This window comes from Phycisphaerales bacterium (genome assembly GCA_040217175.1).
In the GTDB taxonomy this organism is placed as follows: Bacteria; Planctomycetota; Phycisphaerae; order Phycisphaerales; family UBA1924; genus JAHCJI01.
Genome location: JAVJNT010000002.1, coordinates 1374722 through 1432392, shown reverse-complemented (window position 1 = coordinate 1432392; position 57671 = coordinate 1374722). Strand labels below are relative to the sequence as shown.

Below are 57671 nucleotides of genomic sequence, written 5' to 3'. Positions count from 1 at the left end.
CGCATCGTCGGTGACGGCAGCGTGCGGGCAGACCTCGAGCGTGCCGCACCACCGAACGTGCGGTTCACGGGCCGCCTCAGCGACGAGGCGTTGCGCGAGGAGATGCGCACGGCCTCGGTCCTGCTCTTCCCGCAGGTCGAGGACTTCGGCATCACCGCGGTCGAGGCCCAGGCGTGCGGGCTGCCGATCGCAGCCAGGGGCGAGGGCGGCGCACTCGACATCGTGCAGGACGGCGAGACGGGCATGCTGTGCGATGGGTCGGCCGAGGGACTGGCCGAGGCGGCGCAGCGTGCAGCGAGCTGCGATCCAGCCGCGTGCGTCGAGAATGCCCAGCGGTTCGGCGAAGCGCCGTTCGAGGCGGCTATCGAGGCGGTGCTTGCCGCGCATCTCCCTGCTCGAGCACCCGAGCCGGAGACCCTACCGCAACGCAGCCAGCAGGAACCGACTCCCTGACGACCGCGCCGGCGCCGACCATCGCATCATGGCCGATCTCGACGCCCGGCAGCAGGATCGCCCCGGCTCCAACGAGGCAGCCATGCCCCACCGCTGCCGCCCCGCACAGCACGGCCGCTGGCGCGACGTGGCTGGCTCGACCGACACGGGCATCGTGCTCGATGATCGCACCGCTGTTGACAATGGCGGAGGCGTCGATCCGCGCCTCAGCGTTGACGATGGCGCCCGGGCCGATGAACACGCCGGCGTCGAGTGCGGCGCTCGGGCTGAAGATCGCGGTCGGATGCACGATCGTGACGCCCGATCCGTGCAGCGAGTCGAGCACGCGAACGCGGGTGGCGACGTCGCCGATGCAAAGGTGCCAGTGCTGGCCGGCGCGCTCGATCGGGCCGAGGTGCTCCAGGCCCGGCACGCGTGCGTCGGGCGCGTCGTCGACGAAGCCGGCGACGGCAATGCCAGCGGCGCGTGCGGCATCGGCCACGACTCTCGCATGCCCGCCGCCGCCGACCAGGATGACCGGGTTGCTCATGCTCTTGCTATCGGCATCAGCCGCAGCCGGCGTCGAACTCGTTCTGGAAGGCGAGGAAGTCGAAGATGGTCAATTCGCCGTCGCCGTCGAAGTCGGCCTGCAGGTCGCCGGCGTCGAAGAGGTTCTGGTAGCCCAGGAAGTCGAAGATGGTCAACTCGCCGTCGCCGTCGATGTCGGCCCGGCAGGTGCCGCCCGCCTCGATGGTCACGTTGTCGAATACCGCGAGGATGCCGTCGAGCTCGCCCGGCACGGTGCCTCCGCGGCAGATGAAGCGGATGCGCTCGAACTCGACGCCGGAGATCTCCATGCGGGTGTGCTGGATGTCGTCGGGCGTCACGCCCGGGTGGATGAAGCAGTCGCTCACGACCACGTCATCGCCGACGAGCCCTTCGAGGCAGACGTCGGTGCCCTCCCAATTCGAGCGTCCGAGCCAGAAGACGTCGATCCGCGCGCTGCTCGCGGTCTCGCCGATGGTGGCGATCCACTGGTGGGTGCGCGTGAAGCCCAGCACCGGACCGCTCGACCACGAGCCGGTTGTCATGACGTTGACCGGGCTGAACTCGGGGAACGAGCTGATCGAACCCGTGCCGTTGGTGGCCGCGAACTGGACCTGGTTGCCGCCGGGGAACCAAAGGTTCTCCGAGAACGTGATGCCACCGTCCTCGAACGTGCGGCCAAGGAAGCCCGAAGAGAAGCCGTCGAAGCCGGTCTCTTCGGCCATCGCCACGGTGGGCGCAACCAAGACGAGCAGGCACGCAACGCGGGTACGAGGTCCGATCATCTGCATCTCTCCATGCTGAACCACTCTTGAGCGGCGATCGGAAGCGAACGCCCGCCCTGGAAACAACGATGGCCGGCGGGCAGCACCCATCGGCCATCGGTCTGGTCAAGGTTGTACGCCGCGGCACGGGTCCGCGTTGCGTTTCGGATCGATCAGCGGCGGCGACGCGTGGCGGCGAGCCCGCCCAGGCCCAGCAACGCCAGCGAGGCCGGCGCGGGGATGATGACGATGCCACGGGTGTCGACGTCGTCGATCAGGACGGTGACGCCCGAGCCGTCGAGCTCGACCTGGCTGATGCGGCCGAGATCGCCGGCGAAGTTCTCGTCGAACACGAGGCGATCGTTGAACGGGTCGTACTGGATTTCTTCTGGCTCGGTGAGCCCGTCGATCAGCACTCGGATCGAGTCGAACGCACCGGTGCCGTCGAGCGTCATCTCGTAGATCGCGCCGGCGTTGCGATCGGTCAGGTAGACCAGCCCGGTGTTCGGATTGATGGCGATGCCGGCGGTGTCGAGCAGCGGATCGGCCAGGCCCGTAACCGACGTATCGGCCAGGTCAACCACGAGGTTCGCCGTGCCCGAGAGCGAACCGTCGACGTCCAGCCGGAAGAGGGCGCTGCCGTTGCCGAGCTCGCCCGTCCCCACGACGGCGGCGCTGCCGTTCAGGCTGGGGATGAGGTAGCTGCCCGATGACTCCTGGGCCAAACGAGCGCCGGCCTGATAGCGAGGCCGCGGCAGCGAGAGGTCTTCGGTGAACACGGTCGACACCGTGCCGCCGGGCGTGATGCCCAGCACGCCGTCCACGCTGCCCGAGCCCGGCGAGAACGGGTTGTTGACGGTGATGAAGTTGTTCAGACCGGCGTCCCACTGCAGGCCGATCGGGTTCTCGATGGGCAGGCCGGTGGCGATGGGCGTGATCGAGGGCGTGCCGAACGCGTCGTCAAGGCGGAAGAGGCCGCTGGTCAGCGTGGGGTCGAAGTTCGCCGCGCCGTCATTGAAGTAGAAGCTCGAGCCCACCTGCACGATGCCGGCCAGGAAGGCGCCGGGGTTGGTCACGTCGACGATGCGCGTCTGGGCGCCACCGATGTAGCCGTCGATGCCCGGGTCGTCCTGGTTGGTGAACAGGAACTGGGAGTCTTGGGCAAGTGCCGCCCCGGCTACGGCGAACAGCGTCGCCACGGTCGTCGTCATCTTGGTCATCTTCAGTCTCCTCGCTCTTTGCGAGCCGTCATGCTCGACGGCACCCGCCTTGGCTCGTCTCGGGCATCCTCACGCCCGGCAAACGCTTCGCAAGAAGTGTACTCGACGGATGCCGGTCTCCCCAGTAAATTTTGCCCAATGTACCATTGCGCATGCCCTCTACGGGCGTCAGCCGATACTTATTTTCCCGAATTGATCGGAGTGGCAGGCAGGCACCAGCACCGCAGGGCGTTGAACTCGATGGCCATCGGATGTAGACTTGGGCCGCCTGTTTGGGGATTGGTGTAATGGTAGCACCGGTGATTCTGGTTCATCTAGTCCAGGTTCGAATCCTGGATCCCCAGCTTATCCACAACGCCCCCGTTTCGGGGACTACGGCCTAAGCCGAAGCCATCAGCATACTTAGAGATCGAGGGCACCGGGTGCTACCCGGTTTGCCCCGCCCGTGGTCCGCTGGTTGCTATACCGCTCACAAACAGCATCCGCCGGTGGGCCGACGCCATGCCCAGCGAGCCGAGTTCGTCGCCCGTGAACCAAGCGGCTGACTTGCCTCGGGCGGCACGTGCCCGGCCGGCGTGGGTGGCCCTGGAGGCCCAGACCCGCACCTTCACGTCCCGGTGCGTCGTCGCGAACCCGAATGAGGCGGGGTCGGTCGGCGGAGCGATCACGCCGGCCAGGCCCAGGGACTCCACCGTCGAGTCGAGAGAGGCATGGCGGGCGGCCGCGCGTTCGATGCTCGGCGGTTGCCACAGGCTACCCCACAGCCCGCCCGGCGGTCGCTGCTCGAGCAAGACCCGGTTTCGGCGGTCGGTGACCACCAGGGCGGAGATCGACAGAGGCTTCTTTGGAGCGCGCTTCTTTGGCAGCGGAATGCGGTCGACGGCGCCGCGCTGGTGCGCTTTGCACCTCGCCCGGACGGGGCACGCATCGCACCTTGGGACGGCGGGCGTGCAGACCGTCGCGCCGAGTTCCATGATGCCCTCGCTTGCGCGCGCAACGTCGCCGCCGGCCGCACGCGCCAACTCGGAAGCGCGCGACCACGCCCAGGCCTGCACGCCAGAACCATCAACGGAGGCCTCGACGCCGTGTACGCGGAGCAGCACCCGCGACACGTTGCCGTCGACGATCGGCGCGTCGACGCCGTACGCGATCGACGCAACGGCCCCGGCGGTGTATCGCCCGACGCCCGGCAGGTCGTGCAATGCTTCGACCGTTGCCGGGATCTTGCCCTCGTGTCGCTCGACGATGGCGCTCGCGCACGCATGGAGCAAGCGGGCCCGCCGGTAGTAGCCCAGCCCGCTCCACAGCGCCAGCACGTCGTCGAGGGGACGCTCGGCCATCGCTCGCGGGGTTGGGAAGCTCGCGGCGAAGGAACCGAACCGCTCGGCAACCCGCGCGACCTGGGTCTGCTGGAGCATGATCTCGCTCATCAGCGAGAGCCACGGGTCGCGCGGCTCGATACGCCAAGGAAGGTCGCGGGCGTTGCTGGCGAACCAGTCCGCGATCGATCGAGTCAGCCACCGATCGAAGGCGGGATCGCTCTCGGGTAGGTCGGGCGGGGACCTCTCAGCCACGGCGGTCGGGCTCGGCGGGTTGGGCTGGTGTGTCGGGCTGATGGGCCTGGATGGCCGCCTTGGCCTTGCGCTTGATGTTGGGCCAGGCCGCGTCGGGGGCCTTGCCGATGGTCACGAACTCGTGGTGGATGAGCAGGACCCGGACGCCCTGGATGGCGTACAGCGCGCGGGCAAGTTCGTCCGGGCAGTCGCCCGCCGGCGGCTCTCGGTAGGACCGTGGCGACGCGGCGAGCGTGCCCTCGACGAGGACCTTGACGGCGTTGGGGTTGGGCGTTGCTTCGAAGCCGATGACGCGGGGCATGGGAGCCCTCAGCGTAGGGCTTCGGCGAGCGTACAGTGACCGGCCCGGCCCGCAGGCCGGTCTCTGGAAGGGGTGTCGGACGCCGTGGATCTTGCCATCGCCATCGGGAACGCGCTGCAACGCATCTCGGGGTATGCGTGGTGGGAGGTGGCGTTCGAGTTGGCGCTGATCGCGCTCGTCGTCTGGGCCATCCTGCGGTTCATCGAGGGCACGCGCGCCGCGGGGGTCATGAAGGGCCTGGTGGCCCTGGTGCTCATCGGGCTGGCGGCGCGCATCTTCCTGTCGCTGGTCGGTCGCGAAGAGGCGTTCGAGCGACTGGGCTACCTGCTCGATCGCGCGGGCGTGGTCGTGGCCATCGGCCTGGTCGTGGTGTTCCAGCCCGAGCTGCGCCGGGCGCTCACGCGGCTTGGCGAGGCGCCGATCTTCCGCAGCACGCCGGGCGAGATCGCCCACGTCGTCGACTCGGTGGTCGAGGCGTGCAGCTACTTCCAGAAGGCCAAGTTCGGCGCCCTCATCGTCATGGAGCGGCGCACGGCCCTGGGCGGGCTGGCCGAGGGCGGGACGCGGCTCGGCGCCGAAGTGAGCGCCGGGCTGTTGCAGAGCCTGTTCTTTCCCGGCACGGCGCTGCACGATCTGGCCGTCATCATCAAGGGCCCCATCGTGCACGCGGCGGGCGTGCAGCTTCCGCTGGCCAGCGCGGCCGACATGCCCGACGCGGGCTTTGGCGCGCGGCACCGCGCCGCGGTGGGCATCTCGCGCGAGTGCGACGCACTGGTCGTGATCGTGAGCGAAGAGACCGGCGGCATCCGCATCGCCGAGCGGGGCAAGCTGACCGACCCGATGACGCCCGAGGAGCTCCGTCGTGCGCTGCAGGCGGGCCTCCGCAAGGACGTTCCCGAGCGCGCCTCGACCGCCGAGGAGGCCAGGTCGGATCGTGCGACGAGCAACACCGATGGCAAGGGGACCAGCCGTGGCTGAGAAGCAGGCCCGCGAGACCACGATTCGTTCGCGCATCCTGCGGCTCGTCCTGGTCGTTCTGCTGAGCGCCGCGATCTGGACCTTCGCCGAGGCACGCAGCCTGACGACCAATACGCGGACGGTGACGCTCGTGCTGGTCGCACCGGCCGGCTCGCAGCTGACCGGGTGGATCGAGCCCGAGCAGACGCGGCGCACGGCGGTGACGCTTCGGCTCGAGGGCTCGCGCGCGGCGCTCCAGCGGGCCGGCCAGCGCTTCGAAGAACCCATCGAGCTGCTCATCGGCGAGGGCATCTCGTCGAGCGTTGGTCGACAGACGATCTCGCTGCGCGACACGCTCCGAGATCACGCCGTGTTTGATCGGCTGGCCGTGGGCCTCGAGGACGCCACGCCTCCGACGCTGGACGTCCGGGTGGACGAGCTGATCGAACGCAGCGTGCCCATCCGCGTGCTCGCGCCGGGGGCCGAACTCGAGCGGCCACCGGTGGCCGACCCAGCGAGCGCAACGGTTACGGGTCCGGCGTCGCTCCTGGCCGGTACGGACGTCGAGTCGCTCGAAGCCACGGTGCCTCAAGAGGAGCTCGACGCAATCGCGGGCGGAAGCACGGCGCAGATCTCGAACATGCAGCTCGTGATCCCCGAGGACTGGCAGGGCGAGCTCGTGCTCGTCGAGCCCGAGTCGGTCACGGCGACCCTCGCCCTGCGCGACACGATCGAGACGCACACGATGTCGAGCGTGCCGGTCACGATCCGGCTGTCGCCCACGCAGCTACGGCAGTGGTCGGTGCGCATCGCCCCGGAAGACTCGTACCTGCGCGACGTCCGCATCAGCGGGCCGAGTGAAGCGGTGCGGGCGATCGCCGAGGGTCGCAGCCGCGTCGTCGCCACGCTGCACCTGGAGGGCGAGGAATTGGTCGAGGGCTCGGCCGAGTTCGAGGCCAGGCTGTCGGGCGAGGTCGAAGGGCTAACGTTCGTCGTCGATGACCCGCGCGTGCCGGTGCAGGTGACGGGCATCGAGCCCGAGCTTCCCGGCGACGACAGCTAAGCGCTCTCGTCGTCCTCGGGCGCGTGGCCCATGAAGCGCCCGGCGATCGGCCAGACGCCCCACATCAGCGTGAAGAGCACGAGCACGATGCCCGCCATCGTGAGCACGCGCCAGGGCCAGGGCGGCAGCAGGTTGAGCACGGTCTCGCCCTCGAGCTCTGGCCCGAGGTAGCCGTAGTTGAGGCCGGTGATCCAGTTCAGCACGACGAGCGGGACCATCCACGCAAGCGAGGCGATGATGGCGGCCTTGAGGTCGCGCACGTCGGGTCGGTAGCCGCGGACGACGATGTCGTAGATCGCGGCGCCGACGATCTGCGTGTGGCTGATCCAGAAGAGCCAGAACCGCGGGTCGTCCGGGCCTTGCACGACCGTGGGCGTGAAGAACGCCTGCGTGCTCAGGCCGATGCCCCAGAAGTAGAGCACGGTGCGCAGCCAGCGCGTCCTGCGCGTGTGCGCGAGCAAGAGCGCGAACGGCCCGAGCCAGCCGACCACGTCGCACAGGTGCAGGGGCAGGCTCTTGGCGATGTCGAAGTTGCTCGGCAGGAGCCAGTAGACCGTCGTGATGGCCTGCTGGACGAGCCAGAGGATGGCCCACGTGCGCGCGACGCGCTGCTCGCCGGCGGTCGTGGAGGCGCGGCCGATGGCGACGAAGGCGATGATGCAGGCGATGCCGGCGCCCGCGGCGATGAAGTGCGTGGGCGTGAAGGGCGCGAATGCCGGCGGCGCCGTCACGCACCCGCTCCCCCACCAACGGCGTTGTGCTCGTGGCGGAGCTGACCGCACGCGGCGGCGATGTCCCGGCCTCGGCTGGCGCGCACGTGGGTGGAAATGCGGGCGTCGGTCAGCACGTCCTGGAAGGCGCGCACGTCCTCGGTCCGGGGACGCTGGAATTGCAGGCCCTGGACCTCGTTATAGCGGATGAGGTTGATGTTGGCCCGCATGGCGCGGGCGAGGTCGGCCAGCAGGCGGGCGTGCTCGGGCCGGTCGTTGACGCCGCGGAGCAGGATGTACTCGAGCGTGATCTCGCGGCCGGTCTTGTCGAACCACGTCTGGCAGGCGCTCAGGAGCTGATCGATGGTCGCGTGCTCGGCCCAGGGGATGAGCTGGCGGCGCAGCTCGTCGGTGGGCGCGTGCAGGCTGAGGGCGAGGGTGACGGGCAGGTCGAGTTCGCGTGCCAGGCGCTCGATGGCCTGCGGCAGACCCACGGTCGAGATCGTGATGCGGCGCGCGCCGATGCCCATGCCCCAGGGCGCCGCGATCGTGCGCACGGCGTGGGTCACGCTCTTGAAGTTGGCCAGCGGCTCGCCCATGCCCATGAAGACGATGTTGCTGATGCGGCCGACGTCGGGAAGCTGGTTCAATCGCCAGACCTGCTCGACGATGCGACCGGCAGACAGATTGCCGTCGAGCCCGCCCAGCCCGCTCGCGCAGAACTTGCAACCGACCGGGCAGCCGACCTGGCTGGAGATGCACGCCGTACGGCGCTCACGCGTATCGGTGCGCGGCCGCAGCTCGCCCTTGGGCGGCCAGGGGATCATGACGCACTCGGTCTGGCGGGCGGTGTTGCTGTACGGCATGTCCTGCCCGAGGATCGGCAGGCGGCTGGACGTATCGACCATCGCGTGCTCGGCCGAGGTCGTGCTGAGGTCGTCGGGCCACTCGATGAGCAGCTTCTGCGTGCCGTCGGTAGCGAGCTGGTGGGCGACGGTCGGCCCGCTGAGGAAGGCCATCTCGCCCGCGAGCGTCTCACGGTCGCGCTTGCTGAGGTCGGTCATGAGCGCGGGATCGACCACGCCGCGCTCGTAGACCCAGGTCAGGATCTGCTTGGCCCGGAAGGGAGGCATGCCGTGCTCGGCACACCAATCGCGGAGCGTTTCGGGGGTTTGGTGGAAGATGTGGTGGGACGGGTGACGCACGGTGGAGGGTAGGGACTTTCGGCCACGGCTTCGGCTGAGCTGATGTCCTTCGGGAAGTCGGCGTCGAAGGCGGGATCTGTTAGCGGCTTCTGCTCACTTCTCCCATGGTATCTGCTGGTTCCACGACGGCTCAAGAAACTGGATGAGCGTGCTCTCCAAGGTCTTGATCGCAGCGTCAGCGTCGATCGGGCACACGAGAAGTGAAATCTTTTCGCGACTCACGGCGATGAGAGCGTTAAGACGACAATTCGTTGATTGCCCATCGAGGTAGCAGTTCTTGGGAGAGATTTTCCCATACCCATTGTTGAAGCGATTCCGGAACGAATCCCGGCATCGCCCAACATACCGGATGCCCCCACGTTCACGAAAGACGTACAGGCCCTTTTGGTCCAAGATCGTGTGCTCGGCTGCCCGGAAACGGCAGTAGCTTAGGTCGCCGTTTCTATTCAGAAACCTTCGATAGCGTGTGTCGCCTTCAGCCTTGAGTGAGGCTAGAACCCTCCCAATTGGTTCGTCTAGCCTAGATTGAAACTCATGTCCTAGTTCGGCCCGAAGCCCGGCGTATCGGCGATGCGCGAGGGTCTCGCCAAGCGTCTTGTTGTTCTTCTGGCCGAACAACGAGTGCTCCAGCTCTCCGTCCTCAAAGTCCAACCGCACGGGCCAGAATCGAATCGCTCTACCCCCGACGATCACATCTTGGTAGGTTTGGCCACCCATAGCCCGCTTCGGAAACTCACCGTCTTACCAGTTCTACCAGCTCCCCCGTCGGCTCCTCGAACGAGCAGCTCCCGTAGCTAAGCGCAAAGCGGGTGCGCTGCTCGACGGCGGTGGCGACGGGGACCGTGTGTTCCTTCCAGCCGATGTGCTGGTCGGAGAGGACGAAGTTGCGGCCGTTGGTCTCGGCCATGAGCTGGAGCGCCGTGTCTTCGTCGATGGCCTTCGCGCCGATCAGGATCGCGGCAACGAAGGTGTTGACGAAGCCCTGCATCGGACCCGTCGGCGGGTTGTCCTCGTAGGTCAGCCTGTACTGGCCAGGCAGCGCGTGGTGCAGGCCGGCCGTGCACTTGAACGGAACGCCCGCGGTGCGGCAGGCCTGCATGAAGCCGATGATCGGCTCGGCGGGGAGCATGGCGTCGGTCGTGATGCCGCCGCAGCGGATCTTGGCGGCGGCGCCGGTGCCGGCGAGCGCGGCGATGTAGCCGCGGATGTCATCATTCTGCGCGACTGGAATCTCCATCGCGATGGCGAGCTGTTCGGGGACGGCGTCGAGCAGGGCGTCAACATCGCTGACTTGCTTGAGCGGGGTCTCGATGGCGTCGACGATCGCCAGGCCCTGGCTGGCGTCCTCGTGGCGGTGGTTGAAGGCGCGGATGTGCTCGAGGCTCTCGGCCAGCGGCGTAGCGCTGTCGTGCGGCACGATGGCGCTGAGGCGCCACGGCTCGCCGTCGCCGGCCATCTCGGGATAGCCGCTCGTCGCGAACGTGCCGGGCATGAGCATCTGGCCGGCCTTGGTGACCTCGCCTAAGCGCGCCGCCGGGCACACGAAGCGGCCGAGCATCGGCGCCTCGGCACTACGTAGGTATCGTGCGAAGTTCTCGACGGCCGGGCCCATGTCGAGCTTGGCGGGCGGGAAGAGGCCGGCGTAGTCGATGAGGCCCTTGGTCAGGGCCTTGGCGGCTTCGGGAAGGCTGGTCCGCTGGGTGTCGGTGGGCATGTGCCATCGTAGGGTCGGGGCCGGCCCGTCCCAGGACGCGCATCAGTCCTCGGGCCGCTCTCCGGCGGGGGCCATCTTGACCAGGCGCGGGTCGAAGCGCGCGATGGGCTCGACCAGATCCGATTGCCGGGCCATGACCTGGCGGATGTCCTTGTACACGCGTGGGTTCTCGTCGATGCCGGCGCTCAGCAGCGTGACGCTGGCCTGCTCGAGGTCGTCCTTGACGTGGTTCCAGCGGAAGGACTTCTTGGCCTGGCTGCGGCTCATGACGCGGCCCGCGCCGTGGGCGGCCGACGCGAGCGAACGCCGTGCGCCATCGCCGCCGATGCCGCGGACGACGTAGCCGGGCTTGGCCATCGAACCTGGGATAATGCCCAGCACGCCCTCGCCCGCGGGGGTGGCGCCCTTGCGATGGACGATCAGCTCTCGGTCTTCCTGAGAACCATCATGCAGCGTGACGGTGTGGGTTTCCTTCCACGCGAAGTTGTGGTGGTTTTCGACGCCGCCGATGACGCGGGCGCCCAGGTGCTTGGCGATCCAGTGGTGGATGCACGCGTGGTTGGCCGACGCGTAGCGGCCCATGAGGTTCATGGCCTGCCAGTACTCCTGACCCGGTTCGCTCTCCAGGTCGAGCCAGGCGAGGTGCTTCATCTGCTTGTCGAGGTCGGGACGCAGTTGCATTGCCAGCTTGCTGTAGTGGTCGCACACGGCCGCGCCGGTACCGCGGCTGCCCGAGTGGCTGAGCAGCGCGAGGTACGTGCCGGGCGGTAGATCGAACGTGCGATCGGCCTCACGGGCGCGGCCCTTGGGCTTCGACAGGTCGCCCTCGGGCAACACGGGCGCGCGTTCGGCGTAGAGGTCATCGCCATGCTCGCCGATGGTCAGCACGCCGAACTCGACGAAGTGGTTGCCCGAGCCGCTGGTGCCGAGCTGGCTCCAGGCGCGGTCCTTGTTGTGCTGGGTGATCTTGGAGACCGACCAGTCCTCGTCCATGACGTCGTGCTCGCGCAGCGGGGTTCGATGACCCTTGTTGCCGGACCTCTTACCGAATTGGGCCCCGACGCCGAAGCGGGTTTCTTGCTCGATGGCCTTGGCCAGTCGGTCTCGGCCGGCGTCGTGGTCGAGCTCCTTGGGAGGAATGTCGAGCACGGTCATCTTCACGCGGCAGGCGATGTCGACGCCCACGGCATAGGGCACGACCGCGTTCTCGGTGGCCAGCACGCCGCCGATGGGAAGGCCGTAGCCGACGTGGGCATCGGGCATGAGCGCCCCGGCCCGCGCGACGGGCAGTCGGCAGGCGTTCTCGAGCTGGTCGAGACTGGGGCGGTCGAAATCCTCGCCCACCTGTCCCCACAGGTGGTACGGGGCGGACGTGGGTTGCTGGGTCATGGTTAAGGATACGGGGCATGCCGCGTACCATTGCGTGCACGCCCCTGTAGCTCAGCTGGATAGAGCAGCGGACTTCTAATCCGCAGGTCCCTGGTTCGAATCCAGGCGGGGGTGCTGAAGTCGCTTGCTCGGGCGGAGCCCTCGGCTGCGCGAGGTGTAGGGCCTGTAGTAGTGGTAGGTCGAAGGATTGGGAGGGGTGGTAGGTCGGAGGGGACGCACGTTGCTTCGATTGCTAACCTGAGGCCATGAGCACGACCCATACCTTGGTGCTGATCCGCCACGGCCAGAGCGTCTGGAACGCCGAGAATCGGTTTACGGGGTGGACCGACGTCGACCTGAGCGACAAGGGGCGTGGCGAGGCGGCGAAGGCGGCTGATCTCATCCGGGCCGAGGGGCTGGACTTCGACCGCTGCTATACGAGCGTGCTCAAGCGGGCGATCCGGACGCTGTGGATCGTGCTCGACGGGCTCGACCGCATGTGGCTGCCCGTCGAACGGCACTGGCGGCTGAACGAGCGGCACTACGGGGCGCTCCAGGGCCTCAACAAGGCCGAGACCGCCAAGGAGCACGGCGAGGACCAGGTGAAGATCTGGCGGCGCAGCTACGACGTGCGGCCACCGTTGCTCGAGGCCGGCGACGATCGGCTGCCGGGGAGCGACGCGCGGTACGCCGGGCTCGGTGCGGACGACCTGCCGGCGGGCGAGTGCCTGAAGGACACGGTCGAGCGAGTGCTGCCGTGCTGGGAGGGCGAGATTGCCCCCAGGGTGAAGGCTGGCGAGCGGCTGCTGATCTCGGCCCACGGCAACAGCATCCGGGCGTTGGTGAAGCACCTGGATCAGGTATCCGACAGCGAGATCATGGGCGTGGAGATTCCCACGGGCGTGCCGCTGGTGTATACGCTGGATGCCGATCTTAAGTCCATTTCCAGCAGGTACTTAGGCGATCAGGCCGAGGTCGAGGCGGCCCAGGCGGCGGTGGCGGCCCAGGGCAGGGCCCACTAGGGGAGCGGTAACGCGGGCCGAACGTCCGCATATCCCCCAATGCGCGGGCGACGCGCATTCCTCTATACTGCGCAGAGACCCACGCCGCGCGAGCCGCGGCGGCATTGCCCGGCCACGAGAGCCCGGCGGCAGGAGCAGACCATGACCATGCGTGATCGACGTGCGACCCTCATCGGCCTGGCGGGCGCGGCCCTCGCGGCGGCGAGCCTTGGCGCCCCGGCCCTGGCCCAGAATGGGAACCAGACCGGGAACCAGGAAGCCCCGAGCCAGATGGTGGGCGCCCACCGCGCGGCCGAAGAGATCATCGCCGACTACGAGGCGATCGAGATGCCGCGGTACGACTCGAGCCGCCGAGCGGAAGAGGGCTACCGGGCCGAGTACATGGCCGCGCGGACCGAGGCGATGCAGAAGCAGGCCGATTTGATCGGCGAGTTGTTCCGCAGCCATCCGGGGCACGACAGGCTCATGGAGCTGATGCCCGTTCGCTGGAACGCGATGATGAGCACGGGCGAGGCCGACGAGGTCTTGGCCGAGTCGAAGGCGTTGGCCGGCCGGACCGACGACAAGGCGATGAAGGCCGAGGCGCTGTTCGCGCACGCCAACGCCGTAGCGCGCACGACGCAGTACGACCCGCAGCAGGTCGGCGAGGCCGCCGCGCTGTTCGCCGCCGCAGCGCCGGAAGATCCGCGCAACGCGACGCTCATGATGATGACGACCTACTACGAGACCGATTCGGACAAGGTCGAGAAGACCTACCGGACGCTGGCGGCCGACTTTGCCGACACGCGCGAGGGCAAGCAGGCGGCTTCGAAGGTCTATCAGCTCGACCAGATCGGCAAGCCCTTCGAGCTTTCGTTCGAGGAAGCCACGAGCGGCGAGCCCATCGACATGAGCAAGCTGCGCGGCAAGGTCGTGGTCGTCGACTTCTGGGCGACCTGGTGCGGCCCGTGCATCGCCGAGATGCCGCACATGAAGAAGCTGTATGCCGCCTACAAGGACAAGGGCGTGGAGTTCGTCGGCATCAGCCTCGACGCGCCACGCAACGAGGAAGACCCGAGCAAGGACGGCCTGCTCAAGCTGCGCAACTGGGTCGCGGACAACGACGTGACCTGGCCGCAGTACTACCAGGGCAACGGCTGGCAGAGCGAGTTCTCCAGCGGCTGGCAGGTCAAGTCGATCCCGGCGATCTTCCTGGTCGACCAGCAGGGCCGCCTGGTGACGCCCAACGCCCGCGGCAAGCTCGACGAGATGATTCCCGAGTTGCTTGGCATCGAGCCGATCGAGCTCGAGGGTGAGGAGCAGGAGGGCTGAGGCCAACCGAAGTTCTTGCCAAGACTGAGCAGCAACCCGCCGGTGTGGCGGGTTTTTTCGTGCGCGAGGCGTGCACGGCGACCTATCTTGGGGCATGTCAGGCACCGCACCGCAGGCGATCACGCTGCCGCGCACGGAGTATGTCGAGCAGGCCAAGATGAGGGCCGACTCGGCGCGAACGTTGTTTCTTCTCGTGGTTGGCTTTGCGGCCCTCTTGCCGATTGCTGCCATCGTGATGCACTTCACGGTGCCGCGAGACGTGTTCTTCCTCTTTCTGGCATTCCAGATCACCATGACTCTGATCTGCATGGGGGTTGCCGGCTTCTTCTGGTATCGTGCACACAAGAACCTTCCGAACTACGCATCGCGAGTACAGGCAGCCTGGAACCTGGAGTGCCGTGACATCGAGCATGCGTGGGACGTCGAGGGCCTCGGGTCGTGCGAGGGATGGCGCGACGTCGCGATCGAGTGCGTGCGTCTGCCCAAGCGGCAGGGCAAGATGCTGGCGATCCCGTCGCTGAAGGTCATGGTGGACAACGAGCGGCGTTCGCTTCTCAGCCGAGAGCTCCGGGATTCGGACAACAATCGCTCTGTTTCGTTCACGGACAAGGACAACCGACCCCTCCGGATCATGATCTCTCACGCCAAGCCCGAAGAGGCTTCGGACGAGCTCCCGTGGGAAGTGAAGATCTCCGTGAGAGGCGATCCCAACCCACCGGAGACGCTCGTAGCGGAACCGATGGATACCGGCAAGCTGGACGCTGGCGATGGCTGAGACGAACATCCCGACTCCCGAAGCGATCGATGTCGAGCGCGTGAAGTTCGAGCCTCACGCCCGTGATCGGGCGGACAGGACGCTCCGAGCGCTCGTGCTCATATTGCTGGTCGATGTTGCTCTCGTCGTGGCTACGTTCGTCGTGGCACACTTGCAGTCCATTGCCTTGGATAGATGGGTCGTTGCCATGCTCCTGGCCTCGATACCCGTGAGTGCGGTGTTTCTGGGAGCGATGTGGCTGCCCGCGCAACTGCAACGCAAGCACTACGACTCGAGGGCCTTGAGCACCTGGACGCTGAGTTGCGACGACGTCGAGCACGAGTGGCGCATCGAGGGCATCGGCCCTGCGACCGGCTGGCGGGACGTCAGCATCGAGTGCAAGAAACTCCCCAGCCGATCGATCAGATCACCGCGGCTGTACGTGCGCATCGACAACGAGCAGGGCGTACTGAAGAGCGGCCATATGGAGGAGGGCGGCGAGAACACGTCGCTGTTCGTCATCGACAAGCAGGAGCTGCCGATCGGCATCACGCTTGGTCACATCAAGCCGAAGCACGCATCGCTGGATCAGCCCTGGGTCGTTGAACTGACCGTGTTCGGCGATGCCAATTCGCTGGAGACAATCCTGGCCTGGCCGGTGCCCAAGCAAGTCGGGACAGATCGCGTCGAAGGCGACGGGACAGACAGCAACCGACAGGCCTCGCGCCGCCCTACGTAGACCCATCGCGATATATTGCTCCATGAGCCACCCCCACTCTGCCGTCAGCGTCGAGAACAAGCCCGAGCCGTTGTTTGCCCCGCCGGCCGGTGCCGAGCGGGCCGAGCCCGAGGGCGAGATGGTCGACGTGATGGGCGGGGCCAGCCGATGGACGATCCCGCTGCACGAGCACGGGTTCGTGGCGCTCGTCGATGCGATGCCGCGGCTGGTGCCCGAGGGGCAGACGGCCGACCAGGCGGTGGTGCAGGCGGCCCGCGTGAGCTACGGAGCGGGCACGAAGAAGGTCAACGAGGACCGCGGGCTCATCCGCTACCTGCTTCGGCACGAGCACACGACGCCCTTCGAGATGGTCGAGTTCAAGTTCCACGTGTCGATGCCGATCTTCGTTGCGAGGCAGTGGATCCGCCACCGCACGGCGAACGTGAACGAGTACTCGGGCCGGTACTCGGTGATGCCCGATCGCTTCTACCGCGTCGACGTCGAGCACGTCCGCCGGCAGAGCACGAGCAACCGGCAGGGCGGTGAGGACGTCTTCGACCCGCGCGACGCCGAAGAACTACGGACGGCCCAGGAGTTCGTCGAGTACCTCGACCACGTGGAGGGCCTGTACAAGAAGTACGAGCACCTGATCGAGCAGGGCGTGAGCCGGGAACTGGCTCGCGTGGGGCTGCCGACGAGCCAGTTCACGCAGTGGTACTGGAAGTGCGACCTGCACAACATCCTCCGATTCCTGAAGCTGCGCCTGGATCCGCACGCGCAGCAGGAGATCCGCGATTATGCGCAGGCAATGCACGACCTGATCGCACCGATCGTGCCCGTGACGATGGAGGCCTGGCGAGACTACCACCTGCAGAGCCTGCGGCTGACGCGGCTGGAGATCGACGCGATCGCCGACCTGGCGAAGGGCGGTGCGGGAGACCTGGCCAGCGACAACAAGCGGGAGAACGCCGAGTGGCAGGCCAAGCGCGAGCAACTCGGGCTCGGCGGCGCAGCGGCGCGGTGAGCGACGCGGCGTAGCATTGGCCCGCCATGGCATTGCGACTGCTCCAGATCGTGCTCCCCAAGCGCCACGACGTCGAAGTCGTGGAGTTGCTGGGCCGCCGCGAACCCAGCACGCTGTGGATCGAGCCGATCAATGATGGCCGCGTCCGCGTGAGCATCGTGCTACCCAAGGAAGACTGCGACGACATCGTCCGGATGCTCGACTCGCAGTATGCCGCCGTCGAGGGCTTCAGGCTGATCCTGGAGGCGATCGAAGCCACGCGGCCGCAGATCGAGGAAGCACCGCCGCCAACGCCCAAGGCACCGGAGGATAAGGACCTCGAGCCCAAGCGAAAGGCATTCTTCGGTGGACGCGTGGCGGGCGACGAGTTGGTCGCCGAGGTCTCGGCGGGTGGCAGGAACACGCGGGTCTACTACGCGATGGTCGTCCTATCCACCGTCGTCGCGGCTGCCGGCTTGGTCCAGAGCAGCCCGGCCGTCATCATCGGCGCGATGGTCATCGCGCCACTGCTCGGCCCGAATCTGGCCCTCTCTCTCGCGCTGACCATCGGCGACCTCAAGCTCGCGCGGCGGGCCTTGACCACGAACGTCATTGGCGTGACGATGGCGGCGGCGCTGTCGATCCTGTTTGGGCTCTTCGCTCAGGTCGACCCGCAGACCCCGGAGATCCTGGCCCGGACGACGCCCAAGCCGAGCGACATCGCCATCGCGCTCGGGGCTGGTGCCGCTGGCACCCTCGCCGCGACAACGGGCGTGCCAGCGGCCCTGGTGGGCGTTATGGTGGCGGTCGCGCTGCTGCCGCCCCTCGTCAGTTTTGGATTGCTGCTGGTGAGCCGGGACGCGACGTTGACACAAGCAATGGGCGCCCTGATGCTGACGGCGACCAACGTGATCTGCATCAATCTCAGCGCGATGGCGATGTTCCGCTTGCAGGGCGTCGGGCCCTACACGGTCTACAACACGCTGCGGGCGCGCAAGGGCAGCAGCTACGCGATGATGTTCTGGGCCCTGCTCCTCGCGCTGCTGGTGGCGATCATCCTGGCGTGGCCCTGGGTGATCGACAACATGTCCGGAGGCGGCGCGACTTCGACGGGCTAGTTCTCGGTGGAGTCGTCGCCCCGTTCGTCCTCGATCGCGGGCTCGGCCCGCTCGGGCGCGAAGGTCATGGCCAGCGCGATGGTGGCGATGAAGAAGAGAAGCGTGGCGGTCGGCAGCGTCCAGCCGAGCGCCTCCATGGCGCCGCGCCCGAATTGCGGCGCGGGCGGGCCGCTCTTGGGCATGACCATGAGCGAGGCATCGAACTGCCAGGTGCCGAAGGCCAGCTCGTCGGCGCGCCGCTCGGGCATCGGCTCGCCCGCCCGGCGGGCGGCGTTCACGCGGCGATTGAACGAGCGCTCGCTCTCGGGGAATCGGAGCACCTGCTCCTCGAAGCCGCCCTCGGGCAGCAGCTCGACGAACTGGAATCGCCAGTCGCCACGCATGACCTGGCCGAAGCTATCTTGATCAACGCCCGGCCTTTGCAGCCGAACGACGACGGCCAGTCGCTCGTCGGCGGTGCCGGCGTCGATCTCCGCTAAGAGGTCTTCGATGGACTTGCCGCTGCGTGGCGCGAAGCGGAGCACCTTGAGCCAAGAGTCGTGCCGCTGCAGGCCCGGCACCTCGGTCGGAAGCGACTGGAGCCCCGAGCGAAGGCGGATGACGTCGTCGCCGTACTGCATGACCACGACGTCGGCGCCATCGGCATCCACCTCGTCGGTGAAGCTGACGGACGTGTCGTTCCAGAGGAAGTCACGGGCGGTAATGGGCTGGAAGACGAAGAGCTCGCGGCCTGACTCGCGGTTGAAGCGATCGAGGCGTTGGGCCATGAAGTAGCCGAGGAGGGTTACCGCGGCGAGGCAGACCAGAGCGGTCGTGAGCCAGATGGTGCGGCCGCGGTGCCAGGCGAAGGGCTTGCGTTCGGTCTCGATCCTGGTGGTGTCCATGGTCTCCGTTCGATGCGTGGGTTATTGCTCCTCGCCGTCGCTCAGGGCGTCGCCCTCGGCGTGGTCGGCGTCCTTGTCGTACTCGCCGTGGCCCGAGTCTTCCTCGGCCTCGAGGCTGAACAGTCCGACCGTCAGGCCATGGGTCGCTCGCGTGCGATCTGCCGATCGCATCGGCTTGTCATAGCCGTGGTGCCCGTGCTTCTCGGCGGCCTTCTTCTGGAATGCCTTCTCGCCGATCTCCTGGATCTTCTTGTCCTTGGCGAACTGGAAGACGGAAACGCCGCCGATGGTCTCGTCTTCGCCTCGGGAGAGCGTGACGCCGAGGTCGCCCTTGCCGCCCGGGTGGATCTGGCTGGCCTTCCAGTCGTAGATCTCGGTGCGATTGCCGAGGTCGAGCGCCGTCAGCCCGACGAACAAGCCGACGCCCATGAGCGTGAAGAGGAAGACCAGCAGGTTCAGGCGGTTGTCCCACTTGAGGTGCATGAAGATCGCGACGACGAAGATGGCCTTGATCGTGGCGATGCTCATCGCGATGAACACGTTGACCAAGGTCGGGATTTCGAGCTCGAAGACATCGGCCACCCAGATCTCGGCGCGTGACGACGCCACGGTCAGGATGGTGAAGAACACCAGAATGCCAAGCACGGCCCGCAGCACGAACTTGCTCGTGACGTGGTGGTCGCCGCCGTCGTGCCCATGCTCGCCCGCCCCGTGATGCTCGGGGTGGAATGCATGCGGGTCGGCCATGTAGTCGGCGTACTGCTCCTCGGTCATCTGCGAGGGGTCGGGCCGCGGGTTCTCGTGCTGGCTGTCGCTGCTCATGTCTGGCTCCGGACGAAGGCGAGTGGCGTGCGTGTCCCGCGGACTAGTGGATCAGGTACAGGAGGGGGAAGAGGAAGATCCAGATGAGGTCGACGATGTGCCAGTACAGGCCGATGTTCTCCATCGCCAGGTAGTTCTTGGGCCCGTACCAGCCCTTGGCGTTCTTGATGATCAACCAGCCGATGAGGCCCATGCCGATGACCACGTGCGAGGCGTGGATGCCAGTGGCCGCGTAGTAGAGCGACCACCACATCGGCTCCATGGCGTTCTGGGCGTAGGGGTAGTCGAAGAGCACGCCGGGCCGCTTGCCCTCGGCCCACTTGGGTCCGTACTCGAAGATGAACTTGATGAGCAGGAAGGCGAGTGCGCAGAGCCACGTGATGACCAGGCAGATCTGGGCACGGGCTCGGTCACCGAGCTGCGTGTGGCGGATGGCGGCCGCCATGGTGTAGCTCGACCACAGCAGGATCAGCGTGTTGGCGCCGCCATAGACCCAGTTGAGGTAGTGCGACCCGTTGGCAAAGGCCTCGGGGTACAGCATGCGCATGATGGCATAGCCGCAGAAGAGGCCGGCGAAGAGCAGGACCTCGGTCCCCAGGAAGAGCCACATGCCGAGCTTGCCGGCGTCGAACTCGTCGTCCTTGGTCCGCCAGTGGTGCCCCTTTTCCACGGTGTCGTGCGGCAGGGTTGGCCCCGTGGGCACGTCGCGGCCTGAGGATGGATTGATGGTGCTCATGCGGGGCTCTCTTTGGCTGACACGCTCGTACGGTTTCCAAGGATCGAGGCGACGCCACGCCGGCGGACCGGCCGCGAACGGGAGACTCAGTTCGGGTCGGACTTCTCCGGCAGCGGATAGTCCTGCGGATCGGTGTGCGGAGGCACGACACGGTCGTACGCGTACGGGCCGTGCTTGACGATCGGCTCGTGCTCGAAGTTGTGCTCATCCGGCGGCGAGTCGGCGTGCCACTCGAGCGTCATGCCGCCCCAAGGGTTGGCCGAAGCCGTCTTGCCCTGCAGCAGGGCGTGGATGAACGTGAACAGGTGGACCAGGAAGCCGGCCAGCAGCATCCACGAGCCAACGGTGGAGATGATGTGCATCCACTGGAACTCGTCGGGATAGCTCGCATACCGGCGAGGCATGCCGTGGGCGCCCATCACGAACTGGATGAAGAACGTGACGTTGAAGCCCAGGAAGACCAGCCAGAAGCCCAGCTTGGCGGGCGTCTCGGCGTACATCTTGCCGAACATCTTGGGCCACCAGTGGTGCAGGCCCGCAAGGAATGCAATGACGGTGCCGCCGAACATGACGTAGTGGAAGTGGGCCACGACGTAGTACGAGTCGTGCAGGTGCATGTCGGTCGACAGCGTGGCCAGCGGTAGGCCGGTCAGGCCACCGATCGTGAACAGGAACAGGAAGCCGAGCGTGTAGAGCATCGGCGTGTTGAACACGATCGAGCCCTTGTAGAGCGTGGCGATCCAGTTAAACACCTTGATGGCGGTGGGCACGGCCACGAAGAAGGTCAGGAAGCTGAAGATCGCGGCCGTCAGCTCGCCCTGGCTCGTGAACATGTGGTGGCCCCACACGAGGAAGCTCACCGCGGCGATGCCCAGCGACGCGAACGCGACCGAGCGATAGCCGAAGATGGGCTTGCGGGCGTGGACGGTGATGGTCTCGCTGATCACGCCGAAGGCCGGCAGGATCATGATGTACACCACCGGGTGGCTATAGAACCAGAAGAAGTGCTGGAAGAGCACGGGGTCGCCGCCCATGCGCGGATCGAACAGGCCGAAGTTGAACAGCCGCTCGAAGATGAGCATCAGCGTCGTGATGCCGATGACCGGGGTGGCGAGCACCTGGATGATGGCCGTCGCATAGATGGCCCACACGAATAGCGGCATGTCGAACCAGCCCATGCCCGGCGCGCGGAGCTTGTGCACGGTGACGACGAAGTTCAGCCCCGTCATAATGGAGCTGAAGCCCATGATGAAGACGCCGGTGACCATGGCGACTAGTCGCCAGTGGTCGGCGTCGGTCATGGTCGAGTACGGGGTGTAGAGCGTCCAGCCGGTATCGATGCCGCCGACGAGGGCCGACGCCAGGGCGAACAGTGAGCCGAAGACGTAGACGTACCAGCTCGCCAGGTTGAGGCGCGGGAAGGCAACGTCCTTGGCGCCGATCATCAGGGGCAGGAAGAAGTTGCCCAGGCTGGCCGGGATGCCCGGCACGATGAACATGAACGTCATGATCGCGCCGTGGAGCGTCATGGCGCGGTTGTAGATGTTATTCGCCGTGGCGCCATCGCCGGCGAGGAACGCCAGCCGCTGGCCCGTCGTGACGGACTCGCCGGCGGCGTTGATGATCGACCGCGTGGGCTCGAGCAACTCGAGTCGCACGGCCAGGGCCATGACCCCGCCCAGGAAGAACAGGATGAGCAGCGCCGTCAGGTACATGACGCCGATCTTCTTGTGATCGACCGTCGTCGCCCAGTTGGCGATGTCGGCCCACAGGCTGCCCTTCGAGGTCAGGTACGACCCGTGGTGGCCGCCGGCGTGCGGTGCCGAGCCGGCATGGGAGTCAAGCGAACTCATCGTGCGCCTCCAGAATCAAGCTGCACAGCGACGGCATCAGCCACCGCTGGGGGTTCCTTCCATCGATCCTTCCGTCCCGGCCGAACCCGTAGGCTCCATCGAGCCGTCGGCCGGAGCGTCGCCCTCGCCACCATCTTCGGCTCCCTCGGCTTCGGCTCCCTCGGCGTCAGGATCGACCTGTGCCTGGGCGAGTTCGGCGTCGGGCGTAGCGTCGCTCAAGGTCTTCATATACGCGACGATCCAGCCAAGCTGCTCGGGGCTGATGGCGCCCTGGTAGCTCACCATCTGGTTGGGGTAACCAGCACGGATCTTGGCGGCCGGAACGTAGATAGATTCACGGATGTGGTTGTCGTCGGCGAGGATGGTGCTGCCGTCGGTGTACTGGTGTTCGTTGTTGTAGAGATCCTTCCACGTCGGGCCGGTTCCCGAGGAGCCGTCGACCGAGTGGCACGAGAAGCAGCCGTTCTGCTGGCTAACGATCTGGCCGCGCTCGGCCAGCGTGCCGCGGGGCGAGCCGAAGATCTCGAGCTTGGCCTCGTAGATCTCTTCGGGCACGATGCGGATGATGCCGGCCATCTCGGAGTGGTTGTCGCCGCAGTACTCGGCGCACATCAGGATGTGGTCGCGATAGGGATACGTGCCCAACTCTTCGTCCTGCATGATGAGCGCGGTATCGTCGAGCGGATCGGGCACGAACGTGTAGCTCGTGTAGCGGTTGGGGAAGATGTCCTGCTTCACGCGGAAGTCGGGGATCCAGAAGCTGTGGATCACGTCGCGGCTCGTCATGCGGAGCAGCACGGGCGTGTTCTCGGGGAAGTACCAGACAGGAGCGGGCACGCTGGCGAAAGCCTGGAACCCGTCGTCCACGTGCGCGCCATAGGACTCGTTGGCGGCCTCGGTGGTGATCTGGCCGCCGGGATACTCGAGCAGCCAACTCCACTGGTACGCCAACAGGTTGGCCTCGATAGCGCCGACCTTGCTGTAGTTGAGGTTGATGTAGCCGCGGAAGCCTTCGAAGAACATCACGAAGAAGAAGATCGTAGGAATGACCGTCCACGTGATCTCGAGCGGCGTGTTGTGGCTGGGGCTGGCCGGGGCGGCCTGGCCCTTGCGGCGGCGCCAGCGGAAGGCCCACCACAGCATCAGGAACATGAGCACCACGAAGAACACCACCGACAGCCACCAGATGAACATGAACATCCAGTCGGCCTGCCGGCCGGCCTCGGTGTAGCTCCGACCACCGAACCAGAACAGGTCCTGGAGGCTGGCCGAGGCCAGGGTGGTCGAGACGTGCGCCATTGCGGCGTTGATCGCGTTCATGCATGGGCTCCCACGGCTCGTCCACCGGAACGGCCGCCGTCAAGTCCTGAATCTTCGTTGGTTGCTGCCCGCTCCTGCCGCGACTTGGCGATGCGCTCGCTCACCTTGAGCGTGACGAGCAGACCGAGCACGAGCAGGATCGTGATCACGGCGCCCGCCCGCATGACGCGGAAGGCCGCCAGGCTGTAGGAATTGCTGTTCGGGTCGTACGTGAAGCAAAAGAGCAGCACGCGGTCGCCGAAGCTCGCTCCTATGCGGCCATCGGCGGCGTCGAGCATCGCGAGCTTGACCTGCCGGGCCGGGTAATCGAATCCGTAGAAGTAGCGAGACACCGTGCCGTCGGGCGCCAGCACCACCACGCCCGTTGCGTGGGCGTACTCGTCTACGTCGGGCAGGTAGCGGTAGCCGAAGCCAACTGCATCGGCGATCGCGCGAGACGTATCGCCACTGGCGCGGAAGAAGCGGTAGCCCTGTTCGACCGTCTCGGGATCGTTCTGGTTCTGGAAGTAGCCCGAGCGGTACAGCATGGCATACTGCTGTGCCTGCTCTTGCGTGTTCGTCGGATCGAACGAGATCGACAGGACGTTGTACTCGTCGCCGATGGTCCAGTCGTCGATGCCGTTGAAGGCCTTGTTTAGGTTGCCCAGCATGGCGGGGCAGGCCACCGGGCAGTCGTAGTAGACCATCAGCAGGATGGTCGGCTTGCCGCGATCGGGTGCATCCTCGCTGTCGAAGAAGTCGCCCAGCCGGACGGTCTCGCCCTCGATCGTCGTCAGCTCCGCGTCGAGCGGCACCTGGTTTCCGAGCTTCTCTTCGATGTCCAGGCCGCGGGCCTCGACGGGGACCTCGTCCTCGATGATCTGGGCGCACGAAGCGACCGCCAGCCCGAGGGCTGCCGAGACGGCCGTAATCCTGCGCAGCATCGTGGTCATGATCCTCTGCGTGTCCTTACCGCTGCCCGTAGCTCTCCATCACCTTCTGACGGGCCTCGTCGATGGGGATGCGGGCGGCTCCCTCGACGATCTGGCCCGACCAGCCGTACTCGGTCATTTCTTCGAGCGTGTCGGCCTTGTACTCGTTGGCGTCGACGGCGAGCTGCAGCGTCTCGATGTTCTTCAGCCGGGCGTTCTGCACGTAGCCCTTGAAGAAGAGCGCCACGCCCACGATCGAGATGACCACGAAGGCGAGCATCGCCATGTAAAAGATAAGGAGCGCACGCGTGTCCACGTGGCCGGCATGCTCCTGCTGGGGCAGGCCTTCGTCCTTCGTATGGACAAACCAGTCGTCGTGATTGTGGGTGGCGCTCATGGGTGGTTCCTGTGGAACAGTATAAATTACTGTACGGTCGATCTTGTTCCGAGCTTGAATCGTCGCCTTCAACTCAGTGGGAATCCCTGAAAGATCCCGCAGCGTGGGCTCAGATGTAGTTCTTGTGGCCGAGGGCCTCCGGCATACGGGGTTCCATGCGGTTGACGAGGGGCGCCTTGGTCAGTCTCCAGAGCAACACGCCCGTGTAGAGCGCCACGATGCCGCCGATGCCCGCGACGTCGACCCAGAGCCCCTGCGTGAACCCAACGGGGTTCTCGAGGGTGATTCCGAGCGAAGGTCGGATGATCCAGTACAGGTCGACGACGTGCATGAAGATGAGCCACGCGGCCACCGTGCCGTAGCCCAGCGCGTTGCGGCGCATGGCCCGGGGGAACATCAGGACCAGGGGCACCAGGAAGTGGCCGAAGACCAGGAACATGGTCAGGCCGGGCCAGTCGGACTGGCGGTGCATGAACCAGGTGGTTTCCTCGGGGATCTGGCTGTACCAGATGAGGAAGTACTGGCTGTAGGCGATGTAGCCCCAGAACACGATGAAGCCGAACATGAACTTGCTCAGGTCGTGGTGGTGCTCCTGGGTGATGAGCCCCTCCATCTTGCCCTTCGAGCGCAGGAAGCCCAGGAGGAGCGCCATGGCCGGGAAGGTGACGAAGAGCGTGCCGGCGAAGAAGTAGACGCCCCACATGGTGCTGAAGAACTTGTAGTCGGTCAGCGCCATCATCCAGTCGAAGCTGAAGAAGGACGTGGCGAGCGCCATGAGCACCAGGCCCCAGGCCGAGTGGAACGACAGCTTGTTGGTCAGCCAGCGGTCGCCGGTGCGCTCCTGCTTGCGCGAGATGCTCCAGACCAGGCGGGCCATGCCCAGCCACACGACGACGTAGAACGCCATGCGGGCGCCCACGAAGATGGGGTCGAAGTACGCCCCCTTCTTGGTAATGAAGTAGCCCTCGTCGATGATGTCGGGGTTGAGCCAGCTCGAGACGATGCCGACGTTGTCGCTCTGGACCGAGATGATCTCGGACACGGCAAACAGGACGAGGCCAAAGACGGGCAGCCAGATGAGCGCCGCGGCCTGCTCGAGCACACGCTTCATCGTGACGTGCCAGCCAGCGGCGCCGACGGCGTTGATCATGATGAAGAAGAGCGAGCCGATGCTGAAGCCCAGCACGCTGAGCGTGCCGATCAGCAGGATGCCCTTGACGTGGATCAGGGCTGCGTTCATGCTCGTCGAGCCCGAGAGCACGAAGACGCCCGCGATGGCGACGGCGATGCCGATGACGCCCACGGCGGCCAATGCCTTCCAGAGCAGGCCGACGCTCGAGGACTCGAGCGTGATGTTCTCGTCGCGGAGGGCCGGATCCTGCAGGTGGGCCGGCTGCTCGATGGGCGGCTGGTTGGCGGCGATGCTGCTCACTGGCCACCTCCTTGTGATTCGACTGGTCCGCTCGATCCGGAAGACCCGGCCGCTCGGCCTCGAGGGTCGAGCCGATCTCGCGCCTCGGCGGGCAGCGACTGCGGGTCGTTGTCGAAGGCCTGCTGCAGCACGCGGATGTGGGCGACGATGGCCCACGTGTCCTCGGTACTCAGGGCGTGGCCGTAGCCGGGCATGCGGTAGCGGCCGTCGGGATGCTTCAGGCCGTGGCGCGCGATGTGGAAGAGGTATCCGTCGCCGCTGGTGGGCTCGCCCTCGTTCTTGTACTTAGCGTCGTGGAAGCTGGGGACCGGGGCCGACCAGCGTCGCCCAACCATCCCGTTTCCGTCACCGGCGTAGCCGTGGCAGGCCGCGCAGTAGATGTTGAACCGCTCCTCGCCCCGGGCGAGCAATTCGGCCGTGACAGATGTGGGCATCGACTGGACGAACGTGCCATCCTCGTTCAGGCCCGCGAACTCCTGCACGCCCTCGCCCAGCAGCTCGCGGCGCTCTTCGAGGAACCCATCGGCCCACTCGGCACCGTCATCGAGCGAGGCCTCGGCGAACGCGAACGCGCCGAACGCGACGGTGCCGTCGACCGGCGGTCGCCCTTGGCGGCCATCGGCGAAGAGCGGCGTTGCGGCCTGCGGGCTGAAGTTCGGGTTGTCGTCCATGTCGGGGAAGAACTGGCGTGGCTTCTCCTCGGAACGGTCTCCCCGGCAACCCGACAGCAGGGCCGTCGATGCGAGGGTCGTCGCGGTCGTCGCGAGGAGCAGGGCCAGCCTGGTGGTTCGGCGGTGCATGGGCTTACTCCTCCACCAACTCGACGTGGGTCGCGCCGATCTCTTCGAGCATCGCGACGGTGTCGGAGCCCTGGAACTTAGAGTCGGCCGCCTCGATGACGATGACGAACTTGTCGTCGCTCACCCGCAGGAATCGCTCGTTCTTGAGCAGCGGGTGGTTCCAACGAGGCAGGCCGTTGAGGGCGAGCATGCCGATGAGGCACGCGAACGCCGAGAAGAGCACGCCGAGCTCGAACGTGATGGGCACGAACGGCTCCCACGCGTCGTACGGCTTGCCCTGGACGACGAGGGCGTAATCGACCGCCGTCATCCAGTACTGCATGGCCAAGGCGGCCGAGATGCCGGTGATGGCCCCACCGGCGACGATGAGCGGAAGCTTCGTTCGCTTCATGCCCATTGCTTCGTCGATGCCGTGGATGGGGAACGACGCGAACACGTCCCACTTCTGGAAGCCCGCGTCGCGGACCTTCTCGGCGGCGTGGTAGACGTCGGCCGACGAGGGGAACTCGGCCATGATGCCGTGGATGACGCCGCCGTCGGGCGTGCGGAAGCCGTGGTCGGCCTTGGATGGGAAACCGAGGATGCCCATGTCAGTGTCCCTCCCCATCGGTGCCGGGGTTGGCGGTGTCGGATGCGTCGGTGCCCTGGCCCACGCCGCCCGAACCCGGGCCGTGCGCCTGGCTGTGGCCGTGCCCATGACCATGGCCATGCCCGTGCGGGTCGGCCTCGGGCAGGATGGCCTTGATCTCGGCGATCGGGAAGATCGGCAGGAATCGCAGGAACAGCAGGAAGAGCGTCATGAAGATGCCGCACGAGCCGACGAACGTGAGGATGTCGACCCACGTGGGGTAGAACATGTGCCACTCGCCCGGAATGAACGCGCGGTGGAGGCTGGTGACGATGATCACGAAGCGCTCGAACCACATGCCGATGGTGACCGCCAGCGCGACGATCCAGATGACGATCGGATTGCGCCGCAGTGCCTTGACCCAGAAGAGCTGCGGGCTGAGCACGTTGCAGCCGATCATCGTCCAGTATGCCCACCAGTAGGGCGCACCGTCTTCGTGCCACCAGGTCGGCAAGGCGCGGTTGAACGCGAAGACCGAGTACTCGAAGTCGTTGCCGCCGTACCAGGCGATGAAGAACTCCATCGCGTAGGCAAAGCCCACGAGCATGCCCGTCAGCAGCAGGATCTTGCTCATGTTCTCCAGGTGGCGGAGGGTGAGCAGGTCCTTCATGTTGGGGAAGAGCTCGCGGGCGGGGATCAGCAGGAACAGCACCATGGCGAATCCGCCGAACACGGCGCCGGCCACGAAGTAGGGCGGGAAGATCGTCGTGTGCCAGCCCGGCAGGATCGAGGTCGCAAAGTCGAACGACACGATCGAGTGCACGCTGAGCACGAGCGGCGTCGACAGGCCGGCCAGCAGGATGTAGGCCTTCTCGTAGCGCATCCAGTGGCGGCTGGAGTTTCGCCAGCCGAGCGAGGCCATGCCGTAGAAGAACGAGCGGAGCGTGTCGGGCTTGAACGGCGTGAAGGGCAGGCGGGGCTGGTGCGGATCCTTCAGGAGTCGCAGGTCGGCCCGGTCACGCAGCGTGGCGAGATCGGGGATCATGCCCATGAACCAGAAGAGCAGGGACACGGTGGCGTAGGTGCTCACCGCGAACACGTCCCACAGCAACGGGCTGCGGAAGTTGGGCCAGATCCAGTTGCTGTTGGGCGCGGGCGCCAGGAACCAGGCCATCCAGGCCCGGCCGACGTGGATGCCCGGGAAGATGCCCGCGCAGATCACGGCGAAGATCGTCATGGCCTCGGCCGAGCGGTTCACCGCCGTGCGCCACTGCTGCTTGAACAGGCAGAGGATGGCGCTGATGAGCGTGCCGGCGTGGCCGATGCCGATCCAGAACACGAAGTTGGTGATGTCCCACGCCCAGTCGACCTGGTTGGTCAGGCCCCAGACGCCGACGCCGGTGATGATGAGGTAGAGGATCATCAACTGGCCGAGGCCCGCGATGCTGGCCGACAGGCCGAACAGCGGCAGCCACCAGCGGCCGGGCGCCTTCTCGGCGTACCCGCAGACGATCTCGGTGATCTCGTGGACCGAGCGGTTGTTGAGCACCAGCGGCGCGCGGTACGAGGGATCCTCGGTCAGCGAGCCGTCGCCCGTGCCGGGCTCGGGGTTGAAGCCCGAGGCCTCGGGCGCCCGGCCGGCCAGGCGATCGCTGGTGCGTTGGTCCGGAGGTAGTTGGCTCACAGCAGGCCTCCCTGTGGCATCGCGGCGGCCTTGAGCACCTTGAGGCTCAGGGCGTACCCGGCGTCGTCATCACGCCGATCGAGATCGATGAAGCTCGTGCCGCGGCGGGCGTGCGGTTCGCCGCCGTGGTCGTCTCCATGGCCGTGGTCGTCCATGTGCTGGTAGTGCGGCTCGAGACCCTTCTTCACCCACTTGACGTCGTGCGGGTGCCAGTCGAGGTACTTGTAGCGGTCGTAATCGAGTTCCTCGAGGATCTTCGGGTTGGGGTTGTGCACCGTCATGAGGTGCGTCGTGCGTGGGCGCGTGTTGAGGTAGCCCAGCACGGCGTAGCTGCGTCCGCTCTCGCGGGTCGCGGTCACCTTGCTCTCAGGATCGAGGATGTTGCCGAACACGATGGCGTCCGTCGGGCAGGCCTGCTGGCAGGCGGTCTGCACGAAGCCCTCGGGCACGGCCTCGAGGCCCTTGAGCTTGGTCTCGATCTTGGCGTTGTTCGTGCGCTGGATGCAGTAGGTGCACTTCTCCATCACGCCGCGAGAGCGGATGGTGACGTTTGGGTTCTTGCCCATCTTCTCGATCTCGGTGAGCTTTGCTCGCAATCGAGGCGGGATGAAGTGCTGGTTGGGCGGCAGCTTGTCGTCAAAGACCCCGCCGGTGGCGCGGCTGGTCTCCTCGTTGAGCCCGCCGTCGAGCTGCTTGGTGCCGTAATCGAAGAAGTTGAAGCGGCGAACCTTGTACGGGCAGTTGTTGGCGCAATACCGCGTGCCGATGCAGCGGTTGTAGACCATGTAGTTGTGGCCCTCGGGGCCGTGCACCGTCGCATTCACCGGGCAGACGACCTCGCACGGCGCGTTCTCGCAGTGCACGCACGCGACGGGCTGCTGCAAGATCTCTTCGGGCTCGTTGAGGTCGTCGCCTACGAAGTAGCGATCGACGCGGATCCACGTCATCTCGCGGCCCTTGGCGACCTCTTGCTTGCCGACGACCGGGATGTTGTTCTCGCTCTGGCAGGCAACCGTGCACACGCCGCAGCCGATGCACGAGCCCATGTCGATGGTCATGCCCCACTGCGGGCCCTGGGCGTACGTCGAGCCGGGCTCGGCATCGCCCTTGCCCTCGGCGTCCTCGCCCGTGCCCTTGTTGTAGGGGTTGTGGTAGATCGAGCGGTTGGGTGGCGCGTGGCTGACCGTGCCGAGCTGCTCGGCAAAGTTCAGGTCGCTGGTGGCCAGCTCGTACTCGTCGGTCCAGTTGACGCGCAGGTCGCCGTACTTCTGCCACGCGGGCAGCTCGACGCGGCGGACGATCTCGGTGCGACCCTCGAGCGACCAGTGGTTCTGCGTGCTTGCGATCCAGTAGTCGCCCGGCACGCGTTCGATCTGGGCGCCCATGGCGGCGTACTGGCCCGCCTCGCGGAGCGTGTAGGTGTCGAAGCCCGAGCCCTCGGCGACCGGGCCGCCGCGCGTCCGGCCGTAGCCCAGCCGCAGCACGATGGTGTCGTCGGCGAGCCCCGGGCAGATCCAGACCGGCAGCTCGAGCGTGCGACCGCCGACGTTGAGGCGGACCATCTTGCCCGTGGTGTGCTCGCGCAGGTAGACGTGCTTGGGGTTGCCACTGCCGGGGACGAGCCCGAGCTTCTGGGCCGTGGCCGGGCTGATGATCGCCGGGTTGTCCCAGGTGATCATCGTGCCGATGTCGGGCAGCTCCTGCATCCAGGCGCTGCCGGCGAATCGGCCGTCGAGCGTGCGACCCGGCGTGAACAGCACGTCGAGCGAGTCGCCCGAGGGCGCGGCGCTGGGGCGGATCGTGCGGATGCTGTCGGCGAGGTTTGCCAGGTTTGCGGTCGGCGTCTGGCCCGGCGTCGCCGAGTTTGCGACGAGTCCGTCGTGCAGCGCGCGTCGCCACCGCTTCTCGAAATCGCCCCGGGCGGTCACGCCAAAACGGTCGCGCATCGTGCGGCGCCAGACCGAGCGGACGATCGTGTGGCCCTCGGGCCACTTGGGGAGCTCGGAGCCGCCCTCTTCGCCGTCGGCTGGTGCATCTTCGGGGAAGACGTCGTCCGCGTTGCCCATGCGCGTCGGTCCGTCCTGGCCGTCGACGACGATCGCGCCGTGCGCGCGGGCCGATTGCTCGAGGTGGGTCAGCCGCTCTTCTTCCTCGAACGTCTCGCCGGCGAGGAAGGCCAGCAGTTCGATCTCGCTCTTGCCGAAGTAGATCGGCGCGACCATGGGCTGCACGACGCTCAGCGTGCCGTCGTGGGCAACGACGTCGCCCCACTGCTCGAGGTAGTGCGTGCCGTGGAGACGCCACGTCGACGCGGCGGCCGTCTCGGTGTCCTGCACGCTCAGGCTCACGCGCGTGGGCACCTTGGCGTACCGCTCGGCGAAGTTGGCCTCGACGGGCGCGTCGTACACCGGGTTGGCGTTGAGGCAGACGACGGTGCTCACCCGGCCGGCGTCGATGGCCTCGCCGAGCGAGACCAGCGCGGCATGGCCGTTGATCGCAAGGTCGGACGGCATCGGGCGGTACCGCACGACGGGCCCGATGGCGCCGAGCGCGGCGTTCATCGCGTGCGCGAGCGCGTGGACGCCGACCGGCAGCGAGGGGCCGACGAGCACGATGGACTCGTTGCGGTGGGCGGCCAGATCGGCGGCGCACTCGCGGACCCAGACTTCGTCGAAGGCCACGCCCTGCGGTACCGGCACGGCATCGAGTGCAGCGCGGATGCGGGCGTCGCCGCCGAGTTCCTGCATGAGGGCCTTGGCCAACGCCACGACGAACGCGGGCTGCAGCGACGGCGCCAGACGCAGGCGGTGGTCGGCCTTGCCGCCGCTAACCGTCAGCGAGCCTTCGACCGCATAGATGCGGCTCATGTCGATCGGGTCGCCCGACTCGTCCTTGGCACTCATCGGGGCGCGGTGGGCCATCATGCCGCGGGCGACGCGGAGGTTGTCCGTGTCCTCGTACGCGGCGTCGCGCTGGACGAGCACCATGCGCTTGGCGTTCTCGAGACGCAGCTCCTCGGTCATGGGCTGGCCGAAGGCGAGGCGCGATGCCTCGACGGCACCGGGGTTCTCGAGGGGCTCGTAGGCCACCCACTGGGCATTGGGCCAACGGCGCAGCACGGCGTCGCGCATGGCGTCGCGGCTGGGGCTGGTCTGCTTGCCGGCGATGAACGCCAGCCCGCGCCCGCCGGTGGCGTCGTAGCGCCCGAAGCCGTCGTTGCTGCGGGCCCACACGGCGAAGTCGTCCCACGTTGCCTCGAGCGGACCACGAGCGGGGTTGTCGTAGGTCACCTGCATGAGGCGATACGGGTCGTACAAGTCGAGGATGCTGGCCTGCGACCAGACGCTCGACTTGCCCTGGTTGACCGGGTGCAGCGGGTTGCCCTCGATCTTGGTCGGTCGGCCCTCGTGCGTCTCGGCCAGCAGTCCCTCGGCCCCGCCGCCGGCCAGCGGCATGGAAGTGGCGTAGTACTTCGCGCGGCCCGGCACCTGATCCTCGGGTACCTCGCGCGAGTAGGACATGATCGTGTGGTCGGGGCGGCGACAGCCGGGGATGGTGGCAGCGCCGGCGAGGGCGAGCGACGCGCCCATCACCTTCAGGAAGTCGCGACGCGAGCCCTCGAGCAGTTCGCTCGCGCGAGCGGGAAACTCGCGGCCGAGCCACTCGCGGAACTCCGGCTTGTCGACGAACTCGTCCATGCTGCGCCACACCGCCCGTCCCGACGATTGGGCGAGCTTCCGAGGCGCACGGTCGATCTCGCGCTTGCCGCGAGTCGAGGGGCACTGGTCGATGGTCTTCTCTGCCATGCGGTCGTTCTCCGGCTGGCAAGCCTGATTCGAGTCGAAGCGTTCCTGAGCGAAGCTAGTAATGGCAGGCCCCGCAGTTCTCGGGAGGCATCTTGCGGATGCTCTCGAGGACGGCCTGGATGCTGGCGGCCTGGGCCTGGGTGCCGGCCATGTCTCCCAGCCACACGGTCTCGACCCACTCAAGGTCGGTGACCTTGTCGGGCGGCACGAGGTAGTCTGCCGGGTTGTCGTGGCCTTCGAGCGAGTCGCCGACGCCGCGGTGACAGTCGAGGCACCAGCTCATGCTGAGGCTGTGCGACTGGTAGACCACGGGCATCGCTTCGATCTGTCCGTGGCACGAGTAGCAACTCACGCCCGCGTTCACGTGGATGTGGTGCGGGAAGTTGGCGTAATCGGGAAGCTTGTGGATGCGCACCCACGGGATCGAGGCGTCCTCTTCCCATGCCGTGCGGATGAACTCGACCTTCTCGCCGGGGTCGTAGGTCGGCGCGAGCATGCCGTCGGTGTGGCAGCCCATGCACGTCGACACCGGAGGCACGTTGGAGTGCGACGACTTCTCGACGTGCGTGTGGCAGTAGCGGCAGTCCATGCCGAGCTTGCCGGCGTGGATCTGGTGGCTGAAGCCCGAGCCCGGCTGGGTGGGCATGTAGCCAACCTCCCAGTACTTGGGCGTGAAGTAGTAGGTCACGATGGTGACGGCCCCGATGAGGCCCAGGGCCCCACCGATCGCGCCCACCGTGGGCAGCACGTTCATCCAGACGGGGAATCGAACGGACACCGGACGCCTCCCGTGCTCTCCCGGCTCGCCAAAACCACCCGTTGGACGGCGACTCCGGGATGAAACAAGCACCGCTGGGCGTTGTGGCCCAGCGTCGCCGCAATACTTCCACCGTGAGGACCGAAAAGCAGCGTGCGCGTACACTCAGACAGAAAAAAGTACTGTTTTACCGAAAGTGAGACGGAGTCTCAATGACCGCGAATTCGCCCATGATCGCCGCCGGCAACGCCGCCACGGTCCGCGAACCGATCGATTCCCGAACGCAAGCGGTCTCGCTCCGGGCCATCATCGGACCCTCGGTCGTGCTCGGATTCGCGACCGCGATCACGATGTGGGTCGTGTGGCTTATCGGACATCAACCCTGGCTCGACCTGCCGGCCAGCGTGTCTGGGCCGGGCATGGGGCTGGTGGTCGTCATCGGAGCGCTCGTCGCCGGCGTGTTTGGTGGCCGGCGGCTCGGCTGGGCCTCTGGGGCCACCGCGGCGCTGTTGGCCGCCATCCTGAACCTGCTGATCATGGGCTCGCTCGTGTCGGAGACCATCGACGGCGCGGCCCCGGCCCAGGGGTCGGCCGGGCTGACACCCTCGGCGGGCGTGGCGATGCTGGGCTTCCTCGCGGCAAGCCTGGCGGGCGGGGCCGTGTTCGGGCTGGTTGGCGGCTTCGCCCGGGCCACGCCGGCACCGAGGCCGGCCACGTTCTGGGCGTCTCGCTTCGCGATCGTGGCGTTCGTCGCGGTGGCCCCCCTGCTGCTGCTGGGCGGGCTGGTGACGAGCACGGGCTCGGGGCTGGCCGTGCCAGACTGGCCCGGCACATACGGGGCCAACATGTTCCTATACCCGATCGCGCTCATGGCCGATCCGCGGATCTTCCTGGAGCACACGCACCGGCTGTTCGGCTCTTTGGTTGGCGTGACGACGATCGCGATGGCGGTGTTCGTGTGGTCGACCGCCGCCTTGCGCAAGAAGGGCGACGTGGTGGTCTCGCTCGCGACGGTGCTGGTGATCGGCGCAGCGCTGGTCGTCGGGCTGCGGCTGCACATGGCCGGGGTGCTCGGCGGGCTGACGTTCGGCGGCGTGGGCGTTGCCGTTGCGATCGGCACGATCGCATGGTTCCTGATCTCGCTGCGTCATGACCGGCCTGCGCAGGCGGCGGCGGCGCTCATCCTGATGGTGAGCGCCCAGGGCGTGCTGGGCGGAACGCGCGTGACCGAGGCCAACCCGGCGCTGGGCACGATCCACGGCGTGCTGGGGCAGGCGTACTTCGCGTCGATGGTGATGTTCGCGGCGTGGCTCTCGCCGGCGGCCCGCTCGCTGCGCGAGATCGATCGGCCGAGGGCGTGGGTCCGCGTCGGTGCGTGGGCGTTGCTCTTGTCGCTCGTGTTCCAGCTCGTGATGGGTGCGATGTACCGACACGGGAGCATGGCGGCCGAGCCGACGTCGTGGTCGGGCCCAGCGCTCTACGGGCACATGGGCTTCTCGATCGTGGTGGTCATCCTGGCGGCGATCGTGGGATTCGCGCTCATGGGGCAAGGCTCAGGGCCGTCGGCCGAGTCCGACGCGCCGGGCGAGGCCCGGGGCGCCCGGGTGTGCGGGCGGCTCGGGCGGTTGCTGTTCGTGGCGATCATCCTGCAGTTCGCGCTCGGCTGGGTGGCGTTCGCGCTGGTCACCGGGGGTGAGCGGCGTGTGGTGCCGACGGCCGATCAGTTAGCGGACGCTGCGAGCGTGCCCGCGGCGACGGCCCTGGTGACCTTCGCCCACCAGGCCAACGGGGCCCTGCTGCTGGCGACGACGAGCGCCGCCATCGTGTGGGGCGGACTGGTGCTGGCATCGCGGAAGTCCCGGGCCGTGCAACCCGCGGTCGCCTGAACCCACCAAACTCCACGAGGCGTATCGGGAGGCGGGATGCAATGTCCCGCCCCCTTGTTGCGTTTCGCTCGTGCGGACGGCCGATGTGTGGCGTGGGGCTGCCGGCGGCCGGCCGGGGTGATCGATTAAGCGGAGCACTGCCATGGCCGAACTCGGCGTGCAAACCCAGGACGGCGGCGAGCGGGAGACGCTCGCCGAGCGACAGCGACGCGAGCGTGTCGAGCTGCGGCGCGTGTGGGAGCCCATCGAGGCGTCGGAGTTCGGCTTCGACGAGGCGCGGCACCTGCTGTGGCGTGCCGGCTTCGGCGGGACCCCGGCTCAGATCTCGGCGATCGCCGGATTGGGGCCCGAGCGGGCCGTCGACTACCTGCTCGAGACGCCCGACGCCGACGATGCTTCTCCGCAAGCCGATCTCTTTGACCGCAACATCATGCGTCCGTACACCGAGGAAGAGCGTCGGACGGCGGCGCAGGCCCGGCGCTCGCGCAACGAGGACGCGCTGGCGAACCTGCGCGCGATGCGGCAGCAGGCGCAGGTCTGGGACCGTCGTCAGATGCGTGAGATCCAGCGATGGTGGCTCACGCGGATGATCGAGACGCCGCGGCCGCTGGAAGAGAAGATGACGCTCTTCTGGCACGGCCACTTCGCGACGAGCTACCGCACGATCGAAGACAGCTACCACATGTTCTTGCAGAACCAGCGCTTCCGCCGGCACGCGCTGGGCAACTACGGCCAGCTCATGCACGAGATCATCCAGGATCCGGCCATGCTGGCGTACCTGGACAACAACGACAGCCGCAAGGGTCGGCCTAACGAGAACCTGGCGCGCGAGCTCATGGAGCTGTTCTCGATGGGCGTTGGCACGTACAGCGAGAACGACATCAAGGAGGGCGCGCGGGCGCTCACGGGGTACACGTTCGTCGATGACGAGTTCGTGCTCGATCGCGAGAATCACGACGGTGGCCGCAAGCGCATCTTCGGCCGCAGCGGCACGTACAACGGCGAGGGCTTCGTCACGGCCATCCTGGCGCAGCGGGCGACGGGCGTGTTCATGACGCGGAAGCTGTACGAGTTCTTCGTCGGCGGCCTGCCGGAAGACCCGCGCGACTACTCGGCCGCCGAGGGGGCCGTGCTCAACGAGATGCGGTCGACGTTCGTGCGGAAGCGCTACGAGCTGAAGCCGCTCTTGCGAGAGCTGCTGCTGAGCCGGCACTTCTACAGCGATGCGGTGCGCGGCCAGCGCATCAAGAGCCCGACGGAGCTGGTTGTGGGCGGCGTGCGCGAGCTGCGGACGCCGGTGCGCGACCTGTCGGCGCTGCTCGACGCGATGGAGCTCATGGGCCAGAGCCTGTTCTTCCCACCGTCGGTGGCGGGCTGGGCCGGCGGGCGTTCGTGGATCAACACGTCGACGATGTTCGTGCGGCAGAACACGCTGGCGTTCCTGCTGACCGGCCGCAAGCCGAACGGGCCCGACGCGCTGGCCGACATGCAGCCGTACGAGCCCGGGCCGATCCTGGAGGAGCTGCACGCGGCCCTGGGCGACGGCGACGACGAGCATACCGTGCGCAGCGTGCTTCGGTACACGCTTGGAAGGACGCCGACGCACGCGATCGCGGCGCTGGAGGACGTGCTGCGGCGTCGAGGCGGCGCCCGCGATGGCGAGGCGATGCGAGACATGCTACTGCTGGTGGCGGCGATGCCTGAGTACCAGCTCTGCTAGAGCGACGAGTGGGACCGGGTGCGAACCGGGACGGAACGACCGGGAAGAAACTACCGGGAAGGATTGAGGCATGGACCTGCACGATTCGAAGGCCTTTACGCGGCGCGCGTTCCTGGGACGCGGCGTCATGCTCGCGTCGGCGTCCATCGCGGCGCCCGGCTTCGTCCAGTCGGCGGCGTGGGGGCTGCCCTCGCCCAGCGCGATGCTGACGAGCCTGGCCGGCGTACCCGAGGACCGCGTGCTGGTCGTCGTGCAGCTCTCGGGCGGCAACGACGGGCTGAACACGGTGGTGCCCTACGGCATGGACGAGTACTACCGGGCGCGGCGTGGCATCGGCATCGCCCGGGACCGCGCGCTGGAACTCGATAGCAGGCAGGGGCTGGGGCTGCACCCGGCGCTCGCGCCCATGAAGGAGCTGTACGACGCCGGGCTTTGCTCGATCTTCCAGGGCATCGGCTATCCCAATCCGAACCGCTCGCACTTCAAGAGCATGGACATCTGGCATACGGCCGACACGAGCGGCACCGGCGACGGCTGGATCGGGCGGTACCTCGACAGCGAGTGCGTGGGCTTTGGCAAGGGCGAGAGCGGCTCGCTCGAGCAGGGCCAGGCATCGGGCCCGCCCGCCGTCGCGATCGGCCGGACCGCCCCGCTGGCGATGCAGGGCCGGAAGGTGAACCCGGTGTCGTTCGAGAGCGCCGACGTGTTCCGTTGGTTGGGCGAAGATCACGATCGCTCCTTGAAGGGGAAGTACGACCAACTCAACCGCCGCGAGTCTCGTGCCGCCGACAGCAACGAGGCGTTCCTGACCAAGACGGCGCTCGATGCGCAGGTCAGCAGCGACCTGATCCGCAAGGCCGTGTCGAGCCAGCCGCTAGTGCGCTACCCGGGCAATGGGCTGGCGCGGCAGCTTTCGATGATCGCCCAGATGATCCGCTCGGGGCTGAAGACGCGGATCTATTACGCCACGCTGGGCGGCTTCGATACACACGCGGGCCAGGGCGGCGCGAACGGGCGTCATGCGCAGCTCCTGGGGCAGATGGCCTCGTCGATGAGGGCGTTCTACCAGGACCTGAAGGAGCAGGGCAACGACGGCCGCGTGATGACGCTGACGTTCAGCGAGTTCGGGCGGCGGGTGTCGCAGAACGCCAGCGGCGGCACCGACCACGGCACCGCGGCGCCGATGTTCCTGTTCGGCCCGATGGTGCGGCCGGGCGTGCACGGCACGCACCCGTCAATGAGCGACCTCGACGGCGGCGACCTGAAGCACACGCTCGACTTCCGCCACGTGTACGCGGGCGTGCTCGACTCGTGGATGGGCGCCGACTCGGAGGCGATCCTGAGCCGGCGTTATCGGCCGGCGCTCGTGCTGGGTAAGTCCTGAATCGGACGTCGGGTACTTGCCTAGTCGTAACACTCGGACTGGCGCCGTCCCAGGTAGCCGAGAACGTGCGCGACGGTCGATTGTTGCGTCGATGCACCGCTTTGGAGGGGCTCTCGATGATGCGAGCCCCGCTGGAGGCGGTGGATGTTCACACGCATGCGCAACGGCTGGGCGCTCTCGATGGCGAGCCTCGGGCTGCTTTCTGAGAACAAGAAGCTCATTCTCTTCCCGCTCTTGAGCTCGATCGCTTCGCTGGTGGTCGTGGCGAGCTTCGTGGCGCCCATCGTGGGCACGACGACCGGGCGGAACATCTTCATGAGCGAGGAGCCGGCGTCGGACGTAGGACCGATGCTGGTGCTCTTCCTGCTGTACTTTTGCTGTTACTTCGTGACGCTGTTCTTCAACTCGGCGCTCGTGGGCGTCACCATGATGCATCTCGATGGACGGCCCTACAAGCTCAGCGACGGGCTCCGGATCGCGTGGGACCGGTTCAGCCTGATCCTGATGTGGGCGGTAATCGCGGCCTCGGTGGGCTTTGCGCTCAAGATGATCGAGCAACGATCGCAGCTGGTGGGCAAGATCATCGCGGCGCTGCTTGGTTCGGCGTGGACGGCGATGACCTACTTCGTGGTGCCGGTGCTGATCGTCGAGCGAGCGCCGGCGCACAAGGCGATCGGCCGATCGTTCTCGCTCGTCAAGCAGACGTGGGGCGAGGGACTGGTCGCCAACTGGGCCAACGGCATCTTCGTGGGGCTGGGGATCGCCGCCGGCGTGGCGGTCATGTTCCTGGCATCGATGACGGGCGATCCGATCATCGCGGGGCTCGGCATCGTGCTGGGGATCGCGTGGATGGGGCTGATGTTCCTCGTCTCGATGACGCTCGACTCGATCACCAACGCCGTGCTGTACGTCTATGCACGCACGGGCAGCTCGCCCGACGGGTTCGACGACCAGCTCCTGGACATGGCCTTCGCGGGCAAGGGCGGACAGGCGGGCATCCGCATCGGCAACGAGCGGCCCGAGCCCGTGGAAGCCGAGCCGGCCAAGCCGGCGTTCGCGGGAATGGCGTCGCTGCCCGAGCCATCGGCCGGACCTTCGCTGGCGGACATGCGCAAGAAGGCGGCCGAAGAAGACGCGGCCTGAGGCCGATCAGTCGCCCGCGTCGGGCGCCTCGCTGAGGTGGACGTTTCGGGCCAGGTCTTCGCGGGTGCGCTCGTGGAGGTGGTGGCCCGCGAGCTTGTCCTGGGCGGCCTCGGCCCGTTGCAGCTCGCCGCGGCTTGGGTAGGCGATGTGGCAGATCGGGTCGCCCGGGGCGACGCTGGGGATGGTCGTCATGCCCAGGATGACGCCCGACTGTGGCGCTTCGAGCACGTTCTGCTCGTTGCCAAGCAGATCGGTGTTCGTTGCGATGGGGTCGCCCTTGGCGACGAACTCGCCAGGCGAGACGTGGAAGCTGAGGAAGCCGCCGCGGTCGGCCCGCACCCACTTGGACGAATCGGCTTCGATGCGGTAGGCCGGCTTCTCGGGCTCTCCCTGCACCATGCCCAGGTGGATGAGGCAGTTGCGGATGCCGCGAACGGCGTGCTCGACGTAGGTGGGCTCGACCTTCCAGACCTCGCCGGCCTCGAGGATGAGCGTTGGCACGCCGGCGTCGCAGGCGGCGGCGCGAAGCGAGCCCTCGGGCCCGGCGCCGTGCATGGTGAGCTCGGCCCCGAAGGCGCGCGCAAACTCGGCGATCGACGCGTCCTTGAGGTTCGCGCGGACGTTTGGGAAGTTGGTGCGGCGGACGGCGGCCGTATGCAGGTCGATGCCGAACTGGCAGGGCTTGACGATGCCCTCGAACACGGCGTGGGCCAGGCGGGCGGCGAGGCTGCCGGTGGGCGAGCCGGGGAAGCTGCGGTTGAGGTCTCGGCGGTCGGGCAGGTAGCGGCTGTTGCGCTCGAAGCCCATGAGGTTGACCACGGGTACGAGGACGAGCGTGCCGGCCGAGAGCGTGAAGGGCCAGTTCATCAGGATGTGTCGGATGGTGCCGGTGCCGTTGATCTCGTCGCCGTGGACGGCGGCGGTGATGTAGACGGCCGGCCCGTCGGAGGTGCCACGCCAGACGCTGAACGGGATGGCGATGTCACTCCCCGCGTAGCTCTCGGAGACGACGAGGCGGCCCTCCTTGTGCTCGCCGGGCTTGACGTCCAGGTCGGTCCACGAGAGCACGCCGATGCGCTGGCTCACTTGTCGGCCTCCAAGGCGTCAACCAGGCTCGGGTCGAGCTTCGCCACGCGGGGCTTCTTCTTGCGCTTCGTGCGTTCGGGCACGAGGTCTCGCATGGTCTCGAGCTTGCCGTAGCACAGCAGCCGGTCTCCGGCCTCGAGCGCGCGGCTCCCCTTGGGGTTCGAGAACACGGCAGTGCCCCGGTTGACGGTCAGCACGGTCAGGTCGCGCTCTCGCAAGCCCGATTCGGCGATGGTCTTGCCCACGAAGTCCGAGCCATCTGGGATGAAGATCTCGGCGACGCCGTAGCCCACGCTGACGGTGAGCCGCTGGCGGATGTCGATTTCCGGGAAGTCGACCTGGTTCGCGATGTACTCGACGATGGAGCCAGCGATGTCGAGCCCCGTGCAGCCCTCGATGCCCTCCATGCCCGGCGACGAGTTGACCTCCATCACCTGCGGACCCTCGTTGCTCTCCAGGAGATCAACACCGGCGACGCGCAGGCCCATGATCTGCGCGGCGCGGACGGCGGCCTTCTGGTACGTCTCGTCGAGCTCGACCGGCTCGGTGCGTCCGCCGCGGTGGACATTGCTTCGGAACTCTTGTCCCTGCGCCACGCGGCGCATGGCGGCGACGACGCGGTCGCCCACCACCAACGCGCGGACGTCCTTGCCCTTGCTCTCGGCCACGAACTTCTGCACGAGCACGTTCTGCTTGGCGCTCTGGAGCGTTTCGATGATGCCCTCGGCGACCTTATTGCTCTCGGCGAGGATGACGCCCACGCCCTGGGTACCCTCGATAAGCTTGATGATGACCGGGGCGCCGCCGATGCGCTCGATGGCGGGCAGCACGTCGAACTGGTTTCGCATATAGCACGAGTGCGGGATGCCGATGTCGTGACGGCTAAGGATCTGCAGGCTGCGGAGCTTGTCTCGCGAATTGAGGATGCCGTTAGCCGTGTTGGGCGTGTACACGTCGAGCTGCTCGAACTGGCGAACCACCGCCGTTCCGAAGTAGGTGATCGAAGCACCGATGCGCGGCAGGATGGCGTCGTAATCGCTCAGTTCCTTGCCGCGGTAGAACAGGCTCGGCTCGCCGTGCTCGAGGTCGATCGAGAAACGCAGCGTGTTGAGCACCTTGACCTTGTGGCCGCGAGCCTCGGCGGCCTGCTTGAAGCGGCGCGTGCTATAGCACTTGGGGGCGGTGGAGAGGATCGCGAGCTTCACGGAGTGGCCTTTCGGTTGGCGGCATCGGACGGAAGGGCCGAGAGCAGGTTGCGGGCCGAAGGATCGACCACGGCCAGGCCGGCGATGGCGCGGCGGCCCACGAGCATGCGGCACAGCATGCCCTGGCGGCAGACGAGCCCGACCTCGGCCTCGAATTCCAGCGGGCCGATGACGAGCGTGGTCGACACCACGGGTCGGACCTGTGTCTCGCCGCTGCTGGGCTTGACGACCGACTCGCGGACGACCTCTGCCTCGACCCACCGGGTCTTTCGCTCGGGGCGCTCGCGGACGACGACTTCGAAGCGGACCCGGGCGTTTGGGAGCTGCTCGAAGGCCTGTACGTGGATGGCGCTGGTGCGGGCGCCGGTGTCGATCTTGGCGCGCACGCCGCGGATGCGCCACTGGGGCAGCGCCACGCGCTCGCGCCAGCCCATGGTGTACAGCGTGTGGTTGGGTTCGGCCATGCGAGCAACATTGTAGCGTGCGCACGAAAAGGCCCGGCCTTGCGGCCGGGCCCGGAGCGTGCGCTCGAGAACGTGGTATTCAGCGGTCGGCGGGATCGATGCCGAAGCCGCTGCGGTCGGGCTCCTGCGGACGCTGCGGGGGCTCGTAGCCCTCGCGCTCGATGGCCTCGAGCAGGTACTCGACGGCCGCGTCCATCTGCGGATCCTGCCCGTTGGCGAGCATGGTGGGATCATCGATGACGTCGATGTCCGGATCGACGCCGTGGCCCTCGATGCCCCAGGTGCCGTCGGTGCGGTAGAAGCCGAAGTTGGGCACGGCGGTGTAGCCGCCGTCGATGAGCGGAGGCACGCCGCTGATGCCGACCAGGCCGCCCCACGTGCGCCGGCCGATCAGCGGGCCGAGGTCGTTGTGCTTGAAGAGCCAGGGGAACATGTCACCGCCCGAGCCGGCCGACCCGTTGATGAGCATGGCCTTGGGACCCTGGTGGCTGTCGTAGGGCCAGGGCCAGTCCTGTCCGTCGCGGCGGTACCAGTAGTTGGTACGCGGGCGGTTGAGCAGCTCGATGAAGCGGGTGGGGATCTGGCCGCCGCCGTTCCAGCGGTCGTCGATGATCAGGGCGTCCTTGGTGATCTGGGCGTAGAACTGGCGGAAGAGCTCGTTCTGGCCGTTGACGCCGGTGTCGGGTACGTGGATGTAGCCGATCTTGCCGTCCGACGCCTCATCGACGTACTGGCGGTTGGCCTCGACCCAGTCGCGGTAGCGAAGCGCCTGGTCGTTGCCGATGGGCTCGATGGTGTAGGTGCGTTCGTTGACGGTCTCCTCGTCGCCCGTCAGGCTATCGACGACGGTGATGGTGGTTTCCTTGCCGACGGTGCCGACGAAAGCGACCCACGGATCCTTCGAGACGTCGAACGGTTCGCCGTTGACGTGGGTGATGATGTCGCCCTCCTCGACGTCGAGGCCGAGCTTGTCGAGCGGATTGCGTGCATCGGTGTCCCAGGGTGCGCCGCCATACATCTTGACGATGCGGAAGCCCGCGACCTCGCCGTCCTCGCCCTGCTCTGAGGCGACTTCGAAGTCGACGCCGAGCATGCCGACGTTCTCGCTGGGCTGGCCCTCGACGTCGCCTCCCCAGTAGTAGGCGTGGCCGACGTTGAGCTCGGAGATCATCTGGCCGATGATGAAGCTCACGTCCTCGCGGCTGGCGGCGTGGTCGACCATCTCGGAGTAGTGGTCGTAGACCGCGTCCCAGTCGACGCCGTGCATGTTCTCCACGTAGAAGAAGTCGCGGTGGCGACGCCAGGCGTCCTGGACGAGCTGGCGCCACTCTTCGCGCGGGTCGAGATCCTTGCGCAGGTCCGACGGGCTGATCGAGCCGGACATCGACTGGCCCGCGCGGGCGTCGGCGATCTTCCAGCGGTTGCCCTGGCCTGCGAGCAGGATCTTCTTGCCGTCGCCCGAGACGCCGACCAGCTGGGCCCCGGCGACGACGGTCTTCTCTTCGATCTCGTCGCCCGACATGTCGATGATCTTGACGGTCGGTGCGCCGCTGCCGAAGCTGTTGTAGAGCAGGTGGCCCTGGTTGTTGCTGACCAGGCCGCTGAACGCGCCCGGCGAGACCGGCAACGCAAAGCTGCGGGCCTCGAAGCCCTCGAAGGTGATCTCGGTGGGCTCGACCTCGTCGTCGTCGCCGCCGGAGCCCGCCTCGTCGGAGATGATGCCGTCGGGCACCTCGGTGCTCTGGCGCGTGGCGGTGAATGGGCCGCTGCCTTCCATCATGCCGCTGATGGTCCACGTGCCGGTGAGCGTGTCGCCGCTGAGGGTGGCCTCGGTCTTGGAGTTGATCGGCCCCTCGCTGCTGGTGGTCACGAGCTTGCCGGTCGCCTCGTCGAAGGTGACGCTGTCGTAGTCGGAGGTCTCACCCTGGCTCTCGCTGGCGCCGACGAAGCTGCCGTCGTCGAGCTGCTTGAAGTACATCGTGACTTCCATCTCGTCAATGGGCAAGCCCAGGGCCGCAAGCCCAGTGGCCGTGCCGGCCCAGGTGCCCTCGATGGGGCTGAGCTCGGCTTCGGCGTTGTCGCCTTCCTCGTCTGTGGCGCCCTCGCCCTCGTCGGCGGCCTCATCGGCGTCCTCGGAGGTCTCGTCGGACTCCTCGTCGTCGGGCTCGTCCTCTTCCCAGGTCTCTTCGTCAACCTCGATGAGGCGGGGGTTCTCGATCTCCTCGGTCAGCGGCACGGCGATGAGCCGGCCGGCATTGGCGTAGATGAAGCTGGCGCCGACGGTCTCGTACTGCGGGCTGGTGAACTCGCGGTTGGACGTGTAGAAGAGGTACTCGCCGTCGCGGCCGAAGGTCGGCCAGTTATCGCCGAAGTAGCCGCTGGTGACCTGGTGCATCGTGGCTTCATCGGTGTCGTAGATGAAGACGGCAGAGGTAAGCATGTTGCCGTTGGTCTTGGCATACGTCACGTAGCGGCTGTCGGGGCTCCAGCTCACCGAGGGCACGCCGGCCATGGGCTCCTTGTCGAACTGGTTGGCTTCGCCGGACTCGATGTCGATGAGGTACATCTCGCCCGACTTGTCGATCGCCAGCAGGGATTCGCTGTCGGGCGACCAGGCCATCGACATCCAGTACTTGCCGTCCATGTCGGTGAGCTGGCGGGTGTCGCCCTTGCCGTCGCTCTGGGTGACGTGGATGTTGTACTCGCCACTTTCGTCGCTGGCGTAAGCGATCCACCGGCCGCTCGGGCTCCAGGCGGGGTTGCGCTCGGCCCAGCGGCTGGTATCGGTCAGCTGGCGAGGCGGGCCGTTCTCGGCGGGGATGGTCCAGATGTCGCCGCGGGCCTCGACCACGACGCGCTTGCCGGTGGAGCTGATGCCGCCGGCCTGCAGGTGCTCGGCTGCGTCGACCGTTTGGCTGCGGACGGCGGGCGTCGCGCCGGGGATGGTCACGTTGATCTCGCTGACCTCGTTCGCGTCGATGTCGAGCAGGTGGAGCTTTGTGCCAAGGCTGAAGACGATGGCGGCGTTGTCACCGCTGCTGATAGAGGGGAACTTCACGTCGTTGTCGGTGAAGTTGGTCACCTGGGTGCGGTTGCCGCTGGCAACGTCGTAGCGCCAGATGTTGAGGCGGTGGTCGTCGCCGGCGTCGGAGACGTAAAAGACCGAGTCGCCGTGCCACATGGGCAGGCTGTCGGTGCCCTCCCAGTCGGTGATCTGACGGCTCTCGTTGGTGTTGATGTTGAAGAGCCAGACGTCGCTGGCCATGCCGCCGCGATATCGCTTCCACGTACGCGCGTCGCGCTGGACGGGCGTGTAGGCGAGCCACTGGCCGTCGTCGCTGAGCACGCCGTTGGCGCCATAGGGAATGGGCATGCGCTCGGGCAGGCCGCCCTCGGGCGACACGCGGTAGACCTCTTGCTGGCGGCCCAGGCCGGCGGCGCCACCCATAAAGAACATGATGCCCGATTCGTGCCACTGCGTGGGCGACTCGTTGGCAGGATGGTGGGTCACGCGTGTGGGCACGCCGCCATCGATGGGAAGCGTGTAGAGATCGCGATCGCCGTCGTAGTTGCCCTGGAAGACCACGTGCTGGCCATCGGGGCTGAATCGCGGGAATTGCTCCTGGCCCGCGGGGCTCGCGAGCGGCTCGGCCCGGCCGCCGTCTCGCGAGACGAGCCAGAGGTCGTTGCCGTAGGAGAAAACGATGTGCTCATCGCTGACGGCGGGGAAGCGGAGCATGCCGGCGTAGTCGCCGTCCTGCTGCAGCCCGGCCCGCGTGGCCGAGAGCGGTTGGCCGGACGCCGCGACGATGCGGGCCGGCTCGCTGCTGCTGATCTCGGCCGACCCGGCACACGAGACGAGCATGGCCTGCGCGGCCAGGACGGGAAGAACGCTCACACGCATATTCATACAGGACACCTCCAGAACGGCCAGTGTACGGCCGCGGCCGCGTTCGGGCCGAGCCAACGTGGACGCGCCGCCGTGGGCGGCCCTGCAGGGTCTTTCCGGAGGGAGGGGCGAAGATTGCGTCTTCGTCAGGGGCAGCCGGCGTCGAACACGTCTTGGAACGCCAGGAAGTCAAACAGCGTGAAGCTGCCGTCGCCGTCGAGGTCGGCCCGGGGGTCTTCATCCTGGAACAGGTTCTGAAACGCCAAGAAGTCGAACACCGTGGCCACGCCATCGCCATCGAGATCGGCCGGGCAGCAGTCTTCGAGATCGACGATGTAGATCCTGCCATCGAGCCCGTTTGCCGCGCCAAACTCGCCGAGGAAGCTCACTCGACTGGTGCCCCGCTCGATCGCGAAGCGACCCACGGGTCGCGGGTCGAACGGCTCCCGCACGTCGTACACCGCGGGGCCGCCACCGGCTGCAAGCAGCAGGTTGCCTCGTCGTGCCAGTGCCTGAAAGCTGCCGGTTGGCTGATCCACGACGTTCGCAACGAACGGCGATGCGGGATCCTCGAAGTTGATGATCGAGAATCGCTCGCCAACGGTAGCGACCGCTCCGGGACCGACGACCTCCAGGTCGTTGGCAAAACCATCTACCGTGGCTTGACCGAGCACGCTCGGAGCGGTCGGGTCGGCCACGTCGATCGCGAAGACCCGTGCGTCGTCGAACGTGTCTCCACCCTTGGCGTACGCGATACTCCCGTCTAGCGCAATTCGCGTCACGAGCTCGACGTCGACGTCGCTCAACACTTCCAGATTGCCAGGATCAGAAGTGTCATAGATGATGAGGCCCTCGCTCGCGCTCGGTGCGTAGAGCACGCCATCGCGTGCGACGAGATCGAGCACGACTGCAGCAGACGGAGTCTCGTTGATCACGATTGGATTCGAGGAATCCGAGACGTCGACCGCGATGATCGAGAACGAAGAGGTGGCAAAGGACGCCGAAGAGACGTAAAGCGTTTGGCCGTCGATCGCAACGCCGCCCTCGAGATCGTCGATTGCGAGCGTGGCACGCTCGACGGGCTGCTCGGGGTCGGAGAGGTCGAAGATGCGGATACCGGTGTCTCGCGACACCGCGTAGGCCATCTGCCCATCGAAGACGGTCTGGGAAAGCCCCTCGTCGAATTCGGCCACGCCTACCAAAGGCGAACTCGCGGGCTTCCTGATGTCCAAGATCTGGAAGCCCGCCGTGAGTGTTGCGGCGTATACGAGCCCTTCCTCGACGTCGATGGCGCCCAATCGGGCCACCGAGCTGTATTGGCCCAAGAGCCGGGGGTTCGAGGGATCGGACACGTCGACGATGTCGATGCGACCAGCGTCGGTCGCCGCGTACAGCGTGTCGTCCTCGACTCGGACGTCGACAACGGTGAGGTCAGGGATATACGAAGCCACGAGTACCGGGGCCGTGGGTGTGGAGATGTCGAAGATCTCGACGCCGCCGCCAGAGTCCGGGGTCTCCCGGCCATCGGCCACGAAAGCGTGGTTGTCGCCGAGCGCGATCCCACGGGCCAGAGCGGGCGTATCGACGCTCGTAATGAGGGTCGGATTCGCGGGGTCGCTCACGTCGACGACGGACAGCCCCGCCAGCCCATCGGCGATGAACGCGAGTCCGTCGCGGATGAGGACGTCGCGAGCCTCTCCCGGAGTGTCCGCGATGCCAAGCCGCACGGGGCGAGGCAGGTCGAGTTGGATGATGTCGAGCCCGGCAACGCCCGAGGCGACGTACCCCAGATCATCGATGACGTCGACCGCGTACCCGAAACCGGAGCCGAGGTACGAACCGATCTGCGTCGTGTCGCGTGGGTCCTCGATGTCGTAGGCACGGAAGGTGACCGAGCCCGCAGCAAGGTAGAGCGTCGATCCGCGGATCGTGAACCGCTGCGGAGCGCCGCCGGTCGTGATTCGCGTAATCTCTATCGGGGCCTCCGGGTCGCTTACATCGAGTACCGCGACCTCACCCCGGAATGGTGATGTGCTCACGAACGCCAAACCGCCGTCCCGCTCGACGTGTCGAGACAAGATTGATACGTCGTCGAAGCCCAGGAAGTCCCCGTCCGCGCATGGAATGCCCGTGGATTGGCCGAACGCGACCGTACCCAGAAGGACCGATAGCCCGACGGCAGTACAACTGGTTTGCATCTCAACGCCTCCATGGATTTCTCGGTGCAGACCCGAACGGCACGCTGTTCCCGTCGAGCGGGTCGTAGTACGCAGCACGCAACTGGCTCCACTGCTGCTATGTCATGACTACCGGCGGGGAAACGCGCAAGTTGCACGATCATAATGATTCTTGAGGTCTTCAGGAAATCCCGGTCAGCGTGTGGAGCTGGTCGTCCTGGCCCATGACCATGAGCACGTCGGTCTTCTTGAGAGGCTCGTCCGGGGAGATGACCAGCACCTGCATGCCGCCGCCGACCGAATCGTCCTCACGCTTGACGGCGATGACGTGGACGTGGTGCTTCTTGCGTGCGCCGATGTCGGCCAAGGACTTGCCGACCCAGGGCTTGGGCACGCGCAACTCGATGATGCTGTAGCCTTCGTGGAATTCGATCTGGTTGAGCACGCCCGGACCGAGCAGCCGACCAGCCCAACGGTCTGCTGCCTCGATCTCGGCGAGCACGACGTCGCTGGCGCCGACGCGTCGGAGCACGCGTGCGGTGGTATCGGATCGACCGCGAGCGATGATGCGTGGGATGTCGAGCTGCTTGAGCGTGACGGTGGCGAGCACGGCGGCCTCGAAGTCATCGCCGATGGCGACGACGGCGGCCTTGACCTTGTGGACGCCGCGGGCCTTGAGCGCCTCTTCGTCGGTCACGTCAACGACGATCGCTTGTGCGACGTCCGACGCGATGCGTTCGACGGCGTCGCGATCAAGATCGCACGCGATGACGGCCTGGCCGCTCTTGGCCAATTGCGTCGCGATGCGCTGGCCGAACCGCCCGAGCCCCAGCACGGCGATGGGCCGCTTGTCGTTCGATGGATCGTGTTCCTTGGCCATGCGTGCGTTCCTGTGCGGTATCAGCCGAGCGAGACCGTGTCTCGCGGCAGTTGTGTCCTGGTGAGGGCCCGTTCGATTCCACCGCCCACGCCTTGCACGAGCACGCCGAGGAGCGCGAGCGCGCCGATGCGGCCGAAAAACATCGTGAACGTCATGACGACGCGGCCGAACGGGCTAAGGTCGTCCGTAGCGCCGAGCGAGAGGCCCGTGGTGCTGGCGGCGCTGACGACCTCGAAGAGCAGCGGCTCGAAGGCGATGTCTTCGGTGAGGTCGAGCACGAGCGTGGTGATCGTTACGACGCCCAACAGCCCAGCGGCCACCATGGCGGCCCGCTTCACCAGCGCATCGGGCAGCGTCCGGCCAAAGGCCTCGACGTCGTCTCGGCCGCGAACGGTGGCATAGACGGCGATGACGAGCACCGCGAAGACGGCGGTCTTGATGCCGCCGGCGGTCGAGCCCGGGCTGCCGCCGATGGCCATCAAGATCATCAGCATGAACCGCGAGCCCGGGGACAGTTCCTCCATGGGCATCACGGTAAAGCCCGCGGTGCGCGCGGTCACGGACATGAATGCGGCGTCTGCCGCGACCGAGGCCGTCGCCCCGCCGGTCATGCGGCTCTGGGCGAGGAAGAGCACGCCGAACCCCGCGAGCAGCAGGCAGGTGGTAGTCGCCAGGACGATCTTGCTGTGCGTCGAAAGCCTCGGCTTTTGGCGACCCGGCCTCGGGCGCAGGCGTCGGCGGATGTATGCGGTGACGTCTTCAAGCACGAGGAAGCCGATGCCGCCAGTGACGATGAGCGGCACGATGACGAGGAACGGCGCCGCACCCGTGCGCATGGGGATGAGGCTGTTGCCCGTGATGTCGAATCCAGCGTTGCAGAAGGCCGACACGCTGTGGAAGACGGCTTGCCAGGCGCGGCCGCCAGGCCCATCGCTCAGCGACTCGGGCCATAAGAAGTAGAGCAGCACGGCGCCGAGGGCCTCGATGACGAGCGTGACGAGCACGATGAACCAGGCGAATCGCATGATGCGATGGGCGGGGTACTCGTCGAGCGCGGCGCTCAGCGTCAGGTTCTCTTGGTAGCTCGGGCGTACCCCAAAGAGCAGGGCGAGCGTGGAGCCGAAGATCATGAATCCGAGGCCGCCCAGTTGGATGGCTCCGGCGATGACCGCCTGGCCGAAGAGGGTGAACCCGCTGGCGGTGTCTCGGACGGCCAGGCCCGTGACGCACGTGGCGCTGGTGGCGGTGAAGAGCGCGTCGATCCAGCCAATGGGCTCGTCTGCGGGCGTGGCCGCGGGAAGCTTGAGCAGCAGGGTGCAGACGAGGATGATGGCGGCGAACGAGGCCGGCAGGAGCAGATTCGGGTGGCGGAGCGTGCGTGAGAGCACGCCCGTGAGGCTGATGGCGTAGGCGATGCAGACCGCGACCGCGAGTCCACCGGCGATCGCGGGCAGGCCGACCGCCCAGCCGAGCGTGGCCAGCGCGACGCCCGATTCGATGGCGAGCCCCTTTGCCCGGCGGTACCGGCGGGTCGGGCCGAATCCGGGGAGCGCGAGCAGGCGGACGTCGCCAGCGGCGATCGCAGCGAGCCAGGGTAGGGCGATCTGGGCGGCGACGAGCCAGGACCGAGCAAGCGGAGCATCGGGCACGCCTGCATCGACGGCCAGGGCGGCTGCGCCGAGCATCGACAACGCGACGGCCGCGGCGGACCGCCACGGACCCGGTGCTCGCTGGCTCGGTGATTCGACCTGGCGACGTTCCATGGCGGGCGAGCGGTCCCCGGCGAGGCGAGGACAAGCATACGGCCAGTGTGGTGGCGACTAAAACCCGAGCCGCTACCGTTGGCCATGAAGTCCATCGCCGCCCAGATCCTGATCTTGACCAGCCAGCGGCGGACCCGGCGGAACCTGAAGGTGCTGGGCCGCTTCCTGCTGATCCTGGTCGGCCTGATGGCCGTGCACACGGTGCTGTTCCACCTGATCATGGAGTACGAGCAGCAAGACCACACCATCATCGGCGGGCTCTACTGGGTCATCGTCACGATGAGCACGCTTGGCTTTGGTGACATCACCTTTCAGAGCGACCTTGGTCGGCTCTTCTCGATCATCGTGGTCATCAGCGGCACGATCTTCCTCCTCGCGCTGCTTCCGTTCATGTTCATCCAGTTCTTCTATGCGCCGTGGATGGAAGCGCAGACCGCCGCGCGGACGCCCCGCAAGCTTCCCGAGGACACGAAGGACCACGTGATCCTGACGCATCTGGACGCCGTGACCGAGTCGCTCATCGCCAAGCTCCGGCAGGTAAACCAGGACTACGTCGTGCTCGTGCCAGACGTCGAGAACGCGAGGAAGCTCCACGACCAGGAAGTGCGCGTGATGGTGGGCGACCTGGACGATCCCGAGGCGTTCAAGGCCGCCCGCATCGCGAACGCGGCGATGGTCGTGACGACGCGGACCGATGCGCAGGACACGGCCGTTGCGTTTGCCGTGCGCGCGGTGAACGAAAAGGTGCCGGTTTTTGCCACGGCCGACCTCGGCGCCTCGGTGCCCATCCTGGAAATGGCCGGCGCCACCGGCGTGGTCCGGCTCGACCGGGTGATGGGCCAGGCGCTGGCGCGATGCATCTCGGGCGGCGACGCCGTGACGCACGAGGTCGCCCGGTTCGACAACCTGATCGTGGCCGAGGCCAGCGCGGCTCGCACGCCGCTCATCGGCCGGAGCCTGCGGGAAAACAAGCTGACCGAGCTGGGCGTCAACGTTGTGGGACTGTGGGACCGCGGCGTGTTTCGCCCCGCCCGGCCCGACACGGTGGTGAACGAGCGGACCGTGCTGCTGCTCGCCGGATCGGCCGAGCAGCTCGAGGCATACGACGAACACTTTGCGATCTACAACGTCAGCGGCGATCCGGTCATCGTCATCGGCAACGGGCGGATCGGCCAGGCGACGGCCGAAGCGCTCGAGCTGCGCGACATCGACTACCGAGTGATCGAGCGGTCCGAGCGGCGTGTGACGAACCCGGAGAAGACGATCGTGGGCGACGCCGCCGAGCCGCGGATCCTCGAAGCCGCGGGACTGGCCAAGGCCCCCACCGTCGTCATCACGAGCAACAACGACGACGTGAACCTGTACCTCACGCTGCTCTGCCGCAAGCTGCGGCCCGACATCGAGGTCATCGCCCGATGCACGCTGGACAAGCACGTGGCGGCGCTGCACCGCGCCGGGGCCGACTTCGTGCAGAGCTATGCGAGCACGGGCGCATCGGCCTTCTACAACCTGCTGCACCAGGGGCGGCTGGTGACGGTGGCCCAGGGGCTCGAGGTCTTCGACGCGAAGGTGCCCAAGTCGGTGGTGGGCAAGAAGATCATGGAGAGCGGCCTGCGCGAGGCGACGGGCTGCACGATCGTGGGGTACCGCAACCAGGACGGCCTGACGGCCAACCCGCCGGCGACCACGGTGCTCGAGGCCGGCCACGAGATCGTCCTCATCGGCGACGTGGAAGCGCACGAGGCGTTCCGGCAGAAGTTCGTTGAGGGCTGAGTCGGCCTAGCCGAGCCGGCTCTCGATCGACCGCCACGCCGCGACGACGCAGACGGCAAGCGCGACGACGAGCGCCACGTTGGCCCACCAGCGGTTGGCCAGGGTGCGGCCGACCCAGTCGCGGCGATTCATCAGCAGCAGCAGGGCCAGGGCGAGCAGCGGGATGAACGCCGCGCCGACGATGGCGTAGAGCTTCTGGGCGGTCTCGAACCGGACGAACAGCAGTGCGCACGGCAGCGTAGCCAGCGCGACGAGGAAGCCGCGGTAGGGCAGCGACGTCGTCGAGACGGGCGCCGTCTTAGCGTTGGCGCCCGGCCGCATGGCCCACCAGTCGGCGAACACGTAGGGCACCGCCTGCCACACGCCCAGCACGCTGGAGAAGACCGCGCCGAAGGCGCCGACGAGGAACGCCCAGCGCATGGCCTGCGAGAGGGCCGAGTTGGTCGACGCGCCGATGCGGTCGGCGACCTGCACGATGACGGAGGCGCCGCGGCCCTCCAGCTCTCCGCTGCCCGCCACGCCCGCCGCCAGCACGATCATGCCCACGCCGAAGAGCGCCGTGATCGAGTAGCCCACGGCCAGGTCGATGCGGCAGGTCGCGAGGTCTTCGGGCCTGCCCCGGCCGGCCTCGCGCATCCAGTAGCCGTAGCAGATGATGGTCAGCGTGCCGCCCACGCCGCCGACGAGCGCGATGGTCCAGCCGAGGGCTTCGGCGTCTGGGGGTACGCGTGGGACGAAGCCGCTGGCGAGTTCGAGCAGCGAGGGCTTGGTCATCGCCGCGCTCGCGACGACGACCACGACCATGACGGCGATGCAGGCGGCCATGACGCGCTGGAACAGCTTGAATCCGCCCACCCAGACCATGACGAGGCCGACCATCGAGCAGCCGACGGCGCCCGTCCACGCCGGCAGGTTCGGCACCATCGCGCTGAGGACGGCCCCGCACGCCTTCATGAGCGCGACGGCGACGAAGGGGCTCCACAGCAGCAGGTACGCGCCGAACACGGCCCACACGACGGGGCCGAGCCTCTTGATCGCGCCCTCGAGGATGGTCGTGCCCGTCGCCAGCTGCCACCGCGCGAGCTGCTCGTTCAGCACCAGCTTGGCCATCGCGCCGACGATGACCGCCCACAGGACGGCCAGGCCCAGCTTGCTGCCCGCGAACGCGGCGGTCGCCAGGTCGCCCGCCCCCACGCCCGTCGCGGCGACGAGCACGCCCGGGCCGACGAGCAGCAGGATGCTCCTGGTCGATCGCGGCATGACCGAGGGTACGGCCGCGACCGGGCCCGTGGCCTACGGGCAGCCGGCGTCGAAGGCGTTCTGGAAGGCGAGGAAGTCGAAGATGGTGAGCGAGCCATCGCCGTCGAAGTCGGCGCGGGCGTCGCCGTCCTGGAAGAGGTTCTGGAACGCGAGGAAGTCGAAGATGGTGAGCCGTCCGTCGCCGTCGAGGTCGGCCGGGCAGCCGCAGGCAGGGTTTGCAAAGGTGATGCGGAGCTGACCAGGTTCGCGATGTGCACCTCCGATGGTCGCCAGGTCGTCGACGCCGTCGCCGTTGAGGTCGGCCATGATCATCCGTCGATAAACCGTGCCAACGTCGATCGTCGGGCCGGGGTCGAGCCGGCCGTCGCCGCCTTGGACGAAGAGCTGGGCCTCGAACAACCCGAGGACCACCAGGTCGGTGGCCCCGTCGCGGTTCACGTCGGCCGCGATGAGATCGCTCGGGAGGCGGCTGATCAGCCACGACTCTCGTCCCGTCAAGCTCCCGGCACCATCGTTGTAAAAGATGGTGACGAAGTCGTCGCCATCGCGATTCTTGAACGCCACCGCGAGATCAGGCCAGCCATCGCCGGTGAAATCGCCCGCCACGGCGTCGGCGGGCGACTCGAACTCGACCAGCACCTCGCCGGGCTCGAACGCGCCACCCGGCACGCCGCGCGACAGCGTCACGACATCGTCGCCGGGCGCTACCACGGCGGCGTCGACGGAGCCGTCGCGGTCGAAGTCCGCGTGGGCAAGAGCGCTGCCGCCGCGAGCCGCCTCGAAGAAGCTTGCCGCTTCGAAGGTCGCGTCGCCACGGTTGAGCAGGACGCCCAGGCCGTCGCTGCCGCCGGTGGCGAACAGCAGGTCCAGGTCTTCATCGCCGTCGAGGTCGACGAGCGCCATGTCGTCGGGCCCCCGGACGGTCGGCACGCGACGGGCGACCTCGAACGAGCCGTTGCCGTCGCCGAGCAGGATCGTGACGGGATCGTTGCGATAGCTGGCGACCACGAGATCGATCGCGCCATCGCCGTTGAGGTCTCCCGCCTGGACTGGCCCGGGATCCCGACCCACATGGACGTCGACGCGCTCGTATGACGTGCCATCGCCGTCATTGATCAGTACGCTCAGCACGCCGTCGTCGATGCTCGTGATGGCCAGGTCATCGTCACCATCGCCGTCGAAGTCGGCCGCTGCGATGCCCCCGTCGCCGACGTTGTCCACGACGACCTGGGCCCCGAAGCGGCCGCCGCCCTTGCCGCTAAGCACGCGGGTGTAGCTTGGCTCATCGGACTTGCTTGTCGCAAGGTCTATCTGGCCGTCGCCATCGAAGTCCGCGGCCACCACCCGGTAGGTGCGGTCGCCGACGGCCGAGGCCACCGCCGGACCGAACTGGCCCGCACCGTCGCCAGGCAGCACGAACACGCGGCTGCGGTCGTAGTCGCGAAAGACGAGGTCCAGCAGTCCATCGCCGGTCACATCTATAGCGGGCCCCATGGCACCCGGGGCCCGTAGTTCGACGTCGCGCGCCTCGTCGAACGAGCCCGCGCCGTCGTTGACCAGCCAGCGTATCGGCTCGGTGGCGACGCCCTGCACGAGTAGGTCGACGTCGCCGTCTTGATCGAAGTCTCCGCCGACGAGGAAACCGGCATTCTCGGGCGCCGCCAGGGTCTCGGGCGATCCGAAGACCCCGTCGCCCGCGTTCCGCAACACGAGCACGGCGTCGTTGCGTCCGTCGGGCAGCGCCAGGTCGACGTCGCCGTCGCCGTCCAGGTCGGCCGCCACGAGGTCGCGGCGAACCTGACCGATCCCCGTGAGCGCGCGGGCGCGGATGAGCCGGCCCGTGCCGTCGTTGAGCAGCAGCACGGCCTCGTCGTCGAAGATCGGCGTCGTCACGGCGTCGATGTCGTCATCGCCATCGAAGTCGGCGAGCGCTAGCGAGATGGGTCCGTCCCCGGCCAGCACCGTCGCGTGTTCGGCGAACACGCCCGAGCCGTTGTTGATGTACACCACTACCCCGTCGGCCCGCTGGTCTGCCACCACCAGGTCGACGTCGCCGTCGCCGTCCATGTCGGCCGGCTCGATGGTGTCGGGCAGGCCCCGACCGGGCACGGCCTGGCGGAACGGGAAACCCCCGGTGCCGTCGTTCAAGTAGATCACGATCTCGTTGCCGTAACCGTCGGCGGTCGCCAGGTCCCAATGGCCGTCGCCGTTGAAGTCGGCCGTCGTGACGTCCCATAGCTCGCCGCTCGCCGGCAAGATCTGGTCGGTGAGGAAGAGCTCATCGGGATCGCATATCTGTCCGCATGCAATGGCCGCTGCCGTCAGGACTATCACACCGGCAGCCGTGCTACATCCCGACTGCATCGCTCGCCCTTGCATTGCCTGTCTCCTTGATGTTGGCGTGCAGTGGTATCGACGCGATCGGGACGGCGCGTCCACCGACGCTTGCGCCAGAGCCCGGAGATGCCACGACTCGCAATGATGACTTTGCTCGAACTTTGGGCACGAGAGAAGCCCCGCACGTTCGCGCGGGGCTCGGTCGAAGTAGTTGCCGCGATCCGCTGGCCCGCGGGCTCGGACCGATCAACCCATCACGGGCAGCCCGCGTCGAAGGCGTTGCTGAACGCCAGGAAGTCGAACAGCGTCAGGCTGCCGTCGCCGTCGAAGTCGGCGCGGGGGTCGCCCGAATCGAAGGCGTTGCTGAACGCCAGGAAGTCGAAGAGCGTCAGGCTGCCATCGCCGTCGAAGTCGGCCGGGCAGGCGGCGCCCAGGATGGCGTCGATCGCGTCCAGGTCGTCCTGGTTGACGACCAGGTCGCCCGTGACGTCGGCCGAGAGGTCGAACAGGACGGCCTCGGTGATGTCGTCCCAGTTGGCCTCGCCGTCGTTGGCCGCGGCGATCTGGGCGGCGATGTAGTCGCGGTCGAACGCGTCGACCACGCCGTCGGCGCCGGCGCTGGGCGTCCAGCCCGGGGTGGTCAGGCCGTCGACGTTCGAGACGTCGAAGCGGCTCCAGCCGGACTCGTAGGCGATCGAGCCGTCGCCGATGACGGTGCCGAAGAAGTTGCCGCTCACGCTGGCGTCGTCGACCGCCTCGAAGCCGGCCACGCGGTCGAGGTTGCCGGTGCCGGTGTCCAGTGCCAGGCCGTCGGCGAAGTAGCGGGCGTCCTCGATGTCGAAGTTGCCATCGCCGTTGAAGTCGCCGATGATCTCAAGCACGACGTCGCTGCCGGGCTCGAAGCTCGCGCGATCCTCGAGGGCGCTGATCAGGGCGGGGATGTCGTTGACGTTG

Annotated in this window: 46 protein-coding genes and 2 tRNA genes (2 of these 48 running past the window's edge); 16 read left to right on the top strand and 32 right to left on the bottom strand. The window is 67.2% G+C overall.

Going from position 1 to position 57671, the window contains the following annotated elements; all coding sequences use genetic code 11:
* Positions 1-453: the 3' portion of a glycosyltransferase gene (locus RIA68_13325; protein ID MEQ8318422.1), read on the top strand. 786 nt of this gene lie to the left of the window's left edge; 453 of the gene's 1239 nt are visible here — the last part of the coding sequence; its start codon lies off the left edge, out of view; the stop codon is at positions 451-453.
* Here RIA68_13325 and RIA68_13320 read toward each other — a convergent pair.
* The 3 genes from RIA68_13320 to RIA68_13310 all read right to left on the bottom strand — a co-directional run bounded on the left by RIA68_13320 (position 362) and on the right by RIA68_13310 (position 2962).
* A complete protein-coding gene (locus RIA68_13320; GenBank protein ID MEQ8318421.1) occupies positions 362-982 on the bottom strand; it encodes a NeuD/PglB/VioB family sugar acetyltransferase in 621 nt (206 codons plus the stop codon). The genes RIA68_13325 and RIA68_13320 overlap by 92 nt on opposite strands.
* 16 nt (positions 983-998) lie before the next feature.
* Complete coding sequence (locus RIA68_13315; protein ID MEQ8318420.1) at positions 999-1763, bottom strand: GC-type dockerin domain-anchored protein; 765 nt, start codon at positions 1761-1763, stop codon at positions 999-1001.
* A 152-nt stretch (positions 1764-1915) separates the two neighbouring features.
* Positions 1916-2962: a PEP-CTERM sorting domain-containing protein gene (locus RIA68_13310; protein ID MEQ8318419.1), complete on the bottom strand. Its 1047-nt coding sequence runs from the start codon at positions 2960-2962 to the stop codon at positions 1916-1918.
* Between the two features lie 273 nt (positions 2963-3235).
* Between RIA68_13310 and RIA68_13305 the strand changes: the two genes are divergently transcribed.
* Positions 3236-3306: transfer RNA gene (locus tag RIA68_13305), tRNA-Gln, on the top strand.
* Positions 3307-3387: 81 nt separating this feature from the next.
* Here RIA68_13305 and RIA68_13300 read toward each other — a convergent pair.
* The gene (locus RIA68_13300) at positions 3388-4536 is read right to left on the bottom strand and encodes an A/G-specific adenine glycosylase (protein ID MEQ8318418.1); all 1149 of its coding nucleotides are present in this window, start codon (positions 4534-4536) and stop codon (positions 3388-3390) included.
* Positions 4529-4837 (bottom strand): NifU N-terminal domain-containing protein, encoded by a 309-nt coding sequence (locus RIA68_13295; protein ID MEQ8318417.1) that lies wholly within the window; start codon positions 4835-4837, stop codon positions 4529-4531. Before RIA68_13295 ends, RIA68_13300 begins: the two co-directional genes overlap by 8 nt.
* 84 nt (positions 4838-4921) lie before the next feature.
* Between RIA68_13295 and RIA68_13290 the strand changes: the two genes are divergently transcribed.
* Together RIA68_13290 and RIA68_13285 are read left to right on the top strand one after the other, a co-directional pair.
* Complete coding sequence (locus RIA68_13290) at positions 4922-5815, top strand: diadenylate cyclase (protein ID MEQ8318416.1); 894 nt, start codon at positions 4922-4924, stop codon at positions 5813-5815.
* Positions 5808-6857 carry a hypothetical protein gene (locus RIA68_13285; protein MEQ8318415.1) on the top strand — a complete coding sequence of 350 codons (1050 nt, stop codon included), beginning with the start codon at positions 5808-5810 and terminating at the stop codon, positions 6855-6857. Before RIA68_13290 ends, RIA68_13285 begins: the two co-directional genes overlap by 8 nt.
* On the opposite strand, the gene RIA68_13280 is transcribed toward RIA68_13285, so the two are convergent.
* The 4 genes from RIA68_13280 to RIA68_13265 all read right to left on the bottom strand — a co-directional run bounded on the left by RIA68_13280 (position 6854) and on the right by RIA68_13265 (position 11875).
* A complete protein-coding gene (locus tag RIA68_13280; protein ID MEQ8318414.1) occupies positions 6854-7588 on the bottom strand; it encodes a TIGR02206 family membrane protein in 735 nt (244 codons plus the stop codon). The genes RIA68_13285 and RIA68_13280 overlap by 4 nt on opposite strands.
* On the bottom strand, positions 7585-8772 hold the full coding sequence (gene rlmN, locus RIA68_13275; GenBank protein MEQ8318413.1) for a 23S rRNA (adenine(2503)-C(2))-methyltransferase RlmN: 1188 nt from the start codon (positions 8770-8772) through the stop codon (positions 7585-7587). Before rlmN ends, RIA68_13280 begins: the two co-directional genes overlap by 4 nt.
* Before the next feature lie 733 nt (positions 8773-9505).
* On the bottom strand, positions 9506-10486 hold the full coding sequence (locus tag RIA68_13270) for a hypothetical protein (protein MEQ8318412.1): 981 nt from the start codon (positions 10484-10486) through the stop codon (positions 9506-9508).
* A gap of 42 nt (positions 10487-10528) precedes the next feature.
* A complete protein-coding gene (locus tag RIA68_13265; protein MEQ8318411.1) occupies positions 10529-11875 on the bottom strand; it encodes an RtcB family protein in 1347 nt (448 codons plus the stop codon).
* Between the two features lie 40 nt (positions 11876-11915).
* Between RIA68_13265 and RIA68_13260 the strand changes: the two genes are divergently transcribed.
* The 7 genes from RIA68_13260 to RIA68_13230 all read left to right on the top strand — a co-directional run bounded on the left by RIA68_13260 (position 11916) and on the right by RIA68_13230 (position 17780).
* Positions 11916-11989, top strand: a tRNA-Arg gene (locus tag RIA68_13260).
* A gap of 131 nt (positions 11990-12120) precedes the next feature.
* Positions 12121-12876 carry a 2,3-diphosphoglycerate-dependent phosphoglycerate mutase gene (gene gpmA, locus RIA68_13255; protein MEQ8318410.1) on the top strand — a complete coding sequence of 252 codons (756 nt, stop codon included), beginning with the start codon at positions 12121-12123 and terminating at the stop codon, positions 12874-12876.
* A gap of 147 nt (positions 12877-13023) precedes the next feature.
* Positions 13024-14187: a TlpA disulfide reductase family protein gene (locus RIA68_13250; protein ID MEQ8318409.1), complete on the top strand. Its 1164-nt coding sequence runs from the start codon at positions 13024-13026 to the stop codon at positions 14185-14187.
* Between the two features lie 94 nt (positions 14188-14281).
* Positions 14282-14962 carry a hypothetical protein gene (locus tag RIA68_13245; GenBank protein ID MEQ8318408.1) on the top strand — a complete coding sequence of 227 codons (681 nt, stop codon included), beginning with the start codon at positions 14282-14284 and terminating at the stop codon, positions 14960-14962.
* Positions 14963-15149: 187 nt separating this feature from the next.
* Positions 15150-15680, top strand: a complete 531-nt coding sequence (locus RIA68_13240) for a hypothetical protein (GenBank protein ID MEQ8318407.1) — start codon at positions 15150-15152, stop codon at positions 15678-15680.
* Between the two features lie 22 nt (positions 15681-15702).
* Positions 15703-16683 (top strand): FAD-dependent thymidylate synthase, encoded by a 981-nt coding sequence (gene thyX / locus RIA68_13235; protein ID MEQ8318406.1) that lies wholly within the window; start codon positions 15703-15705, stop codon positions 16681-16683.
* 26 nt (positions 16684-16709) lie between these two features.
* Positions 16710-17780: a TIGR00341 family protein gene (locus tag RIA68_13230; protein MEQ8318405.1), complete on the top strand. Its 1071-nt coding sequence runs from the start codon at positions 16710-16712 to the stop codon at positions 17778-17780.
* Here RIA68_13230 and RIA68_13225 read toward each other — a convergent pair.
* The 13 genes from RIA68_13225 to RIA68_13165 form a co-directional block, all read right to left on the bottom strand.
* Complete coding sequence (locus RIA68_13225) at positions 17777-18664, bottom strand: hypothetical protein (GenBank protein ID MEQ8318404.1); 888 nt, start codon at positions 18662-18664, stop codon at positions 17777-17779. The two genes, RIA68_13230 and RIA68_13225, sit on opposite strands and share 4 nt — an antisense overlap.
* A 21-nt stretch (positions 18665-18685) precedes the next feature.
* Positions 18686-19486 (bottom strand): cytochrome C oxidase subunit IV family protein, encoded by an 801-nt coding sequence (locus tag RIA68_13220; protein ID MEQ8318403.1) that lies wholly within the window; start codon positions 19484-19486, stop codon positions 18686-18688.
* A 43-nt stretch (positions 19487-19529) separates the two neighbouring features.
* A complete protein-coding gene (locus RIA68_13215) occupies positions 19530-20222 on the bottom strand; it encodes a cytochrome c oxidase subunit 3 family protein (protein MEQ8318402.1) in 693 nt (230 codons plus the stop codon).
* Positions 20223-20308: 86 nt separating this feature from the next.
* Complete coding sequence (locus RIA68_13210) at positions 20309-22075, bottom strand: cbb3-type cytochrome c oxidase subunit I (GenBank protein ID MEQ8318401.1); 1767 nt, start codon at positions 22073-22075, stop codon at positions 20309-20311.
* Between the two features lie 36 nt (positions 22076-22111).
* Positions 22112-23395, bottom strand: coding sequence for a cytochrome c oxidase subunit II (locus RIA68_13205; GenBank protein MEQ8318400.1), 1284 nt, complete (start codon positions 23393-23395; stop codon positions 22112-22114).
* A complete protein-coding gene (locus RIA68_13200) occupies positions 23392-24327 on the bottom strand; it encodes an SCO family protein (protein ID MEQ8318399.1) in 936 nt (311 codons plus the stop codon). Before RIA68_13200 ends, RIA68_13205 begins: the two co-directional genes overlap by 4 nt.
* A gap of 16 nt (positions 24328-24343) precedes the next feature.
* On the bottom strand, positions 24344-24703 hold the full coding sequence (locus tag RIA68_13195) for a hypothetical protein (protein MEQ8318398.1): 360 nt from the start codon (positions 24701-24703) through the stop codon (positions 24344-24346).
* A gap of 109 nt (positions 24704-24812) precedes the next feature.
* A complete protein-coding gene (locus RIA68_13190) occupies positions 24813-26135 on the bottom strand; it encodes a hypothetical protein (GenBank protein ID MEQ8318397.1) in 1323 nt (440 codons plus the stop codon).
* The gene (locus RIA68_13185) at positions 26132-26935 is read right to left on the bottom strand and encodes a cytochrome c (GenBank protein MEQ8318396.1); all 804 of its coding nucleotides are present in this window, start codon (positions 26933-26935) and stop codon (positions 26132-26134) included. The genes RIA68_13190 and RIA68_13185 overlap by 4 nt, the downstream gene beginning before the upstream one ends.
* A gap of 4 nt (positions 26936-26939) precedes the next feature.
* Positions 26940-27524 (bottom strand): DUF3341 domain-containing protein, encoded by a 585-nt coding sequence (locus RIA68_13180; protein MEQ8318395.1) that lies wholly within the window; start codon positions 27522-27524, stop codon positions 26940-26942.
* A 1-nt stretch (position 27525) separates the two neighbouring features.
* A complete protein-coding gene (gene nrfD, locus RIA68_13175; protein MEQ8318394.1) occupies positions 27526-29187 on the bottom strand; it encodes an NrfD/PsrC family molybdoenzyme membrane anchor subunit in 1662 nt (553 codons plus the stop codon).
* The gene (locus RIA68_13170) at positions 29184-32993 is read right to left on the bottom strand and encodes a TAT-variant-translocated molybdopterin oxidoreductase (GenBank protein ID MEQ8318393.1); all 3810 of its coding nucleotides are present in this window, start codon (positions 32991-32993) and stop codon (positions 29184-29186) included. Before RIA68_13170 ends, nrfD begins: the two co-directional genes overlap by 4 nt.
* Before the next feature lie 55 nt (positions 32994-33048).
* On the bottom strand, positions 33049-33771 hold the full coding sequence (locus tag RIA68_13165; GenBank protein ID MEQ8318392.1) for a cytochrome c3 family protein: 723 nt from the start codon (positions 33769-33771) through the stop codon (positions 33049-33051).
* A 191-nt stretch (positions 33772-33962) separates the two neighbouring features.
* Here RIA68_13165 and RIA68_13160 point away from each other — a divergent pair, with 191 nt between their 5' ends.
* The 4 genes from RIA68_13160 (at position 33963) to RIA68_13145 (ending at position 39883) form a co-directional block, all read left to right on the top strand.
* Positions 33963-35636, top strand: a complete 1674-nt coding sequence (locus tag RIA68_13160) for a COX15/CtaA family protein (protein MEQ8318391.1) — start codon at positions 33963-33965, stop codon at positions 35634-35636.
* Positions 35637-35778: 142 nt separating this feature from the next.
* Positions 35779-37356, top strand: coding sequence for a DUF1800 domain-containing protein (locus RIA68_13155; protein ID MEQ8318390.1), 1578 nt, complete (start codon positions 35779-35781; stop codon positions 37354-37356).
* A gap of 70 nt (positions 37357-37426) precedes the next feature.
* On the top strand, positions 37427-38740 hold the full coding sequence (locus RIA68_13150) for a DUF1501 domain-containing protein (protein MEQ8318389.1): 1314 nt from the start codon (positions 37427-37429) through the stop codon (positions 38738-38740).
* A 144-nt stretch (positions 38741-38884) separates the two neighbouring features.
* The gene (locus RIA68_13145; GenBank protein MEQ8318388.1) at positions 38885-39883 is read left to right on the top strand and encodes a DUF6159 family protein; all 999 of its coding nucleotides are present in this window, start codon (positions 38885-38887) and stop codon (positions 39881-39883) included.
* 6 nt (positions 39884-39889) lie between these two features.
* Here RIA68_13145 and RIA68_13140 read toward each other — a convergent pair whose 3' ends face one another.
* The 7 genes from RIA68_13140 to RIA68_13110 form a co-directional block, all read right to left on the bottom strand.
* Positions 39890-40969, bottom strand: a complete 1080-nt coding sequence (locus RIA68_13140; GenBank protein MEQ8318387.1) for a M14 family metallopeptidase — start codon at positions 40967-40969, stop codon at positions 39890-39892.
* Entirely contained in the window at positions 40966-42174 is a 1209-nt protein-coding gene (locus RIA68_13135; GenBank protein MEQ8318386.1) for a RimK family alpha-L-glutamate ligase, read from the bottom strand. The genes RIA68_13140 and RIA68_13135 overlap by 4 nt, the downstream gene beginning before the upstream one ends.
* The gene (locus RIA68_13130) at positions 42171-42638 is read right to left on the bottom strand and encodes a RimK/LysX family protein (protein MEQ8318385.1); all 468 of its coding nucleotides are present in this window, start codon (positions 42636-42638) and stop codon (positions 42171-42173) included. Before RIA68_13130 ends, RIA68_13135 begins: the two co-directional genes overlap by 4 nt.
* A 79-nt stretch (positions 42639-42717) precedes the next feature.
* Positions 42718-46536: a S41 family peptidase gene (locus RIA68_13125; protein ID MEQ8318384.1), complete on the bottom strand. Its 3819-nt coding sequence runs from the start codon at positions 46534-46536 to the stop codon at positions 42718-42720.
* A 137-nt stretch (positions 46537-46673) separates the two neighbouring features.
* Positions 46674-48566, bottom strand: coding sequence for a GC-type dockerin domain-anchored protein (locus RIA68_13120; protein ID MEQ8318383.1), 1893 nt, complete (start codon positions 48564-48566; stop codon positions 46674-46676).
* A gap of 319 nt (positions 48567-48885) precedes the next feature.
* A complete protein-coding gene (locus RIA68_13115) occupies positions 48886-49584 on the bottom strand; it encodes a TrkA family potassium uptake protein (GenBank protein ID MEQ8318382.1) in 699 nt (232 codons plus the stop codon).
* Between the two features lie 20 nt (positions 49585-49604).
* On the bottom strand, positions 49605-51347 hold the full coding sequence (locus tag RIA68_13110; protein ID MEQ8318381.1) for a potassium transporter TrkG: 1743 nt from the start codon (positions 51345-51347) through the stop codon (positions 49605-49607).
* Positions 51348-51431: 84 nt separating this feature from the next.
* Here RIA68_13110 and RIA68_13105 point away from each other — a divergent pair, with 84 nt between their 5' ends.
* On the top strand, positions 51432-53120 hold the full coding sequence (locus RIA68_13105; protein MEQ8318380.1) for an NAD-binding protein: 1689 nt from the start codon (positions 51432-51434) through the stop codon (positions 53118-53120).
* Between the two features lie 6 nt (positions 53121-53126).
* On the opposite strand, the gene RIA68_13100 is transcribed toward RIA68_13105, so the two are convergent.
* The 3 genes from RIA68_13100 to RIA68_13090 all read right to left on the bottom strand — a co-directional run.
* A complete protein-coding gene (locus tag RIA68_13100) occupies positions 53127-54380 on the bottom strand; it encodes an Nramp family divalent metal transporter (protein MEQ8318379.1) in 1254 nt (417 codons plus the stop codon).
* Positions 54381-54413: 33 nt separating this feature from the next.
* On the bottom strand, positions 54414-56714 hold the full coding sequence (locus RIA68_13095; GenBank protein ID MEQ8318378.1) for an FG-GAP-like repeat-containing protein: 2301 nt from the start codon (positions 56712-56714) through the stop codon (positions 54414-54416).
* Positions 56715-56971: 257 nt separating this feature from the next.
* Positions 56972-57671: the 3' portion of a lamin tail domain-containing protein gene (locus RIA68_13090; protein ID MEQ8318377.1), read on the bottom strand. The gene runs 2396 nt beyond the window's last position; only the last 700 of its 3096 coding nucleotides appear in the window; its start codon lies off the right edge, out of view; the stop codon is at positions 56972-56974.

Excerpts from the sequence above, each read along its gene's own strand:
- RIA68_13320 (MEQ8318421.1), bottom strand. The coding sequence starts at position 982 with ATGAGCAACCCGGTCATCCTGGTCGGCGGCGGCGGGCATGCGAGAGTC.
- RIA68_13220 (MEQ8318403.1), bottom strand. The coding sequence starts at position 19,486 with ATGAGCAGCGACAGCCAGCACGAGAACCCGCGGCCCGACCCCTCGCAG.
- RIA68_13315 (MEQ8318420.1), bottom strand. The coding sequence starts at position 1,763 with ATGATCGGACCTCGTACCCGCGTTGCGTGCCTGCTCGTCTTGGTTGCG.
- RIA68_13145 (MEQ8318388.1), top strand. The coding sequence starts at position 38,885 with ATGTTCACACGCATGCGCAACGGCTGGGCGCTCTCGATGGCGAGCCTC.
- RIA68_13230 (MEQ8318405.1), top strand. The coding sequence starts at position 16,710 with ATGGCATTGCGACTGCTCCAGATCGTGCTCCCCAAGCGCCACGACGTC.
- RIA68_13240 (MEQ8318407.1), top strand. The coding sequence starts at position 15,150 with ATGCTCCTGGCCTCGATACCCGTGAGTGCGGTGTTTCTGGGAGCGATG.
- RIA68_13150 (MEQ8318389.1), top strand. The coding sequence starts at position 37,427 with ATGGACCTGCACGATTCGAAGGCCTTTACGCGGCGCGCGTTCCTGGGA.
- RIA68_13295 (MEQ8318417.1), bottom strand. The coding sequence starts at position 4,837 with ATGCCCCGCGTCATCGGCTTCGAAGCAACGCCCAACCCCAACGCCGTC.
- RIA68_13110 (MEQ8318381.1), bottom strand. The coding sequence starts at position 51,347 with ATGGAACGTCGCCAGGTCGAATCACCGAGCCAGCGAGCACCGGGTCCG.
- RIA68_13155 (MEQ8318390.1), top strand. The coding sequence starts at position 35,779 with ATGGCCGAACTCGGCGTGCAAACCCAGGACGGCGGCGAGCGGGAGACG.
- RIA68_13245 (MEQ8318408.1), top strand. The coding sequence starts at position 14,282 with ATGTCAGGCACCGCACCGCAGGCGATCACGCTGCCGCGCACGGAGTAT.
- RIA68_13105 (MEQ8318380.1), top strand. The coding sequence starts at position 51,432 with ATGAAGTCCATCGCCGCCCAGATCCTGATCTTGACCAGCCAGCGGCGG.
- RIA68_13130 (MEQ8318385.1), bottom strand. The coding sequence starts at position 42,638 with ATGGCCGAACCCAACCACACGCTGTACACCATGGGCTGGCGCGAGCGC.
- RIA68_13270 (MEQ8318412.1), bottom strand. The coding sequence starts at position 10,486 with ATGCCCACCGACACCCAGCGGACCAGCCTTCCCGAAGCCGCCAAGGCC.
- RIA68_13215 (MEQ8318402.1), bottom strand. The coding sequence starts at position 20,222 with ATGAGCACCATCAATCCATCCTCAGGCCGCGACGTGCCCACGGGGCCA.
- RIA68_13170 (MEQ8318393.1), bottom strand. The coding sequence starts at position 32,993 with ATGGCAGAGAAGACCATCGACCAGTGCCCCTCGACTCGCGGCAAGCGC.
- RIA68_13115 (MEQ8318382.1), bottom strand. The coding sequence starts at position 49,584 with ATGGCCAAGGAACACGATCCATCGAACGACAAGCGGCCCATCGCCGTG.
- RIA68_13310 (MEQ8318419.1), bottom strand. The coding sequence starts at position 2,962 with ATGACCAAGATGACGACGACCGTGGCGACGCTGTTCGCCGTAGCCGGG.
- gpmA (MEQ8318410.1), top strand. The coding sequence starts at position 12,121 with ATGAGCACGACCCATACCTTGGTGCTGATCCGCCACGGCCAGAGCGTC.
- RIA68_13250 (MEQ8318409.1), top strand. The coding sequence starts at position 13,024 with ATGCGTGATCGACGTGCGACCCTCATCGGCCTGGCGGGCGCGGCCCTC.
- thyX (MEQ8318406.1), top strand. The coding sequence starts at position 15,703 with ATGAGCCACCCCCACTCTGCCGTCAGCGTCGAGAACAAGCCCGAGCCG.
- RIA68_13180 (MEQ8318395.1), bottom strand. The coding sequence starts at position 27,524 with ATGGGCATCCTCGGTTTCCCATCCAAGGCCGACCACGGCTTCCGCACG.
- RIA68_13210 (MEQ8318401.1), bottom strand. The coding sequence starts at position 22,075 with ATGAGTTCGCTTGACTCCCATGCCGGCTCGGCACCGCACGCCGGCGGC.
- RIA68_13160 (MEQ8318391.1), top strand. The coding sequence starts at position 33,963 with ATGACCGCGAATTCGCCCATGATCGCCGCCGGCAACGCCGCCACGGTC.
- RIA68_13100 (MEQ8318379.1), bottom strand. The coding sequence starts at position 54,380 with ATGCCGCGATCGACCAGGAGCATCCTGCTGCTCGTCGGCCCGGGCGTG.
- RIA68_13185 (MEQ8318396.1), bottom strand. The coding sequence starts at position 26,935 with ATGCACCGCCGAACCACCAGGCTGGCCCTGCTCCTCGCGACGACCGCG.
- RIA68_13205 (MEQ8318400.1), bottom strand. The coding sequence starts at position 23,395 with ATGAACGCGATCAACGCCGCAATGGCGCACGTCTCGACCACCCTGGCC.
- RIA68_13265 (MEQ8318411.1), bottom strand. The coding sequence starts at position 11,875 with ATGACCCAGCAACCCACGTCCGCCCCGTACCACCTGTGGGGACAGGTG.
- RIA68_13200 (MEQ8318399.1), bottom strand. The coding sequence starts at position 24,327 with ATGACCACGATGCTGCGCAGGATTACGGCCGTCTCGGCAGCCCTCGGG.
- RIA68_13195 (MEQ8318398.1), bottom strand. The coding sequence starts at position 24,703 with ATGAGCGCCACCCACAATCACGACGACTGGTTTGTCCATACGAAGGAC.
- RIA68_13225 (MEQ8318404.1), bottom strand. The coding sequence starts at position 18,664 with ATGGACACCACCAGGATCGAGACCGAACGCAAGCCCTTCGCCTGGCAC.